We start from the raw sequence: 57,671 nt of genomic DNA on the forward strand, positions 1-57,671 counted from the left end.
CCGGTGAACCCGAACAGCACCACCCACAGGATGTTCATCAGCAGACTGATCATGACGCGCAGGCCCCGCTTGTTGCTTCCTGGTGCGATCATTCCTCAACGGGCCCGCGCCGTCCAGGACCACACCGGCCGGGGCGGGGGAGCCACCTTGAGGCGGGGCTGTGACGGCGGTGACTTGCGGGGCGCGGCATTCCGGCATATGCCAAGGTGCGTTCTTGCGAACGTGGTTAAAGTCACCGACAGTGACAACGTTATCATCCCCCGCACATCCGAGCGACCCATGCGCCGCAGCAGCCTTGCCGTCCTGTCCGCCGTCAGCCTCAGCCTGGGGGCGCTGGCCCCCGCCTGGTCTTCCGCCGGGGCCGCGACCCCCGCCGGCAATCCCGAGCAGAAGGTGGGCCAGCGCATCCAGGTCCGCGCCGCCGACCTGCCCGCCCCCTATGCCACCGAGGGCGTGGGCAATTCGTCGGAAGAGGTGCCGCGCCCGGACGGCGCCAGCCTGAACGTGCCCAAGGGCTTCACCGTTTCCGTCTTCGCCACGGGCCTCAGCCGAGCGCGCAACCTGGCGGTGGCGCCCAACGGCGATGTCTTCCTGGCCCGCCAGGCCACGCCGGGTGAGATCACCCTGCTGCGCGACAGCAAGGGCACCGGCACCGCCGACCAGGTCATCACCTTCGCCGGCGGTTTCGACCGCCCCTATGGCATCGAGTTCCACGACGGCTACCTCTGGGTGGGCGACATCAAGGCGGTGTGGAAGATCCCGTACAAGGACGGCGACACCAAGCCGGCCGGGGACCGCATCCAGGTGACGCCGGACGGCGCGCTGGGCCAGCCCAAGGGCCACCCCACCCGCACCCTGGAATTCGCGCCCGACGGCAAGAGCTTCTTCGTCGGCATCGGCTCCATGAGCAACATCGCGGAGGATCCGAAGCCCCACGCCGCAGTGACCGAGTTCAACATGGACGGCACGGTGAAGCGCCTCTACGCCACGGGCACGCGCAACCCCGTGGGCCTGCAGTTCTATCCCGGCACCGACGACCTCTACGCCGTGGTGAATGAGCGGGATGGCCTGGGCGACGGGCTGGTGCCCGATTACTTCACCCGCCTGCAGCCGGAAGGCTTCTACGGCTGGCCCTATTCCTACATCGGCAACCATCCCCAGCCGGACTTCGCCGACAAGCGCCCGGACCTGGTGGCCAAGGCCATCGTGCCCGACCTGCTGTTCGACGCCCATTCGGCCCCGCTGGGCCTGCTGTTCTACACCGGCCACCAGTTCCCCGCCGATTACCAGGGCGGCGCCTTCGTCACCCTGCACGGCTCGTGGAACAAGGCGAAGCCCACGGGCTACAAGATCGTCTACGTGCCCTTCACCCACGGCCGCCCGGCGGGCCACTATGTGAACTTCGCCACCGGCTTCTGGCTGCCCGGCACCAATCCGGCCCAGGTCTGGGGCCGCCCGGTTGGCCTGGCCATGGCGCACGACGGCAGCCTGCTGGTGGCGGACGACGTCGGCGGCACGGTGTGGCGCATCAGCTATCACGCGAAGGGCAAGTCGTAAGCCTTTCTATTTGCAAGATTTGAAGGCCGCCTGGAGTCTAGCGGCAATGAAAGGGCGGTGGCGGTGGGCAATTTCTGCCGCCGCCACCCTTGTCCAATTTGCAAAATGAGCGTATATGTCGGGATGGCTAAAGGAGGCCATTCCCATGTCCATCGGCGGCATCAACTTCTACAGCTCTGGTTACGGCGCGACGTTCCTGACCTCCGGTGTCGGTTCGACCAGCGACGTCTCCAACTCGCAGGTCCAGTCCATCTCCCCGGTCAAGACCCAGGGGACCTCGGATCAGGGCACCGACCAGGCCAACACGGACAACAACGCGTCCAACAACAGCAGCAGCTTCACGCAGAACTTCAGCCCGACGCAGGACCAGGTGAAGGCGGCGTCGGACACCGGCCGCACCCGCGGCGCGTTCGTGAACCTGACGGTCTGAGCAAGCGCTGATCACCGGGCACCTCGGGTGTCCGGCGCAAGGGTCGACAGCTGTCGCTGCCGGCCCTTTTTGTTGGGCGCACGGCGCCTGCGCCCGGTGGCGTCACGCCACCCAGCGCCGAACCTCATGCAGGTCGGCGGCCACGCGGCACAGCGCCTCGATCTCCTCTGTGGGGGCCAGCAGGTCCGGCACCATCACCGCCATCATGCCGGCGGCGTGCGCCGCGCGGATGCCGTTGTGGCTGTCCTCCAGCGCGATGCAGTGCCGGGGATCGATGCCCAGGGCGGCGGCGGCCTTCAGGTAGGGCTCCGGATGCGGCTTGCCCTGGCTGACGTCATCGCCGCCGATGAGGACGCGGAAGCGCTGGGCGATGCCGGCCTGGGTCAAATGGTGCAGCGCGCGCTCCCGCTGGGTGCTGGTCGCCACCGCCATGGGGATGCCGGCGGCGTCCAGATGGTCCAGCAGTTCCACCACCCCGGCCATCAGGGCGATGCCGGCGTCGAAATGCGCCTGGATGGCATTGCGGTACAGCTCGGTGAAGCGCTCGAACACGGTCTCGCCGCCGAAATGGTCCACCAGCATCTGGCGCACCGCCGGATAGGGCCGGCCGATCAGGGTGCCGTAGAACAACTCGGTCAGGGGGCGGCCCACCGTCACGGCGGCATCCATCATGGCGCCGCGCAGGGGGCGCTCACTATCGATCAGCAGGCCGTCCATGTCGAAGATCGCGGCCTGGATGGCGTGGGGAAACGGCATGTCCGTGTCTTCATGCTGCGGGTGGCTGTGACCTTGGGGATAACCCGGCCTCGGCCCCGCCGCCAGTGCCGGGGCGGCATGGCAGGTTCCCCACCGCCGGCCGTGCCGGGGACATGGCACCCCCTCACTCGGGCCCGCTTGCCGGTTCGATACCCCCGACCATATCGTTGCGATCCCTTTCCGCCGCCTGCCATTCCCGACGTGGGCGGCACAACCATTGGTGTCGCCATCCATGTCCGCCTCTGACGCCCCCTTTCGCCAGTCCGCTTTCGCCAAGCCGCCCGTGGCCCGGGTCTGGCCGGTGGAGAAGACGGCCCACGGCGAGGTCCGCGTCGACCCCTACGATTGGTTGCGCGACCCCGCCTTCCCCGAGGTCAAGGACCCGGACATCCTGTCCTACCTGGAGGCTGAGAACGGCTATATCGAGCAGGTGCTGGGTGGGGAGGGGGACCTGCGTCCCGCCCTGGTGGCCGAGCTGCGCGCCCGCATCAAGGAGGACGACACCGGCGTGCCCTACCGCCGTGACGGTTATTTCTACCAGTCGCGCTTCGCCGCCGGCCAGAACTACCCCGTCTTCGTGCGCTGGGCCGCCGGCACGTCCGAAGAGGAAGTGGTGCTGGATGTGAACGTCCTGGCGGCGCAGCACGACTTCATGCGCGTGGCGGATTTCGAGACGACGCGCGACGGCCGTTACCTGGCCTACACCGCCGACACCGACGGCTCAGAACGCTATGGCGTGCGGGTGAAGGACTTGGCCAGTGGCACCGTCGTGCTGGAGGGGGCGGCCGACGCCACCCCCGGCGTCGCCTGGGCGGCCGATGGCCGGCACCTGTTCTACATCCGCCAGGACGAGTTCCAGCGGCCCAAAACCGTGTGGCGCCACCGCCTGGGCACTGCCCTGACCGAGGACGTGCTGGTCTATGAGGAGGCCGATCCCGCCTGGATGGTCAGCCTGGACCTGACCCTGTCCGGCCGGTTCATCCGCATCGTCGCCCACAACAACGTGTCGACCGAGGTGCGGCTGCTGGACGCCGCCCAGCCGGAGGACGCGCCGCGCCTGGTCCTGCCCCGCCGCCAGGGGCATGAGTATAATGTCGAGGACCAGGGCGACATCGCCTGGATCATCACCAACGACACCCACCGCAACTTCCGCCTGGTGAAGGCGCCGCTGGCCGATACCAGCGAGGCAAATTGGGTGGAGGTCATCGCCCCGGCCGACCGCACCTACCTCACCGGGCACATGGCGTTCCGCGACTGGCTGGTGGTCTATGCCCGGGTGGACGGCGCCCAGGTGGTGCGGGTGCTGGACAAGCAGGGCGGCGCCCACGACATCGCCTTCCCCGATGCGGCGTTCGAGGTCGGGCCCGGTGCCAACTTCGACTATGACGGTGGTCTGCTGCGCCTGCGCTATCAGTCGCTGGTGACGCCGCCGACGGTCTACGACTATGACCTGAACGACCGCACGCTGGCCATCCGCAAGGTCCAGGAAATACCCAGCGGCTATGACGCCGACCAGTATGTCAGCGCCCGCCTGATGGCCCCGGCGCGCGACGGCACGCTGATCCCCGTGTCCATCGTTCACCGCCGCGACTTCCCCAAGGACGGCTCGGGCGCCCTGCATCTCTACGCCTATGGCGCCTACGGCAACGGCATCGATCCCTATTTCTCCGCCAACCGGCTGGGTCTGCTGGACCGGGGTTTCGCCTTCGCCATCGCTCACATCCGCGGCGGGGATGAGCTGGGGCGCGGCTGGTATGAGGACGGAAAGCTGGAGAAGAAGATCAACAGCTTCACCGACTTCATCGACGCCGCCCAGTTCCTGGGAACCCTAGGCTACGCCAAGGCCGGCAACATCTCGGCGGAAGGCGGCAGCGCCGGCGGCCTGCTGATGGGCGCCGTGGCCAACATGGCGCCCGAGGGCCTGTTCCGCGCCATCGTGGCCCAGGTCCCCTTCGTCGACGTGGTCAACACCATGCTGGACGACAGCCTGCCCCTGACGGTCATCGAGTATGACGAATGGGGCAACCCCAACGAGCCCGAGGTCTATCAGCGACTGAAGTCCTACAGCCCCTACGACAACGTGGCGGCCAAGGCCTATCCCCACCTGCTGATCACCGCCGGCCTCAGCGATCCGCGCGTCACCTACTGGGAACCGGCCAAGTGGACGGCCAAGCTGCGCACGCTCAAGACCGACGACCACGTCCTGCTGTCACGCACCGAGATGGGGGCCGGCCACGCGGGCGCCGCCGGCCGTTTCGATAAGCTGAAGGAGGTGGCGTTGACCCAGGCCTTCCTGCTGCGGGCCTTCGGCAAGGGTTTGTAAGGACAATTCGTCCGGCGGCCGGCATTTGTAAGGGGCGGCGGGGTCAGCCTATAATTAGGCCCAGTCCCTCTTCCTCTTCGCCTGGGAACCTGTCGCCGTGACCGTCACGCCCTTCCCCACCGCCCGCGCCCGGGTCGCCACCCGCGCGCCATACCGCGCCATCGGCATCTGGCTGCTGGTCTGCGCCGGCCTGGTCTTCGCCATGGCCGTCATCGGCGCCATCACCCGTCTGACGGAAAGCGGGCTGTCGATCACGGAATGGAAGCCGGTGACGGGCGCCCTGCCGCCCCTGTCGGACGCCGCCTGGGCGGAGGAATTCGCCAAATACCAGGCCACGCCGGAATTCGCGCTGAAGCACAGCGGCATGGACCTGGCGCAGTTCAAGGGCATCTTCTTCTGGGAATGGTTCCACCGGCTGGTGGGGCGCCTGATCGGCGTCGTCTTCCTTCTGCCCTTCCTGTTCTTCCTCGCCACCCGCCGCGTGCCGCGCAGCCTGGTGCCGCGCCTGGCCGGTCTGTTCGTGCTGGGCGGGCTGCAGGGCGCCTTGGGCTGGTACATGGTGAAAAGCGGCCTGGTGAACCGGCCCGACGTCAGCCACTACCGCCTGGCGGCCCACCTGTCGCTGGCGGTGCTGATCTATGTGGCCATGCTGGCCACGGCCCTGCCGCTGCTGTTCCCCGCCGCCAGCGGCACCCTGCATCGCGCGCGCGCGTCCCTGCGCCGCCACGCCGGCGTCGCCATGGCCCTGGTCGCCACCACCATGGTGTGGGGCGCCTTCACCGCCGGGCTGGACGCCGGCCAGGCTTACAACACCTGGCCGCTGATGAACGGCACCTTCGCGCCGGAGGAGATGTGGAACCTTAGCCCCGCCTGGCTGAACATCCTGGAAAACACGGCCGCCGTACAGTTCACCCACCGCTGGCTGGCCATACTGACCGGGCTGGTGGTATGGTCTTACGCCTTCCGCGCGCTGCGCGCCGGGGTGCAGGGCAGCGTGCGGGCCCTGGCCATCGCCGTGGCCGCCATGGTGCTGGTGCAGATCAGCCTGGGGATCAGCACCCTGCTGATGTTCGTGCCGGTGCACGTGGCCGCCACCCACCAGGCGGGCGCCCTGGTCCTGCTGGGCCTGTTCACCTGGACAGTGATGGAATACCGGCGGCCCTCGTAGCAGCCCTTGGTGAGGCGAGATGCAGGCAATGGGGCAAAGGGCTGCTATTTGGTTGACTGAGCGGCTATTGGAAACAGCGCTTGGGGCTGTCCTGTTACTCTTTGCGTTCCATGTGCCTGCTCAGGAGTGGCATCTGCGGGATTGGGTCTTTGGACTGTATCTCGCCAGTGCCTTTGAGGTTGTGAGTGGCTATTGGTTATCCACCATTATCTTCCGGATCCGATGGCCCCCGAGGGCGACCAGGAGCCAGCTTGCCTGCATGTGTTTGGCTTTCGCGACTCATGCTGCGGTATTTTGTCTGGTTGGATGGTTCCCGGAAATAGACTGGGAGCGGCTCCTATTATTATTGGGAGCTGGCATCGGCATAGTCGCATTCTCGACATCTGTTGGGGCCCGACTATCTCGCCGGTCAAAGGCGGGCCCGGAATGGGCCTATTTCTGAGTCAGTTGGCTTAAGCAAAAAGGGCGCGAAGCCGGATGCCTCGCGCCCTTTTTTCAGTCCGATGCCGGTGCCTGGTTAGGCGGCGGCGGCCTTCTCGGCCTGCAGTTGGCGGCGGTACTCGAGGGCGTCGGCGAAGACGCGCAGCATGGTCTCGATGAACTCGGGCACCACTTCTTCAGGACCGCGGGCGGTCAGCAGCTGGCGGTCGATGTTCATGTTCTGGCCTTCCTCGGCCACCCAGGTGGCGCCGGCGGCCTCGACGGTCTCGCGGATCGCCTCGTTGCCGGTCACGGTGCGGCCCTTCAGGCGCTGGGCCACGGCCAGCAACTGGACGCCGTGGTTGATGGCGGCGACGCCCTTGCCGGCGTCCATGAAGCTGCCGATGATGCGGCGGGTGTGCGGGTTGGCGGCCAGCTTGGCCACGCTGCGCTCACCACCCGGCAGGACCAGCAGGTCGAAGTCGGCGGCCAGCACTTCGCCGATCTGCTTGTCCGTGGGGAAATAGTGGCCCCAGGACGTACCGTGCCAGCCGTTCACCAGACCCTGCTCGGGCGAGATGATCTTGGGCGCGGCGCCGGCGCGCAGCAGGGCGCGCTGGGCTTCGGTCATTTCCACTTCTTCGAAGCCGTTGGCGATGAGGATGGCAACGGCTTTTCCAGCGAGCGGCTGATCGGTCAAATTACGTCTCCTATGTTGTTTCGGCGGCCCGACACCCGCCCGTCGCCGTTCCCCAGGGGACGGCGCCGTTGGCAAGGCGCGATGGATGCTGCCTCGTGAAAATGGCCGCCCAGGAACAGGCGGCCATGGCAAAGCGTCAGGCGTGGGCGGCTGTCGTGATGCATGCCGGGCCGATGGGATGACGCTCTATTCGCATGGCACCGTAGTTGGCCTCTCCGGCGCCCCAGGTCAATCGCATTAAGACCGAATCGGGGTTGCGGTGCGGCATGGCTGGGTTGCGGGTGCCCTGCCAAGCTCTGGCACGGCCGTGCCCGCCTTGACCTAAACCTTGGGATGGGGTTCGGGGCGCGCAAAGCGGCGGGATGGCCGCGCCCGGCGCTTGGGAACACTAACTAATCGCCGACAGCGCCTCTTCCAACTCGTTGAAGTCGGGCATGTATTCCGTCGGCACCTTTTTCGCGCCGCCTCGATGGACACCTGGGGCGCATAGCCCGCCAGGTGCGCCGTGATGGCCGCGCGGATGACGTGGTAGAACTGGTTTTCCTCCTCCGCCACGCCCTTCAGCCGCGAGGCGATGGGGGCGATGATGCAGTAGGACAGGAAAATACCCATGAAGGTGCCGACCAGGGCGCCACCGATCAGCTTGCCCAGCACCTCGGGCGGCTCGGTGATGGATGCCATGGTCTTGATGACGCCCAGCACGGCGGCGACGATGCCCAGGGCGGGCATGGCGTCGGCCATGGTCTGAAAGGCGTGGCTGGAATGCAGGTCCTCGTGCTTGGCCTTGTCGATCTCCTGCTCCATCAGCGCCTCAAGCTCATGTGGGTTGTCCACGCCGATGGAGAACATGCGCAGGTAATCCGCGATGAACTTGACCGTGAACGGGTCCTTCATGATCGAGGGGTAGGCGTTGAAGATGTTGCTTTCCAAGGGCTTTTCGATGTGCTGCTCAATGGCCAGCACGCCCTTGGTCTTCATCGTCTTCAGGATCTGATAGAGCAGCGACAGCAGCTCCATGTATTCCTTCTTGTGGAACTTGGCGCCGGGGAAGATGCGCTTCACGGCCCCCAGCGCCTGCTTGATGGTGTGGGTGCTGTTCGACACCATGAAGCCGCAGATGGCCGCGCCGCCGATGGTCATGAACTCACCGGGCAGGGCCTCAAGGATGATGCCGATCTTGCCGCCGAAGATCATGAACGACCCGAACACGCAGATGAACACGCCGAGCAGGCCGATGGCGGCAAACATGAGCAGACCTTGGTAGATGGACCCCTAAGGTTCGCAGAGTCCAGCCAATCGGCCTACTTGTCAAATCCCTGATGGGGTAGGGCGCTCGGGACATCGGCGCGCGCGAACGGGTGATGCCGAACGCCGCCCCGTCACCCAGGCATGACGCCAAGACCCTTGAATTCGGACGCCCCGTCCGCCATCGTTCCCGCCATCGACTGGGGTGCCGCCCGCCTGACCATCAGGCCCGCGGCTGAGATCAGACCCATGGAACCTGCTCCGGATCATGCCGGCGAAGGGAGATCGCGAGACCGTGACCTATTATCCGCCTTCGGGCCATTCATCCGCCCAACCGTCCGTCCATCCCCGGGCGATGCCCCGTGTGGCCATCATCGGCGCCGGCTGCATCGGCCTGTCCATCGCTTGGCGCCTGGCCGCCGCCGGCGGCACGGTCGACATCTATGACCGGGGGACCGCCGGCCGGGGCGCCACCCACGCCGCCGCCGGCATGCTGGCCGCCGCCGTGGAGACGGAACCGGGTGAGCAGGCGCTGCTTCCCCTGACCCTGGACAGCCAGCGGCGCTGGCCCGCCTTCGCCGCCGAGCTGGAGGCCTGCAGCGGCCTGTCCGTCGACCTGCGCACCGAAGGCACGGTGCAGGTGGCCCTGACCCGCGACGATGTCGAGGTGCTGCGCAGCGGCTTCGAGTTCCAGCGCGGCCTGGGCCTGAATGTCGCCTGGCTGACCGGCGCCCAGGTGAAGGAGCGGGAGCCGTGGTTGAACCCGCGCGCCGCCGCCGGTGTGCTGGGCGCCGATGACGGCCAGGTGGATAACCGCAAGCTGGCCTTGGCGCTGAAGGCCGCCGCCGTGATGGCTGGCGCCCGTCTGCACGAGGGCGCGGCGGTGGAGGCCCTGTCCCTGACGGCCGGCCGTGTCGACGGCGTGGTGGTGGGCGGCGCGCTGAGGCCCGCCGACGTGGTGGTGCTGGCCGCCGGCGCCTGGTCGCGCCAGCTGGCGGGGTTGCCGGAGGGCGCGGTGCCGCCGGTGCGGCCGGTGAAGGGCCAGATGCTGGCCCTGCGCATGGACCCGGCCCGGCCCCTGTTGCGCCATGTGGTGTGGCCGCCCAGATGCTATCTGGTGCCCCGGCTGGACGGTCGCCTGATCGTGGGCGCCACCACCGAGGACAAGGGCTGGGACGACCATCTGACGGCCGGTGGCGTGCTGGCCCTGCTGGAGGCCGCGTGGCGGGCCCTGCCGGGGGTGGAGGAGCTGCCCATCGAAGAGATGTGGGTGGGGCATCGCCCCGGCAGCCGCGACGACGCCCCCATCCTGGGGCCCGTGCCGGATGTCGCCGGCCTGGTCATGGCCACCGGCCACCACCGCAACGGCATCCTGCTGACCCCCGGCACGGCCGACCTGGTGGCCAACCACATCCTGACCGGCCGGGTTGACCCGCTGCTGGCGCCCTTCGGAATTGGGCGTTTCCAGCAGGGAACCGAGTTGAGGGCACGCGCATGATCACCGTGAACGGCAAGACCCGCGCCCATGCGGACGGGCTGGACCTGCCGGCTCTGCTGGGAGAGGCGGGGTTGGATTTGGGTTCCCGCGGCATCGCCGTGGCCATCAACGGCACCGTGGTGCCCCGTGCCCGCTGGGCGGAGCGCGCCGTCGCCGATGGCGACGCCATTGAAATCGTGAAGGTGTTGCAAGGTGGCTGAAGACTTGTTCCGCATCGCCGGCAAGGCGTTCACCTCCCGCCTGTTCCTCGGAACCGCGGGCTATCCCAACCAGCAGGTGTTCCTGGACAGCCTGGCGGCGTCCGGCGCCGAGGTGGTCACCGTCTCCATCCGCCGGGTGGATATGGAGGGCGGGGCCGAGGGCATCCTGGACTTGGTGCGCGACCGCGCGTGGCTGCTGCCCAACACCGCCGGCTGCGCCACGGTGAAGGATGCGGTGCTGACCGCCCAGCTGGCGCGCGAGGCCCTGGATACCAACTGGATCAAGCTGGAACTGATCGGCGACCGTGAGACGCTGTACCCGGATGTGGAACAGCTGGTGACGGCCGCCGCCGAGCTGGTGGACGACGGCTTCACCGTCCTGCCCTATTGCACCGACGATCCCATCGTCTGCCGGCGCCTGGCCGACGTCGGCTGCGCCGCCGTCATGCCCCTGGGTGCCCCCATCGGCACAGGCCTGGGTATCCTCAATCCTTACAACATCGAAATGATCTGCGCGCGCAGCACGGTGCCGGTCATCCTGGACGCGGGCATCGGCACGGCCTCGGACGCGGCGCTGGCCATGGAATTGGGCTGCGACGCCGTGCTGCTCAACACCGCCGTGTCCAAGAGCACCGACCCGGTGCGCATGGCCGCCGCCATGGGCCACGCCGTCGCCGGCGGCCGCCTGGCCCGTCTGGCCGGCCGCATTCCGAAGCGCACCCGGGCCGAGGCCTCCAGCCCCGAGCTGGGGCTGATCGGGGGGTAGGGTGGCGTTGCCATATCCAGCGCTGCTGGTCATCACCGACCGCCGCCAAGCGAGCATGCCCTTGCCGCGGTTGCTGGACCGGGTCTTCGCCGCCGGTTGCCGTTGGGCCAGCGTGCGGGAGAAGGATCTGGCCCCCTGCGAGCGGTTGGATTTGGTGCGCCAGTTGCGACCCATCGCCCGCCACCACGGCGCCCTGCTGACCGTGCATGGTGACCTGACGGCGGCGGTACTGTGCGACGGCGTGCATCTCGGGGCTGGCGGCGATGTGGCGGCGGCCCGGGCCCGCCTGGGACCACGGGCCCTGGTGGGCATCTCGCGCCATCATCCGGAGGAAGGCCTCGGCGGCGCCGACTACGCCACCCTCAGCCCCATTTTCGAGACCGCGTCCAAGCCCGGCTATGGTCCCGCCCTGGGCCCCCAGGCGCTGTCCCGCCTGCCCGGCGCCCTGGCCCTGGGCGGCATCACCCCCGCCAACGCGGCGCAAGTCCGCGCGGCCGGTGCCGCCGGCCTGGCCGTCATGGGCACGGTCATGCGCGCAAGCGACCCCGGCGCCGTGGTCCGGCAGTTGCTGGCGGCGTGGGGCGATTAGTTGGTCAATATCGTGATGGATTGCAGCTTGGTCCCCCAGCCGGCACAACCGGTTCCGTTGGCGGCCTCCAGCGTCACGCGCTTGCCTTGGGCCTGAGCTGACAGGGCAGCGCTCAGCAAGGACGGACCTGAATATGTATCGCCCAAGTTGATTGCAAAGGTGTCCGTGGAGCAGAAGGTCGTCGAGTCTACGGCGACGAAGGCTGCGGAGTTTGTACCGTTCGCGTAGACGCGAACGCTGGTGATGTGGACTACGCCGCTCGTCGGTTCTGCCCCGGCGGGCTGGGCCGCGCAGATCCCCATCGCCAGCAAGGAGCCGGCCCATTTCAGTCGCCCGTGAATGATTTCTAAGCCGTTGGCCGACCATGGTGTTTGGCTGGTAGTGCTGTAATCGAATTTGCAGGAAAGAGGGGGCTTGGCCTCCGCTTTCTTGCAATTTGGAGATCCCCTTTTGGGCCATTTCGTGATTCGATTCCCCCTGTGAACAGCGGTGGGAACAGGCCATGTCACGACCCCGGGACACCCGACAGAAAGACCTTCTGCGTCCAGCCCTGGACCAGATCATCGACCTGAAGCACCCACTGGTGGTGCTGTCGGGCAAGATCGACTGGGGCTTTCTGGAACAGCGCTTGGGTGGGGTCTATGGCGGCGGACCAGGCCAGCCGCCGTTGCCGGTCCGGCTGATGGCGGGCCTGCTGATCCTGAAGCACATGCACAACCTGTCGGATGAGGTGCTGACCGCCCGCTGGGCGGAGAACCCCTATTTCCAGTTCTTCTGCGGCGAGGAGGTCTTCCGCCACGACCTGCCCTTCGACCGGTCGTCGCTGTCCCGTTGGCGCCAGCGCCTGGGCGAGGAGCGGCTGGCCGCGCTGATCCAGGAGAGCCTGCGGGTGGCCCAGGCCACCGGCGCGCTCAGCACCCGCGACTTGGCGCGCGTGGCGGTGGACACCACCGTCCAGCCCAAGGCCGTCGCCCACCCCACCGACGCCCGCCTGACCCACAAGGCCATCGAGAAGCTGGTCGGCTTCGCCAAGGACAACGGCCTCACGCTGCGCCAGAGCTATCTGCGCGTGGCCAAGAAGGCCGCCATCATGGTCGGCCGCTACACCCACGCCCACCAACACAAGCGCGCCAACCGGGAACTAAAGTTCCTGCGCACCCGTCTGGGCCGCCTCATCCGTGACATCAACCGCAAGGTCGCCGCCAAGGGAGGCGCCGAGGCCCCAGACCTCCTGGCCCGCTACGGCCCCTTACGTGACCTGGCCATCAAGGTCAGCATGCAGACCCAGCGCCAGCGCGGGCAGAAAGTCTACTCCCTCCACGCCCCCGAGGTCGAATGCATCGGCAAGGGCAAGGCCCGCGCCCCCTACGAGTTCGGCTGCAAGGTCAGCGTCGCCGTCCCCATCACCAAGCCCAAGGGCGGCCTCTTCGTCCTCCACGCCCAGGCCCTGCACACCAACCCCTTCGACGGCCACACCCTGGCCAAGGCCGTCGCCGACATCAAAGCCAACACTGGACGCGAGCCGGACCGCGTCCACGTCGACAGGGGCTATCGCGGCCATGACCATCCCAACAAGTTCAAGGTCTGGATCACAGGCCAGGTCCGCAGGACTACCACCGCCATCAAACGGGAGATGAAGCGCCGCGCCGCCATCGAGCCCATCATCGGCCACCTCAAGGCCGAGCACCGCATGGGACGGAACTACCTCAAGGGACGCCACGGCGACCGTATCAATGCCGTCCTCGCAGCCGCTGGCTTCAACTTCCACCTCCTCGTCAGGTGGTTCAAGGACCTTTGGCGTGCCCTGCTCTGCGCTCTCCAAATCCAAAACGAAATGACCCTGATCAGCTCAAATTGAACCGGTCAGGGCCATTCTTCACGGGCGACATTTCAGTCTCTTCATGCTTTCCCCATTCCTGAAATCGCTTGCTGGCGTCCCCCGACGCCGCTAACCGTAATTATCCCATCAGTTGTAGAAATTGAAATCAAGGCCACTTTTATATTAATGCGCCTCGCCCCAGCTCCGTCCGGTGCCGGCCTCGGCCACCAGGGGCACGCTCAAGCTGGCCGCCCCCTCCATCACCTGGCGCACCACGGGGATGGTGGCGTCCACCTCCGCCACCGGCACCTCGAACAGCAGTTCGTCGTGCACCTGCAGCAGCATGCGGCCGGTCAGCCCGGCGTTCGCCATCGCGGCTGGGACGCGGGCCATGGCGCGGCGGATGATGTCGGCGGCCGTGCCCTGGATGGGGGCGTTGATGGCCTGGCGCTCGGCGAAGGCGCGGCGGGCGGCGTTGCTTTCCTTGATGCCCTGGATCCAGCACTGGCGGCCGAACAGGGTGGTGACGTAGCCCTTCTCCTTGGCCTCGGCCTTGGTCTTCTCGAAATAGCCGGCCAGTTCGGGGAAGCGTTCGAAGTACTGCTTGATGAAGGCCCCGGCCTCACCGGCGCCGATGCCCAGCTGCCGTCCCAGGCCGAAGCCGGAGATGCCGTAGATGATGCCGAAGTTGATGGCCTTGGCCTTGCGGCGGATCTCGCTGGTCATCTGGTCCAGCGGCACGCCGAACACTTGGCTCGCCGTCATGGCGTGAATGTCGATGCCCTCGGTGAAGGCCTGTTTCAGGGCCGGCACGCCGGCGATCTCCGCCACCAGGCGCAGCTCAATCTGGCTGTAGTCCACGGACAGAAGCACATGGCCCTCCGGCGCCACGAAGGCGCGGCGGATCTTGCGCCCCTCCTCCGTGCGGATGGGGATGTTCTGCAGGTTGGGGTCGGTGGAGCTGAGCCGGCCCGTGGCGGTGGCGGCCAGGGCGAAGCAGGTGTGGACACGGCCGGTGTGGGCGTTGATCTCCTCCTGCAGCGCGTCGGTGTAGGTTGACTTCAGCTTGGCCAGCTGGCGGTGGTCCAGCACCTTCTGCGCCACCTCCACCCCCTGTTCGGCCAAGGGCTCCAGCACGGAACTGTCGGTGGAATAGGCGCCGGTCTTGCCCTTCTTGCCGCCGGGCAGGCCCATCTCGTCGAACAGCACCTCGCCCAGCTGCTTGGGGCTGGCGACGTTGAAGGGGTGGCCCACCAGGGTGTGGATTTCCTGTTCCAGCGCCGCCAGACGGCCGGCGAAATCGCGTGACAGCTCGGCCAGCATGGCGCGGTCCACCAGGATGCCGGCCTCCTCCATGGTCGCGACCACGGGGGTCAGCGGGCGGTCCAGCGTCTCGTACACCGTCATCAGGTGGCGGCACAGCACGTCGGCCTTCAGCACCTGGTGCAGGCGCAGGGTGATGTCGGCGTCCTCCGCCGCGTAGGCGCAGGCGCGGTCCAGCGGCACGCGGTCGAAGGTGATGCGGTTCTTGCCGGTGCCCGTCACCTCGTCGAAGGTGATGCAGGTGTGGCCCAGGTGGCGCTGCGCCAGCTCGTCCATGCCGTGGCCGTGGGCGCCGGCGCCCAGGGCGTAGGACAGCAGCATGGTGTCGTCCACCGGCGCGATGGCGGCCGGGCCGGTGGCGAAGCCGTGGCGGGCCAGGACGCGGATGTCGAACTTCAGGTTATGGCCCACCTTCAGCACCGACGGGTCGGCCAGCAGCGGCGCCAGCAGGGTGCGGGCCTCGTCCAGCGGAATCTGCGGTGGCGGGGGCGGCGCCTCGCCGAAATCGAAGCCGCCGGATTGTTCCTTGGGGGCGTCCGGGTTGACGTGGGTGAGTGGCACGTAGCAGGCGCGGCCCGGCGTGTGGGAGAGGGAGAAGCCCACCAGCTTGGCCCGGTCAGGGTACAGGCCGTCGGTCTCGGTATCGATGGCCACCGTGCCGGCCAGCGTCGCCTCATCGATCCAGCGCTTCAGCACGGCGGCGTCCTGCACCAGCTCGTACGCGATCTCGGTGGGGGCGGGAATCTTGGGTTCCCCGATGGGGGCGACCTCGGTGCTGTAGAAACGGCTGTTGTAGGCGGCGCGCACGGCGTCGGTGCGCTGCTCCGCCCCGCCGCCACTGGCCGTGGCCTCCAGCGTCAGCGCCGGGGCGCCATTGCCGGCGCCCCCGTTGGCCCCATTCGCCTTCAGGATATCGTTCTCGACCTTCTGAATGGCGGAGCGGAAGCCCTGCTCGCGCAGCCAGCCGATCAGGCGCTCGGGGTCGGGCTTGCGCGCCGTCAGGTTCTCCAGCGGCTCCGGCACCGGCACGTGGGCCTCCAGCTTCACCAGCTGGCGGGAGATGCGGGCCATCTCCGCATGCACGGTCAGGGCCTCGCGCCGCTTGGGCTGCTTGATCTCGTGCGCACGCTCCAGCAGGGCGTCCAGCCCGCCGTATTCGGTGATCAGCTGGGCGGCGGTCTTGACGCCGATGCCCGGCACGCCCGGCACGTTGTCCACGCTGTCGCCGGCCAGGGACTGCACATCCACCACCAGTTCCGGCGCCACGCCGAACTTCTCCAGCACCTCGTCCCGGCCGATGCTCTTGTTCTTCATCGGGTCCAGCAGGCCGACGCCGTCGGTGATCAGCTGCATCAGGTCCTTGTCGGACGAGACGATGACGCAGTCTCGCCCCGCCTCCCGCGCCAGGCGGGCGTATGTCGCGATCAGATCGTCGGCCTCATACCCCTCCAGGTGCAGGCAGGGCAGGTTGAAGGCGTCCACCGCCTGGCGGATCAGGTCGAACTGCGGGATCAGGTCTTCGGGCGGCGGCGGGCGGTGGGCCTTGTAGTCCGGATAGATGGCGTTGCGGAAATTCTCGCGCTTGCTGTCGAAGATGACGGCGACGGAGTGCACCTTCACGTCGGCCAGCAGCTTCATCAGCATGTTGGTGAAGCCCAGCACCGCGTTCACCGGCGTGCCGTCCGGCCGGTTCAGCGGCGGCAGCGCGTGATAGGCGCGGAAGATGAAGCCCGAGCCGTCCACCAGGTACAGCGTCTCCTTCACCGCGCCCGGCACGGCCGGGACGCCGGTGACGGGCGTGGGCGCGTCCGGGGGCACGGGAATGGGGGCGGTCGCGGCAGAGGGCGCGTCGGGGGTGTCGGCCATGGCGGGCATCTTCAGCGTAACGGGCGGGGTGGGACGGGCGCGTGACCGCGGGCATCCCGGGAGCGCACCATGGCCGATTTGGGGCGGGGCTGTCGAGGGGCGGTGGCTCCCGCCTCGACAGCGGCGGGGATTGCCGCCAAGGTAGGCGGCGCCATCAGGAAGGACGGGCTGGCCGTGAGCGGGGAACAGCAGGGACAGGAGGGGGCGGCCGCCCTGGCCGAGATCTTCGACCTCGCCACCGGCCACCATGCCGCCGGCCGCCTGGCGGAGGCGGAGGCGCTGTACCGCCGGATATTGGCGGCCGCGCCGCGACAGCCCGACACCCTTTACCTGCTGGGGACGCTGGCTTATCAGACCGGCCACCTGGACGCCGCCGCCGACCTGGCGCGCCAGGCCATCGGCGCGAAGGCGGACGCCCCGGCCTTCTATGTCCTGCTGGGCAACGTTCTGCACGACCAGCGTCAGCTGGACGGCGCGGCGGCCTGCTTCCGCCGGGCCCTGGCCGTGGACGCCGCCAGCGTGGGCGGCCATCTGGGCCTGGCCAACGTGTTGCAGGACCAGGACCGCGTGGCGGAGGCGGTGACGGAATACCGCCGGGCCCTGGCCTTGAACGCGAAGGACCCCAACATCCACAACAACCTGGGCGGCGCGTTGCTGCGCCTGGACCAGCCGGAGGCGGCGCTACCCTGCTTCGACCAGGCCATGACGCTGGCGCCGGGTCGGGCAGACCCGGTCTACAACCGCGCCAACGCCCTGCGCGCCCTGGGCCGGGGCGCCGAGGCGGAGGACGCCTATCGTCAGGCCCTGGCCCTCGATCCCGGCCATCGTGACGCCGCCCTAAACCTGGCCAACCTGCTGTTGGCCGATGGCCGGTCGGCGGCGGCGGAACCCTTGTACCGCCAGGTGTTGGCCCAGGCGCCGGATCATGTCGACGCCCTGATGGGCCTGGGGATGGCCCTGCATGGCCAGGGCCGCGCGGCGGAGGCGGAGGGCGCGCTGGGGCGGGCGCGCGCCCTGGCGCCCGGCCGGGCCGACGTGCTGAACAACCTGGGCCTGGTGCTGGGGGCCCTGCACCGGCGGGATGAGGCGGTGGCCCTGTACCGCCAGGCCCTGGCCCTGCGGCCCGACCATGCCGACGCGGCGTGCAACCTGGCGGCGGCGCTGGCGGGCCAGGATGACGCGGTGGGGGCGCGGGCCCATGCCGAACAGGCCTTGCGCCTGCGCCCCGATGATGCCAAGGCGCACCTGGCCATGGGCAATGCCCTGGCGGCGGCCGGCGATTTCGCCGGGGCGCTGGCGCGGGCGCTGGAGGCGGCGCGGCGGGCACCCAGCTTGGCCACGGCCCACGGCAACGTGGCGCTGATGCTGTCCCATCTGGGCCGCCCGGCGGAGGCGCTGTCCCACTTCGACAAGGCGGCGGCCTTGCCCGACGCCGCCCCGGAAATCCTGTGGAACCGTTCCCACGCCCGCCTGCTGCTGGGGGATTTCGCCGGGGGGTGGGCGGACTATGAGCGGCGTTGGGATACGGACCTGATGAAGGCCGCCCGCCGCGCCTACACCCAGCCGCTGTGGCGGGGCCAGGGGGCGGAGGCGGGCCGCTCCACCCTGTTACTGCATGCCGAGCAGGGCATGGGCGACGTGCTGCAATTCTGCCGCTACGCCCCGCTGGCGGCGGAGCGGGGACACATCGTGGTGCTGGAGGTCTACCGGCCGTTGCTGCGCCTGCTGCGCAGCCTGCCCGGCGCGGCGGAGGGGCGCATCCGGCTGGTGGCGACCGGCGATCCGCTGCCGCCCTTCGATCTGCACTGCCCGCTGATGAGCCTGCCGCTGGCCTTCGGCACCACCTTGGACACGATACCGGCCGCCGTGCCTTACCTGGCGGCCGACCCGGCCGACGTGTCCCGCTGGCGTGATGCGATGGCGGCAGGCGGCCCGGGCCTCAAGGTCGGCCTGTGTTGGGCCGGCAACCCCACGACCAGCGTTCCCGACCGGCGCCGCTCCATCGATCCGGCGCTGCTGGTTCCCCTGGCGGATGTGCCGGGCGTGCGCTTTTTCAGCCTGCAGAAGGAGGGGGCGGCACCCACGGGCTTCCCCCTGACGGACCTGATGCGCGGGGTGGCGGACTTCGCCGACACCGCGGCCCTCATCACCCAGCTGGATCTGGTCATCAGCGTGGACACGGCGGTGGCGCATCTGGCGGGGGCCTTGGGCCGGCCCGTCTGGCTGCTGAACCGCTTCGACACCGACTGGCGCTGGCTGCTGAACCGTGACGACTCGCCCTGGTATCCCACCCTGCGCCAGTTCCGCCAGTCCATCCCTGGCGATTGGCAACACCCCATCGCCCGCGCGCGCGACGCGCTGTCACAATGGGTACAGGGCGCCTGAGACAGCACCACGCGGATTCTAAAGTCTGGGAAAGGTGGCGGACCCGATACAATTCGAACGTACGACCTCTGCCTTCGGAGGGCAGCGCTCTATCCAGCTGAGCTACGGGTCCATGCCGGGCGGCACGCCGGGTATCCGGCGGCGCGGCGCGCACCATACAGGCAAGTTCCGGGCAATGCAAACGCTATGGTGGGTGCCGGCTTGGGTGCCGCTCAGGGCGCCCGGTCCAGGCGGACGTAGCGGCGTTCCATGCGGGCGGCGTTGTAGTAGACGGCGACGGGGGCCCCGGTGCCGGGGTCGGTGAAGCGCTCGCCCGTGTCCTGCCAGCCGGGGCCGGGCAGGTCCGTCAGCGGTTTGTACGTCACCCGCTCGACACAAGCGGCCAGGCACAGGACGCCGGTGCCGACCAGCAGGCCGATGGGGAAGACGGTCACCATGTCCATGAACCAGGCGGCCAGGGTGGCGGCGAAGGCCAGGGTGCTGCCGATCATCAGCCAGGTGCAGGCGGGCTGGCGCAGGTGGGAATGGCGGTGCCGGGTGGGACCGAAATGGACATGCAGCACGGACATGATGGACGTCTCCTTCCCCTGTTCGGGGGCCCTGGCGGCGGGCGTGCCCGGATCGGCGGCGGGGCCGGCGGTCCGTGGCGGGCGTCCGGGGCGTCGGGCCCCTCTGCTTGATGGCGGTACTCAGGCTTTCCTTGAAGCGGGCGATCCTTTCTTGAAACTCAGGCGGGCTCCAGCACGACGGCGGTGCCGTAGGCGACGATCTCGCTCATGGTCTCGCCGATCTCGGAACTGTCGAAGCGCATCATGACCACGGCGTTGGCCCCCATGGCGCCGGCGTTGGCCACCATGCGGTCGATGGCCTGGCGGCGGCCTTCCTCCAGCATCTGGGTGTATTCGTGGATCTCGCCGCCCACCAGGGTGCGCAGGCCGGCCATGAAGTTGCCGGCCAAGCCCCGGCTGCGCACCACCACACCGAACACCTGGCCCTTCACGGCCACGACCCGATGTCCGGGCACGGCCTCCGTCGTCACCACCAGCATGCGGCACTCCCGTCGTCTGGGGAAAAGTTTACGCCCGGGCGCGGTCCCACGCCATGAGCGCGTTCGGTCAGGGTGGCCCCCGCCGTGGCGGGCGGGGGCCGTTTCCGGTCAGTGCGTGGCCGGCAGCGTGGCCAGCCAGCCGTCCACCTGGGGCAGCCGCTCCTGCGCCACCTTGGCCCGGTAGGCGATTTCACCCGCGGCTTTGGCGACACCCTGGCGGGCGGTGGCCGGCACATGCGCCTCGGCATAGGCGTTCAGTTCGCCGATGCGCGCCGGGTCGGACGAGCGGCGCGCCACGCCGGCGAAGAACTCATAGCGCTGCATCTGGTCCAGCGTGGCCTCCACCGCGTCGACGTGGCTGGTGACGAAGCGCCAGGCCAGGTCGGGGTTGGCGTCGGCCACGGCCAGGATCAACTGCGGCGCGATGGTGGTGCCCACCTCCGGCGTCAGGCTGAGGTCCAGCACCTTCTGCGCCAGGGCCGGGTCGCGCACCGCCCCCAGCGCCCCATACAGCTGGCGGCGGGCCAGCGCGTCGGTGGTGCCGGACGCCAGCGCGTGCAGCCGGTCGAAGGTGGCGGCATCGGCGTGCTGGGCCACGGCGGTGATGACGGCCAGGCGGATGCCCGGTGGCAGGGCCGTGGGGTCGGTGCCGTCGGCCGCCAGGCGCCGTTCCGCCTCCGTCAGCGTTTCGGGGGCGTCGAAACCGCTGAGCGCGCGGATCAGGGCGGCGCGGGTCAGGCCCACCTTGTCACCCTGGCCCGGCTGCGGGTCCCAGCCAATGGCGGAGAGCACCGGCGCCAGCACGCCCCGGGCGAAGGCGCGGAAGGCGGCCTGGCCGGGCTTGCCGGCGTAATAGCCGTCCACGTCGCGCAGGTAGTCGGCCGCCTGTTCCCACACCGACGGGTCGGCGTCCGGGCGCAGGGCGCGGATCAGGGACAGGCTGTCGCTCATGGCCATCTGCCCCGCTTCGCCCAGGGCGGCGCTGTCGTACATCAGGCCCAGCTGGTCGATGGGTGCCAGCCGGTCGACATGATCCACCAGGGCCTTGAACGCCGGCTCGGTATAGGCCGTGCGGAAATAGCCGGTTTGGCCGGCATTGGCCAGCAGGGGGCCACAGCCGGGCACGGCGGCCTTGCCCGTCAGGGTCGTCAGCAGGCTGTGCGTCTGGGAGCCGGTGCCCCCGCTGGCGCCGCCGCCCACCGTCGCCAGCGGCACGGGGATGGCCCACAGCCGGTCGCTCAGATGGTACTGGTCGGGGATGGTCACCGGCTCCGTCGCGAACCGCGCCTGGCGCAGGCTGACCTGTGTGCCGCCGCCCATGGCCAGCGCCTCCTTGGCGCCTTTCTTGCCCTTATGGGGTTTGGCGGGCGCCGCCGTCGCGGCGCCGCAGGTGGCGCTGACCGATACCAAGGGGATGCCGGGCTTGGTGATGAAGTCGGTGGCGATGCGCAGCGCGTCCTTGGCGCCCGCCTCCTCCACCGCCTTGAACAGGTCCCGGGTGGTGGCGTTGCCATAGGCGTGGCGCTTCATATAACGGCGCACGCCGTCACGGAACACGGTTTCGCCCACCGTCGCCTCCACCATGCGGATGACGGCCTGGCCCTTGTCATAGGTGATGTCGTCGAAGGCCTCGTCCGCCTCGGCCACGGAATTGATGGTCTGCACCACCGGGTGGGTGGCGGCGCGGGCGTCCAGGCGCTTGGCCCGCTCCATCGCCGGCATGGCCACCAGCCAGGGCGACCAGTCGGGGTGCAGGGCGTCCATGGCCTTGGCCTCCATCCATGAGGCGAAGCCCTCGTTCAGCCACAGATCGTCCCACCAGGCCATGGTGACCAGGTCGCCGAACCATTGGTGCGCCATCTCGTGCGCCACCACCTGGAACACGCGCTGGCGGGCCTCCTCGGTGGCCAAGGCCGGGTCCAGCAGCATGTCCTTCTCGAACGACATGATGGCGCCCCAGTTCTCCATGGCGCCGAAGCCGCCGGCGCCGGGCGTGGCGATGAAGTCCAGCTTGGGCAGGGGGTAGGGTGTGCCGAAATAGTCGTTGTAGCGGGCCAGGATGGCGGCGGCCGTCTCCAGCGCGAAGCGCGCCTTGTCCACCGACCCGCGCCGCACGACCACGCCGATCTCCACATCGCCGGCCTTGGCGGTGGCGCGCTCCAGGTCGCCCACGGCCACGAACAGCAGATAGCTGGACATGCGCGGCGTGGGCTGGAAATGCACCAGATGGCGGCCGTCGGCCATGGCCTCGTCCGCCTTCACCGGCATGTTGGACACGGCCATCTGGCCCTGGGGCGCCATGACGGACAGGGTGAAGGTGGCCTTGGCCGAGGGCTCGTCCCAGCAGGGCAGGAAGCGGCGGGCGTCGCCGGCCTCGAACTGGGTGGACAGCATGCGGGCCGGCACGCTGGCGCCCCCCTTGCCGTTTCCTGGGGCGTCCGTGGCGTACTCCAGCTGGAACAGGCCGCGCGCCGACTTCTCGATCTGGCCGCGGTAGGCGATGTCCACCGTGTGATGGCCGGGCGGCAGGGGGAAGCCGCCGTCAGGGTGGCCGTCTGGCCATCCTTGTCCAGCGCGATGCCGGTGGCGGGATTGCCGTCGATGGTCACGCGGTCCAGGCTCAGGCTTTCGGCGTTCAGCACCACCGTGGGGGTGGTCGTGGCCACGTCGATGTCGATGTGCACCTCACCGGCGAAGGTCGAGGCCTCGATGTTGGGGATGACCGTCAGGTCATAACGCAGGGGCGAAATGTTGCCCGGCAGTCGGCCGTTGGCCGCTAGACTAACCGTGGGGACGAGGCATAGTGCCGCAGTCGTCACCAGAACAGTTTTGATCACGCCTTTGAAATTAGTCGAGGCCAGGGGCATACAGCCGCTCCTACGCTTGTATTGCGCGGCGCCACTGCGGGGCGCTTTACGCTTTGGCGCGGAGTGTGCCTGCGTCGCCCTCGCAGTTCAATTGTGGACTTCCCGGCCAATAGGGGCGCCGCTTGCCGAGGGCCGCAGGGTCCGTGTGCGGGATACTATATCCGCCAGCCTTCAAGGTAAGCGCTGTCCCCATGGTGAAATCGCCACGTCGACCCGATAACTCACGCCGGGATGCGACAGAAGAACGCAGGCCCGGCCGCAAACCTGCCGCCCGCTGACACGGCTTCTTCGCGCCGGTCTGGGGCTCTTCGGACAGGATTTAGCGGAGGGTGTTGGATGAGATGTCAACCTCATCTTTCCCGAAGGTCGGCCCCAGCACCTAATTAGTTAGGCTGGGCAATCGATTTTCTGCCGAGTCAACAAGTATTACTTAACAGAGAATGCCGATCTGATCTGGTGCGCTGATAGCAAAACCGCAAGGAGATTGGCGATTGGTGATGAAGGCGCCCGAAAGTTTAAAAGAAATTTCAAAGGCCGAGGGATTGGTCGGTCGTTCCAACTGATGGTCTAGTCTTCAAAATTCGCATGGGCTTGTCCCTGGACTAAATCCACAGTGGTCTATATTGAACGTCGCCTTCCGAAAGTCAGCTCCGCGGTTCGCGGGCCGATCGGGGCCGCCTTAGCCGGCATTTCAAATTTCGCTGTCGTTCTCGCCCGTGCGCGCCCCCTGGCGCCCCTGTGGGCGCCGCATTTGGGAAGTGTTGCCATGTTCCAAGCCCAGTCCTCGACGGCCCGGTCGGCCGCCGGCACCCCGTCCGTTTACAGCCGGGCCCGCAAACGTTTCGAACTGTCGGTGGCGGCGCGCATCGCCCTGCTGATCGTGGGGGCCGTGACCTTGCTGACCGTGGTCAGCCTGGGCATCAGCCACGTGTTGCTGGCGGGCTTCACCATGGAATTGGCCAAGGACCGGCAGGATGCCAACATGCGGGTGGCCTGGCACGTGCTGGAAGGCTACGGCAAGGGCTACAGCCTCAAGGACGGGCACCTGTACGCCGGCGACACCGCGCTGGAGAACAACGTCGCCGCCGTCGACACGGTGAAGCGCCTGGTGGGCGGCACCGCCACCATCTTCGCCGCCAAGGATGGCGAGATGGTGCGCATCGCGACCAACGTCATGAAGCCGGACGGCAGCCGCGCCGTCGGCACCGCGCTGGCCCGCAACGCCGTCTACGACACCGTCGTCGGGCGGGGCGAGGCCTACCGTGGTGAGGCCGAGATCCTGGGTGTGCCCTTCTACACCGCGTACGACCCCATCAAGGACGCCGGCGGCCGTACCGTGGGCGTGCTGTACACCGGTATCCAGAAGCGCATCTTCGCCGAGGCGGTGGAGCGTCTGAAGACCAGCATCCTGGTGGCCAGCGTCACCCTGGCCGCCCTGCTGGGCCTGGCCGCCTGGTGGCTGGCCAGCCGCTGGGTAGGCCGTCCGGCCCTGCTGGTGGCCCGCCTGCTGGAACGCCTGGCGGCCAACGACACCACGGTGGAGATCCGCCCGACCGCGCGCCGGGATGAGATCGGGCGCATGCTGCGCGCCGCCGGCGCCCTGCGCGGCGTGGTGGCGGACGTCTTCCGCCTGAAGCAGATGGTGGACGACATGCCGCTGAACGTCCTGCTGGCCGACGCCGACCAGGACTTCCGCATCACCTATGCCAACGCCGCCAGCCTGGGCACGCTGAAGACGCTGGGCGCCCCCCTGCCACGGCCGCTGGCCAATGGCACGCCGGTGGGCGCCGGAATCGGTTTGTTCCATGCCGACACCGCCCCGCTGCTGGAGGTGGTGAGGAACCCCGCCCGGCTGCCCTGGCAGGGCCGCCTGACCCTCAAGAATGTTGGCGGGAATGCACCGGGGGGCGATGATGAGGAGCTGGAGCTGCGCGTGGCCGCCGTGCGCGACACCGACGGCCGCTATGTCGGCCCCATGATGACCTGGTCGGTGGTGACGCGTCAGGCCCGCCTGGCCGCGGCGTTCGAGACCGACGTGCATGGCGTCGCCACCGCCGTCACCAGCGCCGCCCATACCCTGGAAGGCGACGCCCGCGCCCTGACCGACAATACCGGCACCGCCTGCGTGCAGGCCCAGGACGTGCAGGCCGCCGCCAGCCAGACCTCCAGCAACGTGCAGACGGTGGCCGCCGCCGCCCAGGAACTGGCGGCCTCGGTGGATGAGGTCGGCCGGCAGGTCGAACGCTCGAAGGCCATCGCCGCCCGCGCGGTGGCGGAGGCGACCACCACGGGCCAGACCATCGGCGGCCTGGCCGAGGCGTCGGACCGCATCGGCGCCGTGGTGCAGATGATCAGCGACATCGCCGGGCAGACCAACCTGCTGGCCCTGAACGCCACCATCGAGGCGGCGCGGGCGGGGGAGGCGGGCAAGGGCTTCGCCGTCGTGGCCTCCGAGGTCAAGACCCTGGCCGGCCAGACGGCCAAGGCCACGGAGGAGATCACCCGCTACGTCCAGGACATCGGCCAGCGCACGGGCCTCAGCGTCGCCGCCATGGAGCGTATCGGCACCACCATCCATGAGGTGAACGAGGTTGCCGCCGCCATCGCCGCCGCGGTGGAGGAACAGGGCGCCGCCACCCGTGAGATCGCCCGCAACGTGGCCGAGGCCGCCGACGGCACCGACCACGTCAGCCGCACCCTGTCCTCCTTGGCCAACGCCACCGGCGTAGCCGGCAGCACGGCGGGGGAGGTGCTGGGCACCGCCGGCAGCCTGACCCGCGAGGCCGGGCGCCTGAACCAGGCGGTGGAAGGCTTCATGAAGGCGCTGCGGGAGATGTAGTCCTTAGGGTGGCCCGGGTGTCGTCGGGGCCTTGTAGCGGCACTCCGGGTGCGCTAGAGGGGCTCGGTGAGTTAGCGAAGCGATACGATGAACACCACGCCTGATCTTGACGACGATGACGAGGATGACCTGCCGCCCCTGGCCGCGGGCGCCAAGAACTACATGACGCCGGGAGGCTTCAACCGCATGCGGGACGAACGGCACCAGCTGCTGCGGGTGGAAAGGCCCAAGGTGGTGGAGGTGGTGTCCTGGGCCGCCGGCAACGGCGACCGGTCGGAGAATGGTGACTACCTGTACGGCAAGAAGCGGCTGCGCGAGATCGATCGGCGCATCCGCTTCCTGACCAAGCGCATCGAAAGCGCCGAGGTGGTGGACCCGCAGCTGCAGAAGAACCGCTCCCAGGTCTTCTTCGGCGCCACCGTCACCTATGCCGATGAGGATGACGGCCGCATGACCGTCACCATCGTCGGGCGGGACGAGGTGGATATGGACCGCCACCGCATCAGCTGGGTGTCGCCGGTGGCGCGCGCGCTGATGAAGGCGCGCGTGGGCGACGTCGTCACCGTGCGCACGCCCAAGGGGCCGGAAGAGGTGGAGATCCTGGAGATCCGCTACCCCGACTGAAGAACCGGGGTGGCGGCCGGGGAGAATGGTCCTCAGCGGTGCTTCCGCGCCGTCGGGCCGTACTCCGCCGCCAGCGTGTCCTTCAACGACCAGGGATGGTCGGCGGCCGCGGCCTCGTCCTTCAGGATGACCAGGTCGTCGATCAGCCAGCGCCCGCCGGTCCGCGTGAAATGGTAGGCCAGGACGCGGGGCCCCATGTTGCTGAAGCGCGCCGTCACCGTGGCCGTGTCACCCGCCGTCTCCGCCTCCAGGCCGAAACCGGACAGGTCCCAGTCCTGGCCGTCAATGATGATGTCGAAATCCAGGGCGCAAATCCCCTGGGTGCGCTTCTCGCACGCCCGGTCGGCGTCCAGCAACCGCGCCAGCGCCGGGGTGGCGTGGCGCCGGACCTGGGCGACGGAATCGATGGTCGAGTTTTTTCGGCGTGGGGGTCGGCCAGGTACGGCCGGTACAGCGTCTCCACGATGGCCCGGGGTGTCGATTGCGGCGCCTCGGCGCCGGCCGCCCGCGCCGCCTGCGGCGGGGCCACCAGGCTGATGGCCAGCAGGCCCATCGCGGGCAAGAGGGCCGCCCGCCTCATAATTCCGGCCGCATGCCGGCGAGCGACCGCCGGGCGATGTCCTTCAGGGCGGCGCGCAGGCGCTCGATCTCCTGCGCGGCGGCCTCGTAATCCTCGATCAGGCCGCCGACTAGGGTGCCGGGGTCCCCGGCATGGTCGGGGTAGCGGTCGCGGGCCCGTTCGGCGCGGCGGCGCAGCCGCTCCACGATGTCCTCGTTGACGGGCGGCGCCGGGCGGTGGCTGTCATCCTCCGGCGTCATGTCCTCGGCATCCGGCATGGCCTCAGCCTTTCTTCTTCAACGTAAAGGCGGGTTGTCAGGCCCCCCCTTACGGGGCGCGGCCATGGCAATGCTTGTACTTCAGCCCGCTGCCGCAGGGGCAGGGGGAATTCCGGGGGGTGTTCATCCAAGTGTCGGGATCCTGGCCGCCCACCTGGGTCGACTGCGGCATGTTTACGGCGCCATAGCCCAGGCCGGCGCTGGCGCGGGCCATGCCCGGGGGCAGGGGCTCGTCAGCCGGCGGCAGGCCAGCGGGCGGGAAGGCCGGGTCCACCCGGGTCTCCCGCATTTCCTGCGGCGGGAAGTCGTCCGGGTTCAGCTCGGGCTGGGCGACCTGCAGCTGCACGCGCATCAACACCTGGGTCACCTGTTCGCGCAGGCTGTCCAGCAGCTCCTCGAACAGGTTGAAGGCCTCGCGCTTGTATTCGTTCAGCGGGTCGCGCTGGCCATAGGCGCGCAGGTTGATGCCCTGGCGCAGATGGTCCAGCGACAGCAAGTGCTCCTTCCACGACTGGTCCAGCAGCTGCAGCAGCAGGCTGCGCTCGATGGAGCGCATGATCTCCGGCCCGTAGCTGGCCTCCTTGGCGGCGTAGGCCTCATCGGCGGCTTTCATCAGGCGCTGCTCGATCTCAAGCTCGGCGATGCCTTCCTCCTTGCCCCATTCCTGCACCGGCACGTCCAGCGCCAGGACGCGCACCACGTCCTCGTGCAGCTGGTCCATGTTCCACTGCTCGGCATAGGAATTGGCCGGAATGGCCTTGGCCACCAGGGTGTTGATGGTGTCCTGGCGCATGTCCTCGACGGTTTCCTTGATGTCGTCGACGGCCATGATCTCGCGACGCTGCTCATAGACGACCTTGCGCTGGTCGTTCATGACGTTGTCGTACTTCAGCAGGTTCTTGCGGATTTCGAAGTTGTGGGCCTCAACCCGGCTCTGGGCCTTTTCCAGCGCCTTGTTGATCCAGCTGTGGATGATGGCCTCGCCCTCCTGCAGGCCCAGGCGCTGCAGCATCGTGTCCATGCGCTGCGACCCGAAGATGCGCATCAGGTCGTCTTCCAGCGACAGGAAGAACTTCGAGGCGCCGGGGTCGCCCTGGCGGCCGGAGCGGCCGCGCAACTGGTTGTCGATGCGCCGGCTCTCATGACGCTCGGTTCCGACGACGTAGAGGCCGCCGGCGGCCAGCGCCACCTCCTTGGCGGCCGCCACCTCTTCCTCGATCTGCTGGATGCGCCGGGCGCGCTCGGCCGGGTCGGTCACGTCCCCCAGCTCATACTCGATGCGCATCTCGACGTTGCCGCCCAGTTTGATGTCGGTGCCGCGGCCGGCCATGTTGGTGGCGATGGTCACGCCGCCGGGCCGGCCGGCCTGGGAAACGATGTAGGCTTCCTGCTCGTGGTAGCGGGCGTTCAGCACGTTGTGCGGGATGCCCTGCTTCTTCAGCAGGTCGGACAGCAGTTCCGACTTTTCGATGGAGATGGTGCCGACCAGGATGGGCTGCTGACGCTCCTGGCACTCCTTCACCAGCTTGACGATGGCGTCGTACTTCTCGCGCGCCGTGCGGTAGACCTCGTCGTCATAGTCGATGCGCTGGACGGGCAGGTTGGTCGGCATGTCGACCACGTCCAGGTTATAGATCTCCGCGAATTCCGCCGCCTCGGTCATGGCCGTGCCGGTCATGCCGGCCAGCTTGGGGTACAGGCGGAAATAGTTCTGGAAGGTGATGGACGCCAGCGTCTGGTTCTCGCGCTGGATGGTCACATGCTCCTTCGCCTCCAGGGCCTGGTGCAGGCCCTCGGAATAGCGGCGCCCGTCCATCATGCGGCCCGTGAACTCGTCGATGACGATGACCTTGTCGTCCTTGACGATGTAATCCACGTCGCGGGTGAACAGCTTGTGGGCGCGCAGGGCCTGGTTCACGTGGTGGACCAGGGTGATGTTGTGGATGTCGTACAGGTCGCCCTGCTTCAGCAGGTCCATCTCGGTCAGGATCTGGGCGACCTTCTCCGTGCCCTCTTCCGTCAGGTTGACGGATTTGGCCTTCTCATCCTTTTCATAGTCGGTGTCGGCCAGGCGCAGGATGACCGTATCCACGGCGGCGTACAGTTCGGACCCGTCGGTGGACGGGCCGGAGATGATCAGAGGCGTGCGCGCCTCGTCGATCAGCACGCTGTCCACCTCGTCGACCACGGCGAAGTTGAAGGGCCGCTGGACCATGTCCTCCAGGCGGAACTTCATGTTGTCGCGCAGGTAGTCGAAGCCGAATTCGTTGTTGGTGCCGTAGGTGATGTCGGCGGCGTAGGCGCGGCGGCGCTCGTCATCGTCCAGGCCATGGACGATGCAGTCCGTGGTCAGGCCCAGGAAGCCGTAGATTCGGCTCATCCAGCCGCTGTCGCGCTTGGCCAGGTAGTCGTTCACGGTCACGACGTGCACGCCCTTGCCTTCCAGGGCGTTCAGGTACACCGCCAGGGTCGCCACCAGGGTCTTGCCTTCGCCGGTGCGCATCTCGGCGATGCGGCCGCGGTGCAGGACGATGCCGCCCATCAGCTGCACGTCGAAATGGCGCTGGCCGATGGCGCGCTTGGCCGCCTCGCGCACGGTGGCGAAGGCGTCGGGCAGGATGTCGTCCAGCGTCTCGCCCTTGGCCAGCCGGTCGTGCAACCAGTCGGTACGCATGCGCAGCTCGTCATCGGACAGCGATACCAGCTTCGGCTCCAGCGCGTTGATGGCGTCGACGTCCTTCCGCAAGCTTTTGACAACGCGCTCGTTGGCGTTGCCGAACAGTTTGCGGGCGATGGAACCGAACATGAAAACCTCGAAGGAAGCGAATAGGGAAAGACGGCCGTCCGGGTGATCCGGCCCGGCCCTCCGGGTACTCTGGCGACGGCCGGGGCGGCAACCCCGCGCGCGCTTTCTGAGATAAGGTGGCAGGGCCCGGCGGTCAATGAAGCCCCGCCGTTTCCGGTACCGCGATACCGGTCCCACCTGCCGCGACAAATCCCCCTCACGCGCGGGTGGGGACCATAGCATGATCCGCCTGCTTTCCAACCGCTTTGATGCCCGGGTGGATGCCCGGGTGGATGCGGTATCCCGGGACCGTTCGCGAAGCGGGGGCCGGGCTCGTGGTCCGGAGGGCGGGGTGCGGCATCAGGACACGTACAGGGTGGGTATCCGGCGCTGTCCCACCTTGCGAGAGGGGCGCCCCCCGTGTTTTATGGCGCGACAGCCGAAGAAGGGCCCGGCAGTGCTACGGCGTGGCCGTCCCGGTCCTTAGCGTCGCGCCGTTTTTTGATGCAGCCCCAGTCCTCGAGGAATTCAGCTCCATGTATGTGAAGATGTTGCGTGCCGCGCTGCTGACCGCGGCTTTCGGGTCCCTGGCCGGCACCGCCCTGGCCGCTGACACCCCGGCCAAGGCTGCCGCCCCCGCCGCGGCACCGGCCGCCGGCTCCCCGGCCGCCGGGGCTCCGGCCCAGGTCGCGGACGACCCGGTGGTGGCGCGTGTCAACGGCAAGGAAATCCATCGGTCGGAAGTGCTGGCCGAATACAGCCAGTTGCCGGCCCAGACCCAGCAGCAGATTCACCTGAACGAAGCCTATCCGCGTGTTCTGGAGAACCTGGTGACCGCCCGTCTGCTGACGGACGCCGGCTACAAGGACAAGCTGCAGGACAGCAAGGAAGTGAAGACCGAGCTGAAGCACGCTGAAGAGCGCTTCGTGCAGCAGGCTTACATCCGCAAGCAGGTCGACGCCCGCATGAACGAGGCGCTGCTGAAGAAGAAGTACGACGAGATGGTGAAGGCCATGCCGGCCGAGGACGAGGTCCGCGCCCGGCACATCCTGGTGAAGACCAAGGAAGAGGCCGACGCGCTGATCAAGCAGATCCAGGGCGGCGCCGATTTCGCCAAGCTGGCGTCCGAGCAGCAGATCGACAAGAACTCCGCCGCTTCGGCCGGTGACTTGGGCTATTTCACGAAGGGTGACATGGTCGCCCCCTTCGCCGACGCCGCCTTCGCCATGAAGCCGGGCGAGGTCAGCAAGACCCCGGTGAAGACCGACTTCGGTTGGCACGTGATCAAGGTTGAGGACCGCCGCAAGCGCCAGGCCCCGCCGTTCGAGCAGGTGAAGGGCCAGGTCGCCCAGGCCGAGGCTCAGGATCTGGCCGCCCAGGTGGTGGATGAGCTGCGCAAGGGGGCCAAGGTCGAGGCCTTCGACATCACCGGCAAGCAGGCCATCTCCCTGACCCCGCCGCCGGCCGCCGCCAAGCCGGCCGCCCCCGCCAAGCAGTAAGGCGGGCGGTCACGGCGTGGGATGGTGTCCCGTCCCGCGCCGACATGTTAGCGAAGGGCGCAAGCATCGCCGGTGGCGGTCTTGCGCCCTTTTGCTGTCCGCGTCCCGCTTAAGCGCTAGAGGTCCGTTTTCGATTTTATTCGTCACGGATTTCGGCCTATTTTCTGCGCCGTTTGCCCGGCCACTCTCCGGGCGGCCCCCATCCGAACCGTTCGCCTTCAACGGAGCGATTCCCCATGGCCCTCAAGGTCTCCCCCCTGGCGCCCGACGCTTTCCCCACCCTGTCCCCCGTGGCCGGCGTCCGCCTGGCGGCGTACAACTGCGGCATCCGCTACAAGGGCCGGGATGACCTGATGGTGGCCGAGCTGGCGCCCGGCACCACCGTGGCCGGCGTGCTGACCCGCTCGCTCACCGCCAGCGCGCCCGTGCATTGGTGCCGCCGGGGCCTGGCGGGCGGCAGCGCCCGCGCCCTGGTGGTGAACTCCGGCAACTCCAACGCCTTCACCGGGGCCGCCGGCGAGTCGCTGGTGTCCGAGACGGTGGCCACCGCCGCCCAGCTGGTGGGCTGCAAGCCGGAAGAGGTCTTCGTCGCCTCGACCGGCGTCATCGGCCAGCCCCTGCCGGCCGACAAGATCGCCCAGCACCTGGGCGCCGCCTGGGCCAAGCTGGATGCCAGCAACTGGGACCCGGCCGCCCGCGCCATCATGACCACCGACACCTTCCCCAAGGGGGCGGTGGCCACCTGCGTCATCGACGGCAAGACCGTGACGCTGAACGGCTTCGCCAAGGGCAGCGGCATGATCGCCCCCGATATGGCGACCATGCTGGGCTTCCTGTTCACCGACGCCGCCATCGCCGCGCCGGTGCTGCAGAAGCTGCTGTCGCGCTCCACGGACCGCAGCTTCAACTGCGTGACGGTGGACGGCGACACCTCCACCAGCGACACGGTGATCCTGGTCGCCACGGGGCAGGCCGGCAACGCCCCCATCACCGACGCGACCGACCCGCGCCTGCGGCCCTTCGCCAAGGCGCTGGACGCCGTCTGCCTGGACCTGGCCCAGCAGATCGTGCGCGATGGCGAGGGTGCCACCAAGTTCGTGACCCTGACCGTGACCGGTGCCACCAGCAACCAGGCGGCCAAGCGCATCGCCTTGACCGTCGCCAACTCCCCCTTGGTGAAGACCGCCGTGGCGGGTGAGGATGCCAACTGGGGCCGCATCGTCGCCGCCGTGGGCCGCGCCGGTGAGAAGGCCGACCGCGACAAGCTGGTCATCAGCATCGGCGGCGTGCAGATCTGCGCCAACGGGATGGAGGTCCCCGGCTATGACGAGGCGCCGGTGGCCGCCCACATGAAGGGGCAGGAGATCGACATCCAGGTCGACCTGGGCCTGGGGCGCGGCAGGGCCACCGTGTGGACCTGCGACCTGACCCACGGCTACATCGACATCAACGGCAGCTACCGCAGCTGAGCTGCGGTGGCTGCCTGTTCCCTCAAGCGCCGGGCGGGCGCATCCACGCCCTTGGCTTGTCCTCGCTTTCCAGTCCGCTGACGCTCCCCGGAAAGCTCCGGCGGCCCCGGTCGGGGCCTACAGTGGCATGAGATGCTCATGCCACTGCTTTGGGGCGTCGTAGAATACGAAGGAGCGTTTCATGGCGGACGACACCATGCCCTGCTGGAACGGGCAGCCTGAACCGACGGATCCGGTGCGCACCGTCCTGGTCGCCGCCGTGGCCCTGATCGACGCCGACGGGCGGGTGCTGCTGGCGCAGCGTCCGCCGGGCAAGTCCCTGGCGGGCCTCTGGGAGTTCCCCGGCGGCAAGGTCGACCCCGGCGAGACGCCGGAGGTGGCCCTGGTGCGGGAACTGCGGGAGGAGCTGGGGATCGACACGCGCACCAGCTGCCTGGCGCCCTTCACCTTCGCCAGCCACCGGTACGAGACCTTCCACCTGTTGATGCCGCTCTACGTCTGCCGCGTTTGGCAGGGCACGCCCCAGCCCCTGGAAGGCCAGTCCCTGGCCTGGGCGCGGGTGGATCAGCTGAACGACTATCCCATGCCTCCAGCCGATGTGCCGCTGGTGGCCATGCTGCGCGACCTGCTGTAGCCAACGCCAGGAGCGGACGATGGATGGAAGAGATGTCATCCGCGTCAGGGCGATGGTCCGGCTGCTGTCGGTGGCGGAAGGGGGCCGTGCGACGCCGGTGCGGGGGAGTTATCGTCCCAATCACAATTTCTTCGGGCCGGATAACCGGGAGATGGCCACCGGTTTCATCGATCTGCCGGTGGGCGCCGAGTTGAAGCCCGGCGATAGCATCGAGGTGCCAATGGCGTTCTGGCGATGGTCCGGCCTCGATGGCCAGCTTTATCCCGGTCGCGAGTGGCGCATCCAGGAGGGGGCCAAACTGGTGGGGTGGGGCACGGTTATCCAGGTCCTGTCTGAGCGGCTGTGAGCCCGCGTCCCAATCAGTTCTTCAGCGGATTGATCTCTTCCGTACCCAGCGCGTCGGCCAGGCGCAGTTTGGCGCTGCCGCGGCGCAGGGGTTTCTGCTGGCTGTCGTCGGGGGCCCAGCCGGCCAGGTACAGCACTTGGAAGCTGGCCTCGATGCCGCCCTCGCCATCGGGGTACAGGTCCTGGTAGCGCTCGGCGGCCCGGGTGAACAGGTCGCTGGGGCTGACGGCCTTGCGGCTGTCCAGCACGGCGTTGGTCTCGCCCATGCCCCGCAGGTCCTGGATCAGGCGGAAGGCGTGGGGGTAGCTGACGGTCAGCATGTCGCTGTCCACCACCGGCAGGGCGAAGCCGGCGCGCTGTAGCAGGCCGCCGGCGTCGCGCACCTCGGCCATGGGGCTGATGCGGGGCGACAGGCCGCCCATCAGGTCCATCTCGGCCTCCATCAGGCTGCGGCGCAGTTCGAACAGCGTCTCGCCGCCCAGGATGGCGCCCAGGAACAGGCCGTCGGGCTTCAGCGCGCGGCGGACCTGGATCAGGGCGCCGGGCAGGTCGTTGACCCAATGCAGGCTGAGGGCGCTGACCACCAGGTCGAAGCTGCCCTCGGCGAAGGGCAGGAACTCCTCATCCGCCGCCACCGTGGGCAGGCCCGGCATGCGCTTGGCCGCCTCGACCGCGAAGCGGGGGGACAGGTCCGTCGCCACCACCTGGGCGATGCTGGGCACGGCCGCCAGGGCCTGCGCCACCTCCCCGCCATGGCAGCCCAGGTCCAGGGCCACGCGGAAGTCGCGCTTGATGTCGGCCAGGCGTTCAACCAGGCGGCCCACCACCTCGGCCTTCAGGAAATCGAAGCCGGTCCACCCGGCGGCGGCCCGGTCGCGATGGGCCCGCACGCGGCGGCGGTTGAAGACGGTCATGCTGTCGGCGTCGCTCATGGGGCCGGTATAGGCCCTTCGCACGCCGGAGCAACAGGAATTTACGGGGTACGCGCGGCTTTGCGCTATCATGGCGTGTGCTTCTCGGGGGACATGCGCGCATGGGCGATTGGAGGCGGACGATAGGGGCCGCGATAGGGGGGGCCAGGGCACGCGGCGCCGGCGTGCGCCTGCTCGACCTGGTGCTGCCCCCGCGCTGCCTGGGGTGTGGCGAGGCGGTGGCCGCCGCCGGCACTTTGTGCGGCGTCTGTTGGCGGGGCGTCAGCTTCATCACAGCCCCGCAATGCGCCGCCTGCGGCCGGCCCTTTCCCCACGACATGGGTGCCGACGCGCTGTGCGCCATCTGTGTCGCCGCGCCCCTGGCCTTCGGCCGGCTGCGCGCCGCCGTGCTGTACGACGACGCCAGCCGCCCCCTGATCCTGGGCTTCAAGCACGGCGACCGGACGGAGGCCGTGCCCTTGTTCGCCGGCTGGATGGCGCGCGCTGGTGGGGAGTTGCTGACCGGGGCCGATCTGGTGGCGCCGGTGCCGCTGCACCGCTGGCGGCTGTTCGCCCGGCGCTACAACCAGGCGGCCCTGCTGGCCGCGCGGCTGGGCGCCCTCAGCGGGGTGAAGACGGCGCCCGACCTGCTGGTCCGCCGCCGCCGCACGCCCAGCCAGGGCAGCCTGTCGCGCGAGGGGCGGGCGCGCAACGTGGCGGGCGCCTTCGCCCTGCGCCCCGGCCGGTCGGTCCAGGGGCTGCGCGTGGTGCTGGTGGATGACGTCTACACCACCGGCGCCACGGTGGCGGAGTGCGCCCGCGTGCTGTTGCGGGCGGGTGCCGCGGGGGTGGAGGTGCTGGCCCTGGCCCGGGTGCTGAAGGCGGAAGATATTTAGAAACACTCTAAACTCAGGGCTGGGTTGCGCACCCACCCTTGGCGCTGCGCCGCCGATGCGCCAATATTTCAGGTAAATCATTTCCTCAGGAGTTTGGGCCCATGCCCCGCGTTGAAATCTACACCAGCCCCTACTGCCCATACTGCCACCGCGCCAAGCGCCTGCTGGACAGCAAGGGCGTGCAGTATGAGGAGATCGACGTCATCGCCAATCCATCGCGCAAGCCCGAGATGATCCAGCGCGCCGACGGCCGTACGACGGTGCCACAGATTTTCGTGGATGGTGAGGGCCTGGGCGGCAGCGACGACATCCACGCCCTGGATCGCGCCGGCAAACTGAACGCCAAGCTGGGCCTGGACCAGCTGGCATCCGGCACCGCCTGAGCATGACGGCCACCCCCTTCTCCGGCGTCCTGCGCGCGGCGGTCCTGCAAATGACCGCCGGGCCGGAGATCGCGGCCAACATGGACGCGGCGGCCCAGCTGCTGCGCCAGGCCAAGGACCAGGGGGCGGCGTTCGCCACCCTGCCGGAGAACGTGGCCCGCATGGTCCAGGGCCGCGAGCGGGTGCTGGCCGGCGCCTTCGCCGAAGAGGCGCACCCCGCGCTCAACCGGTTCCGTGAGCTGGCGGTTGAAACCGGACTGTGGCTCATGACCGGCACCCTGGCCTGCCTGACGGAGGATGGCCGCGCGGCCAACCGCTGCTTCGTCATCGATCCGGCCGGCCAGGTTCTGGCGCGTTACGACAAGCTGCACATGTTCGATGTGGAACTGGCGAACGGGGAGCGGTATCGCGAAAGCGCCACCTTCCGCCCCGGCGACAGCGCCCGCGTGGTCGACACCCCCTGGGGCGGCCTGGGCCTGACCGTCTGCTACGACGTGCGCTTCCCCCAGTTGTTCCGCGCCCTGGCCAAGGCCGGGTCCCGCCTCATCACCGTGCCCAGCGCCTTCACCGTGCCCACCGGCCGCGCCCATTGGCATGTGCTGCTGCGCGCCCGCGCCATCGAGACTGGCTGTTTCGTCCTGGCCCCGGCCCAGGTGGGCCTCCACGACGGCGGTCGCGCCACCTACGGCCACGCCCTGATCGTCAGCCCCTGGGGCGATGTGCTGGCCGACGCCGGCGGCGAGGCCCCGGGCGTCCTGGTCGCCGACCTGGACCTGTCCAAGGTGGATGAGGCACGCGGCATGGTGCCCAGCCTGCTGCATGACCGGGCGTTCGAGGGGCCGATTTAGGATTTACAAAAGCTCGCTATGGTTGTGTTGTTTGGTTTGCAGCCCGATGGAGCAGGCACCTATGACCATAGAGCTTCACTTCATTTGTAAGCATCAACAGCATTGGTCTTCTCTCGGGAAAAACGAATTCGAAACCGGGAATTGGAGTGTTTCCCAGGCCACCGCTGAAGAGGCGTTGGGTGGGCATATCTATCTTCATGAGAAGCAGCGTGGGAAGGCTTGGCATGGAGGGCGAATTACTGAAGTTCGCCCCTCATCTGAGGACGGTAGATTCGTGTTTAGGTACGTCCTAGATGGAGAATTTCGAGTTCTGTGTCGAGGGAATTGGGGGCAGGAGAAAGCCATCATTCGGCGCTAGCGCTAACAAAAAGGGCGGCACCCCTGTGGATGCCGCCCTTCGTTTCGCTACCGGAACCGACCTTACTCGGCGACCTTCAGCACGCCGCGGCGGATCTGGTCGCGCTCCATGCTGACGAACAGGGCGCGGAAGTTGCCTTCGCCGAAGCCCTCGTCGCCTTTGCGCTGGATGATCTCGAAGAAGATCGGGCCGATGGCCGTCTCGGTAAAGATCTGCAGCAGATAGCGGTTGTCCTTGCCGTCCAGCAGGATGCCGCGGCTCTTCAGCTCGTCCACCGGCTGGCCGTGGCCGGGCAGGCGCTCTTCCAGCATCTCGTAGTAGGTGTCGGGCGGCGGCGTCATGAACTTCACGCCGGCGGCCTTCAGCGTGTCCCAGGTGGCGATGATGTCATCGGTCAGCAGGGCGATGTGCTGGATGCCTTCGCCCTTGTAGGCCTCGATGAATTCCTGGATCTGGTCCAGCTTGTCGGCGCCCTGCTCGGACTTCGACTCGTTGATCGGGATGCGGATCTTGCCGCAGGGGGCGGTCAGCGCCCGGCTGGTCAGGCCCGTATACTCACCCGTGATGTCGAAGTAGCGGATCTGGCGGAAGCCGAAGATCTTGCCATAGAACTCCGAGATCGGGTCCATGCGGCCCTTGCGGACGTTATGGGTCAGGTGGTCGATCAGCTTCAGGCCGGCGCCCACGGGGTTCTGGTCGGCGCCCTCGATGGGCACGAAGTCGATGTCGTAGATGCTGGGGCTGTTGTAGCGGTCCACCAGGTACAGCAGGCTGCCGCCGATGCCCTCGATGGCCGGGATGTTCAGCTCCATCGGGCCGACGGTGCCCTTCACCTCCTTGGCGCCCTGGGCCACGGCGTGCTTCAGGGCCTCACCCGCGTCCTTCACGCGGAAGGCCATGGCGCAGGCGCTGGGGCCGTGCTCACGGGCGAAGCGCTGGGCCAGGCTGTCCGGCTCGGCGTTCACGATGAAGTTGATGTCGCCCTGGCGGTACAGCACCACGTTCTTGGAGCGGTGGCGGGCCACCTTGGTGAAGCCCATGGCCTCGAACAGGCGACCCAGGGCCTCGGTGTCCTCCGCCGTGTATTCCACGAACTCGAAGCCATCGGTGCCCAGCGGGTTTTCCCACAGGTCGCCGCCGGCGACGGCTTCGGCGACGGGCGAAGAGGAAGGGGTGGTCGGGGTGGGCGCAGTCGGGGTGGACATGGCGGGTCGCTCTCCCTGTTAGAAGCAACAATCCCCCTGATGATACGCCCAGGGGCTGGGCATTTCCTTGCGAAGTCTGCCGCATTTGGTCAAGATTGAGCAACGTTGTGCTCAATAAACCCTTAAGGCGGCATCACTATGGGTAAATCCAGTCTGGACGCGGCAGATCTGCGCATCCTGGATACGTTGCAGCGCAACGGGCGCCTGTCCAACGTCGACCTGGCGGAGGCCGTGGGCCTTTCGCCCTCGCCCTGCCTGCGCCGGGTGAAGGACCTGGAGGACCAGGGCTACATCCAGGGCTACGCCGCCCTGCTGGACCGCCGCCTGCTGGGCCTGGGGGTCGTCGCCTTCGTCGAGGTCAAGATCGACCAGAACGCGGAGGGCGACGCCGTGTTCCGCCGCCTGGTCAGCCAAATCCCCGAGGTGGTGTCCTGCTTCGTCATGACCGGCACCATGGATTATCTGGTGCAGGTGGTGGTCAGCAACCTGGAGGCCTTCGCCGAGGTCTCGATGAAAAAGCTGCTGCAGATTCCGGGCGTGAAGGACGTGCGCTCCAGCTTCGTGCTGGACGTGGTCAAGCACTCCACCGCCGTGCCCCTGCCGTCGGTCGCCGAACTGGCGCGGGACTGAAATTTCTTGCCGGCACAAGATTGCCAAACTGATCGCTCAAACGGCAGGAAGTGGTTTTAGGTCCCTAGTACTGGGGCATGATCGCAAGGAAATGGTGCTGATCCAGCGATAAAATGGTTTCAGAAACCCAGCCAGGGAGATGAGGCCATGAGCAGCACCGCGCCGGTCAACACCACGGGCAAGTCCGACACCCCCCTGCGCGGCGACTACAGCGCCATGGCGGCCGATTACACCGTGCCCCAGGGGTGGGAGAGGATCACGGCGGAGGAACACGCCCGCTGGCGCACGCTGTATGAGCGTCAGTCGGCCCTGCTGCCGCGCTACGCCGCCCCGGAATTCATGGAAAGCCTGGCGCGGTTGGACGCCCGCGACGGGGTGCCCCATTTCGACCGGGCCAGCGAACTGCTGCGCAAGGCCACGGGCTGGACCCTGGTGGCCGTGCCGGGCCTGCTGCCCAACGACGTCTTCTTCAACCATCTGGCTGAAAAGCGATTTCCGGTGACCAACTGGATCCGCCGGGCGGATGAGATGGATTACCTGGTGGAACCGGACGTGTTCCACGACTTCTTCGGCCATGTGCCCCTGCTGATGCATCCGGTTTTCGCCGACTACCTGCAGGCCTATGGCAAGAAGGGCGCGGAGGCCGAAGCCCATGGCGGGCTGGAGCGGCTGGCGCGCCTGTACTGGTACATGGTGGAATTCGGCCTGATCAACACGCCCCAGGGCTTGCGCGCCTATGGCGCCGGCATGCTGTCCTCGCGCGGTGAGACGCAGTACTGCATCGAAAGCCCCGAGCCCAACCGCGTCGGTTTCAATCTGGAACGGGTGATGCGCACCCACTACCGCATCGACGACTACCAGGAAACCTACTTCGTCCTGGACAGCTTCGAGCAGCTGTTCCAGGCGACAGCGCAGGATTTCGCGCCGATCTACGCCAAGCTGGCCGCCTTGCCAGACCTGCCGGCCGACCAGATCCAGCCGGGTGACAGGGTGTTCACGGCGGGCCGGAAGGCGGCGTGACACCGCCTTCCGGTTCGCCTCAGGCGCCGGCAGCCGCGTCCGCGGCTTTGGCTCGTCCTCGATTTCCAGTCCGCTGACGCTCCCCAAAAATCTCCGGCGGCTGCGGTCGCGGCCTACGGCGGCGTGAAGCACGCCGCCGCCTAAAACCTTGCGCGGGAGAGTGCCCTACGGGCTGGGTCGCAGGGTCTGACCGATCATGGCGTAGGCGTCGTCGCTGGCCAGGAAGACGTAGGCCGGGGTGATGCCGGCCCAATCCTCTTCCTCGCCATCCGCGTCGGGCGGCAGGTGGCCCGGGCACACGCAGTTGGCGGTGATGTCGTTGTCGCCGAACTCGTGCACCAGGCTGCGGGTGAAGCCCAGCAGGGCCGACGCGGCGGCGCCATAGGCGGTCATGCCGCGCGCCCCTTCCATGGCGGTGCTGTCCACCGTGGTCACGATGCGGCCGTAGCTGCGCGCCCGCATCAGGGGCAGAAGATGGCGCACCATCAGGAAGGTGCCGCCCATGTTGGCGGCCATGGTGGCCTCGAACAGCTCCAGCGTCATGCCGTCGAAGGGCTGTTTCAGGCGGAAGCCGGCGTTGTTGACCAGGATGTCGACATGGTCGAAGGCGGCGATGGCCGCCTCCGCCACCGTATAGGCGCCGGCCGGCTGGGTGATGTCGGCCTGCACGACGATGCCGGTGCGGCCCAGGGCCTGCACCTGGCGGGCCGTTTCCGTGGCCGCCGCCTGTTCGTCGGGCAACAGGTGGTGGAGGATGACGTTGGCGCCCTCTTGCGCCAGGGCGACCGCGACGGCGCGGCCCAGGCTGGACGCCGCCCCCGTCACCACCGCCGTCCGGTTCGCCAAACGCCCCGCCCGTTGCATCGCCGTTCCCCAAAACCCCGAGTTCAGGCCCGGCGGATCAGGTCCGCGGGCGTGGACAGGATGAGGTCGCGGGGGGCCAGCTTCTCCAGGAAGGCGGCGAAACCACCGTCCTTACCGCCCCCTGGGCCCGCCCCGTCGCCGGCCGCGTCCGCCTGTCCGGCCTCATGGTAGGCATCGAACAGGTCTTCGTACAGGCGCAAATCCTTCAATATTGCAATCTTCTGCTGCAGCGAGGCCTGGCTGACCAGCGCCAGGTGCAGCAGCACCAGGCCATCCGGTGTCCAGTTGGGCTCGCGCATCAGGGGCAACAGCGCGAGGGTCTGGGCGCCGCTGGCCCCGCCCGACAGCATGCCCCGGCCCAGGCGCAGGGCGCGGCGCTTGCCGCCCGTGGCCGGCGCCGGCTGGTCATGGCGCGACGCGACGCCCTTGGCCCGCCCGCTGCGCTCCACCGCCCGCAGCAGCGGCGTGCCGTCCGCGCCTTCACTTCCTGGGCCGCCCGCTGGATGATAGCGCACGCCGCCCTCCACCCCGATGACCAGGGTGGACAGGGCGATCAGCAGTTGGCGCTCCGGCTCCGCCAAATCGGCGGGGGCGGCGCCCAGGTCGGCCAGGGCCGCCAGCAGCAGGGGGCTGATCTCACGGCCGGGGCGGGAGATGCCCACGGTCACGGTCTTGGCCTGGTGGCGGATGGTGTCGATAGGGCGCGACGTCTCCTCGAACACCAGGCGCAGCAGGTCCTGGCCCCGGGTGATGACGGCCGTGCGCTCCGGTTTGCCGCCCGGCGTGTCCAGCATGGGCAGGGCGGAGGCCAGCTTGGCCAGGCGGGCGGCGTAACTGGCCGGCAGGGCCGCGTCCATCTGCCCGTCGGCGATGCGGTCGATGATGGCGGCCAGGCTGGTGGCCACCGGCGTCACCGGCCGCTCGGGATCGGCCAGCGCCTGGTCCAGCACCGCCGACACCTCGCGGAAGGGGCGGGATTCGGCGTCGATGGCCAGGGCGGCGTGGAAGCCCCACAGGTGGCCCGCCACCGTGGCCATGATGAAGTCCAGGCCGGCGCCGGCGGAGGGCAGGTGCACCACCGCCTCGGCATAGGGGGCGAAGCAGGTCTCGCCCTTGGCGGCGAAGACGATGGGCTTGCCGTTGTGCGCCTTGAAGATGGCCACTTCCTTGGCGGTGTCCTGGGCCAGCAGGGGCGCCAGATCGTTGGCCACCACCAGTGTCAGCGGCTCGGTCGACAGGTCGATGTGCTTCTTGTCCTCGGTGTAGTCGACCGGGATGGACTTGTAGCAAAGCTCCGACAGCTTGATGCGGATCTCTTCGGCCGCGACCTTGTTGGCGCCGTTCCCCACCACCGCCCAATAGCGGTTGCGCGGGGCGTAGGCCCGGGCGCAGGCGGCGATGGCGCCCTCGTCGTCCAGCACCTCCTGGATGCGCTGGGGTAGGGCTTCCAGCGCCACCATCTCGTCATGGATCTGCTGGGGCGGCAGGGTGCCCAGCGCGTCGGCCAGGCACAGGGCGGTCAGCTTGCCGGCCGCCACCTGGCTGTAGAAGGCCTTGGTGGAGGCCACGGCCATCTCGATGTCGCGGCCGTCGCTGGTGAACAGGTGGCTGTCCGACTTGCGCACCAGGGGGCTGTTGCGGCGGTTGACGATGGCGTGGATCCAGGCGCCGGCGGCGCGGGCCAGGTCCACCGTGCGGTTGGTGTCGGTGGTGGTGCCGCTCTGGCTGATGGCGATGACCAGGGCGTCGTCCAGGCTCCTGCCGTCCAGGTTGGTGGACAGTTCCGAGGCCTTGGCGCTGGTCACCGTCACGGGCGCCTTGTCCAGCGCCAGGCGGATCAGATGCTCGATGCCCATGGCGGCGATGGCGGCGGTACCTTGGCCGGTCACCAGGATGCGGCGGATGGGCGGCTTGGCCGGGTCGGCCAGGCGGGCGCGCAAGCCCGCCCATGGCCCGGTGTCGGTGCCGCCGGCCCCCAATTCGAAGCTGACACGGCGATCCTGGCGGCGGTAGCGGCCGGCCAGCGTCTTGCGCACGCTGGCCGGGGCCTCATGCACCTCTTTCTCGAAGAAGTGGTCGTGGCGGCCGCGGAAGATGTCGCGGGAGAAGATCTCGATGGCGTCGGCCTTCAGGCTGGCCGGGGCGCCGTCATCCACCGTGCGGGCCGACAGCGCCGGCTCGCCCGCCGCCGTCGACAGGACGACGGCCAGCCCGCCGCGCTCCACCTGCGCCAGGGGAATGGACCGGCGGGCGCGCGGCGCCAGGCCGTAGTTCTCCGACGCGACGATCAGGCCGTCGTTCACCTCGGCCACGAACAGGCTCTGCCCGCTGCCCTTCTGGCCCAGCTGCAGGCGCTCCGGATCGGCCGGGTGCTGCAGGATGATGGCCATGGACCCGTCCAGTCGGCGGATGGTGGCCAGGAAGCGGTCGGCGTTGCCGCCCCCGTTGCCCGTTTCGCCTTCCAGGCGGAACAGCACCGGGATGACCTTGGTGTCGGTGGTGGTGTCGGTGGGCAGGGCGTGGCCGGTACCCTCGATGGCGCTTTCCGTCAGGGCCCGGTAATTGTCGATGTCGCCGTTCAGGGCCACCATGGCGTCGGCATCGGCGTCCAGCGCCGTGGCGGCCTTGCCGGCGCCCGTCTCGTTCGCCAGGCGGGCGTTCAGCGGGTGGCAGTTGGGCAGGCTGATGGCGCCATGCGAGGCCCAGCGGGTATGGGCGATGGCGCTGAAGCCGTCGGCGTGGCGGGCCACCGCCCACAGCACGGCGTCGGCGCGCATGCGGCCGCGCAGGAAGGCGCCGTTGTCGCCCAGGCGGCCGATCAGGGTGGCCACCTTGTAGGTGAAGCGCACGGTGGTGCGGCCGTCGGGCAGGACGTGCAGGGCCAGGCCTTCATGCCGGTCGCCCACCGCGAGCCGCGCGGCGGCGCCGGCGCGCAGGGCCGCTGGCAGGTCGTCCAGCGTGTAGCGATGGTCGATGGTGATCTGCAGGGCGATGCCGGCGCTGTCGCGGCCGCGCACCTCCAGCCGGTCCAGGTTCTCCAGCACCTGTTCCGCGGCCCAGGCGACGGCGTGCTGCGGTCGGGTGGCGGCGGCACCGTCCGGCAGCAGGGCCAGGGTGCGGCCGATGTTGCCCAGCACCTCGGTCCGCAACTGCCAGGCGTAGTCGCGCAGCCGCTCGGCGGTGCGCTCCACCGCCACGTCGCGGGCGGCCTCGCCGGACCGGAGCATGGCCTCCAGCGCGTCGATGCGGTCGGCCACCGCGGTCAGAAGGGCGGCGGCGGCCGGGTCGGCCACGGCGGCCATGTGGGTGGGGAAGGCCATCAGGTCGGTGAAATGCGCCACCAGACCATCCAGGGCGGCGTCGATGGCGGCGGGTTCGCTTGCCTGGGCCAGCCCTTCAGCCACGCCCTTCAGCCATGAAAGGTCCGCCGTGCGGGTCCAGTTGCGATTACCCAGGAAACCGGCGATGCCGCACATCGTTCACCTCTCTCAAGCAAGACCGCAGTCATAGTCCAGGCCGGGGCCGGGGTGGAAGGCAGAAAACGTAACGTTACACCGCGTCGGTTTTGGCTTCCGCTTGCCAATCCGACGGTTGGCCTCTTGTCGGTCGTGCGGCTATGGTGCCCGCTTTCATCATTCCAGCCCTGGAGCCTGCGTCCATGACGGTGATCCTCTGGCACAACCCCAAATGCTCCACCTCGCGCCGGGTGCTGGCCGACCTGCAGGCCGGAGGGCATGAGGTCCGGGTGGTGGAATACCTGAAGACACCGCCCGACCGCGCCACCCTGGTGGACATGCTGGCCGCCCTGAAAGCCCGCCCGGCCGACATCCTGCGCCGTCGCGGCAACGACGACCTCCTGGCCGGTGAGCCCGCCGGCGGTTTCAGCGACGAGGCCCTGCTGGACCTCATGGTGGAACACCCCATCCTGATCGAGCGCCCCATCGCCCGGACGGCCAAGGGTGCCGTGCTGTGCCGCCCTGTGGAGCGCCTGGCCGAGGTTCTTTGACCCGCCAGCTTTGGCGATCAATTGCGGCGGAAGCGTGGTGCGTCCGGCGACTGGGGAAACAAGCTCACCGTGGCGCCGTGGCCAGCGGCACCGTGAAGCTGACGGTGGTGCCCACGCCCGGCTGGCTGTCGAGGGCCAGGACGCCGCCATGGCGGGCCACCAGGTCGCGCACCAGGGTCAGGCCCAGGCCGGTGCCGACCTCACCCAGCGTGCCCGGGCGGCTGTCCTGCGCCTCGCGGCGGTACAGCTGGTCCAGCTGCTCGGGAGCCATGCCGATGCCCCTGTCGGCCACCGCGATCTCCAGCCGGTCGCCCAGCGCGCGCGAGGTCACCTGGACGCCCTGGTTGGGGTGGCTGAACTTGATGGCGTTGGCCAGCAGGTTGCGCAGGATGGCCAGCACCATGGTGCGGTCGGCCAGGATGTGGCGGTCGCCCGAGGCGTCCAGGATGCGGATGCCCTTGGCGTCGGCCGTGGGGCCCAGGTCATGGATGGCGGCGGCCACCACCTCGCCCAGCGGCATGACCGAGGGGCTGAAGGGCGTGCCCGACATCTGCACCCGCGACCAGTTCAGCAGGTTGTCCAGCAGGGTATGGGCGGTCACGGCGCTCTGGTGCACCGACGCGGCGAAGTCGGCCACGTCGGCCGGCGCCATGCGGGTGCCGTAGTCCGCCAGCTCCTTGGTCATGCCCAGCAGCACGTTGAAGGGCCCGCGCAAATCGTGGGAAATCAGGGAGAAGAAGCGCGTCTTCTCCCGGTTCAGGAAGTCCAGCTCATCGTGGGCGGCGCGCAGCTCGGCCAAGGCCTGTTCCGTGGTCGCCCGCGCCTCCCGCTCCGCAGCGGCGGAGCGTTCCTGCGAGCGCACCATGCGCCGCACCACCATGTTGAACAGCAACACCACCGCCAGCAGCACGCTGGAGAAGCCGGCCATGGACCCGGCGGTGTGCATGACCAGCGACCAGGTGAGGGCGGCGCGCGGCGCCACATGCACCAGGCGCCAGGGGGCGTTGGCCAGGGGGCGGGTCGTGATGACGTAGCCCGCGTGCTCTGCCGTGGCGGCCGTCTTGCCCATCACCGCCGCCAGGCCCACGGGGGTGGGCCGGCCCTGCTGGAACAGGTCGGCGGGTGGGGTGCCGGCCGCCGACAGGAGGCGGTCGTCCGATCCCAGCAGCAGCACGGCGCCGCCGGCGGCGGCATTGGCCGTGGGCAGGGCCAGCAGGGCGGGATCGAGATCGAAGGCCACCACGCCCAGGAAACGGCCCTGGTCATCGATGGGGGCGGCGACGGTGGCCAGCGGCGGGGCCGGCGCATCATCCCGCGTGTCGCCCGATGATGCGGGCCCCTGCGGCGGCGGGTTGGGTGTCTCCGTCCACAGCACGCGGCCGGCCGGATTGGCGGCCAGGGTGGACAGGCGATAGGCGCCGCGCTCGAAGATGCCCGCCATCAGCCCGTGGGCGTTGTCGGCGGGCCGCCAGGGCGCCACCGCCACCAAGCCGGAGGTGGCGATGAAATAGCCGCGCCCCAGGCCCGGCTGGGTGCGCACATCCAGCGCCAGCTGCTGGGCCAGGGCCACGGCGGTGGCCACCTCCGCCCGCCAGTGGGCCCGGTCGGGGCGCGACAACCCCTCATGGCGCGCCAGGGCCCGGTCGGGCAGCGCCAGCACGGCGGCGGGCGCGGGGCCGTCCAGAGGATTGGCGTCGGCCAGGCCGGCGCGATCCAGCACCGGCACCTCATCCGCGTCCGCCTGGGCCACACCGTCCAGGAAGACGTTCAGTTGAGGGGCGTCGGCCGGCGGTGCCGGCAGCGTGCGCCGGATCCACTCCCGCAGGCGCTCCACCCGGCCGGAAATGGCGGCCAGGCTGCCGTCCAGGGCGATGGCCTGGGTGTCCATGGCCTGGCGTATTTCAGCGCGGCGGGAATTCAGGCCCCGGGTGAATTCGGCATGGACGAACACCAGCGACAGCGCGATGCCCGCGGCCAGCGAGATGTTGATCAGGCGGCCCGGCCCAATGGATTTCATCCAATCCGCCAGCCGCCTCATGACCCGCCGTCCCGCCATGTCTTGCCCAAGGGCGCCCCGCCGCCTTGTTCGTCCCGCCAGGCCGGCCCCGACCGTCCCGGCATCGCCCGGAAAAGGGCGGGCCCGTCCTTCCGCGACGCTTATCATGGGGGCGCGGGCCTGGCAATTGATGGCCGGGACCGGAACGGGGCGGTTCGCGCGTGACAGGGTGGGGCCGGTTGACGGTTCGCGCGTGCCTGGCAGCATCAGGACACGCAAGGCGTGCCTTTCCAGCTTGGATAGGGCATGGTTGCGCCAGCCACGGATTAGCGGACGGATGATGGGCGTGCGGGGACAAGGCGCGGGACGTGACGGGATGGGCTGCCGCCTGCGGGCGATGCTGGCCGTCCTGCTGTTCCTTGCGCTCGCGCTGCTGGCGCCCCCTGGGGCCCGCGCGAACCCGGTGGCGGCGACCACGGTGGCGGCGACCACGGTGATGGCGAACCCGGTGACGGTGAATGGCCCGGACCTGTCCTTGGGCGGCCATCTGGACTTGCTGGAGGACAAGGGGCGGGACCTGACCCTGGCCGACGTCATGTCCGGCCCGGCGGCGTCCCGGTTCACCCCGGCCACCCGCGATACGCCGGGCTTCGCCCGCACCCATTCGGCCTATTGGGCGCGCGTCACCCTGGACAACCCCACCGACGGCACGATCAACCGGCTGTTGGTCTTCGCCTATCCCTATTACCGCAGCTTGGATCTCTACATGTTCTCCGGCGACGGCCAGCTCCCGGTGGCGCAGCGGCACGTGGCCGAGGGGGCGGTGGCGCGGGGCACGGACATTCCCCACCGCTATCCCGTCTTCGCCCTGGCCCTGCCGCCGGGGCGCACGGTGCTGTACATGCGGGTGGAGCACTACTTCGCCTCCTTCGCGCTCTACCTCCGCAGCAGCGACGCCCAGGCCCAGGTGGACCGCCGCGACATCCTGCTGCACGGCCTGACCTTCGGCGTCCTCATCATCGCCGCCGCCTATCAGTTCGCCCTGGTGGTGATGGCGGGGGTGGAGGTGGGGGTGACCCTGCTGTTCTACGCCTTGATCACCCTGGCTTACATCTACGGCCAGCTGGGCTATCCCTGGGAACACCTGCCGGCCGACCTGGCCAGCCATTATTACCGCGAGGTGGTGGGCACCCTGCCCGTGGCCGTGGGTCAGATCTTCGCGGTGCAATTCCTGGATCTCAGAAGGCGACAGCCCTGGATCGCCCGGCTGCTGTTGCTGTCCACCGGCCTGCTGGTCCTGGATACGCCCCTGCATTACCTGGATCCGGCGCGGGGCTCGGGCATCGCGCAGGCGCTGGCGCTGCTGGGCTCGGTCCTGACGCTGACGGCGGCGGTGCGCGACCTGCGGCGCTCGGTCAACGCCCGCTTCTTCCTGTTGGGCTTCCTACCCATCGTGGGCGTGGCGGTCGTCTGGTCACTGCGCGCCAGCGGCGTCCTGCCGGCCGCCATCTGGACCGAGGCGGCGCTTTACGCCCCCAATGCCATCGGCCTGGTGTTGCTGACCTTCGGTGTCGCCTACCGCATCGGCAAGGAGCGGGAGGAACGCGAGCGGGCGCTGGAGGCCAGCGAAGCCGCCCTGCGCCGCGCCAATGATGAGCTGGAGGACCGCGTGCGCACCCGCACGGCGGAACTGAGCGACAGCCTGGAAAAGCTGAAACGGTCGCAGGACGCGCTGGTGCAGGCGGAAAAGCTGGCCTCGCTGGGCCAGCTGGTGGCCGGCGTGGCGCATGAGATCAACACCCCCATCGGCGTGACGTTGACCACGGCCTCCCACGTTTCCGAACGGGTCACGGCCATCGACCACCTGGTGCGCGACGGCCGCCTGCGCCGCAGCGACCTGACCGACTTCATGGGCGAGCTGGCGGAATCCTCCCGCCTCATGCTGTCCAACATCGGTCGCGCCGCCAGCCTGATCCAGAGCTTCAAGCAGGTGTCCGCCGACCAGAGCTCGGAGGAGCGGCGGCGGGTGGAGCTGTGCGCCTACATGGAGGAGGTGGTGTCCAGCCTGGGGCCCAACCTGCGCCGCAGCGGCCACGCGGCGGAGGTCATCTGCCATGGCCCGGTGGAGCTGGAGACCTATCCCGGCCTGCTGGCCCAGGTGCTGACCAACTTCGTCTCCAACTCCATCCTCCATGCCTATGAGCCGGGCGTGCGCGGCCGCATCACCATCACCGCCCGCCGCCTGCCGCCGGGGGAGGGCGCGGGGAACCAGGGGGACGCCCAAGCGGACGGATACGCCGGCGGGGCAGAGGTGGTGTACCAGGACGACGGCCGGGGCATCCCGGCGGCCATCCTGCCGCGCATCTTCGACCCCTTCTTCACCACGCGGCGCGGGGCGGGCGGCACGGGCCTGGGCCTCAACATCGTCTACAACCTGGTGACCCATCGCCTGAAGGGCACGGTCACCGCGGCCAGCGAGGCCGGGGCCGGTACCCGCTTCACCCTGGTCCTGCCCGACCTGCGGGGCCGGGATCTGGAGATCGACGACCTGGCCGCCCGCGGGGACGACAGGGCGGCGGACGCCGCGGGCCGACCCCATACACCGGATACCCTGGTGGCGACGGGGTTGGCGCGCTAAGCTGGGGCGTCTGATCCGTTACAGGGACGTCGCCCCCATGCGCATGAAGAAGGAGGTCAACCACGGCGCCCTGCTGCGTGAGCTGGCGGGATCGCTGTCGTCCACCGTGACCTCTTTCGAGCAAATGTCCGGCCGCCCCGCCCAGTCCTTCCCGGACTACAAGAAGGCGCGCGCCGTCTATCACGAAATCCAGGCCATGATCTTCACCATCGGCGACAAGGCCGAGAGCCGTCCCAAGGACGCGCCGCGTGAACTTAAGTCCTGGCTCATCCGCATGCGCCTGCGGTCCATCGCTGCCTTCACCCGCGTCAGCCTGGCCTTCTTCCGCAACCCGCCGCAACTGCTGGTCCACGCGCTGGGCGCCTATGAGATCCTGCAGCATGAGCGCGAGGCCTTCACCAAGGTGCTGGCCGACTACGACATGATGCTGTTCGAGGCCGGCATCGACGACAAGACGGCGGACGAGCTGGACCGCGTGCGCGTGAACATGGAAGAGGTGGTGGAGCGGCTGGAGAACCTGCTGAAGACGGCGCCGCCGCAACTGACCGTCTTTTGAAACGATAATGTGAAAACGGCCGCGAGGCCCAAGGGGAGGGGCGACCGCGACCGGCTGTTGTCCCGGGCGCACCGGTCGAAAAATTTCATGGGGAGCGGCGGCCGGAAGCCCGCCTTAAGCCTTGATCTCACCTGGCAATTGCTTTCTTGTCGCACCTAACGGCCATGGTGTGGCCGCGGGTCCCTGGGGCATCGGAAATGGGGACCCGGCAACACGCCTCGTCACAAGAGGCTAAGGGAGATGTGCCCATGGAACATGTGAAAAAGCCCTGGTACTCGGTCCTCTACTTCCAAGTCATCATCGCCATCATCCTGGGCATCATCGTCGGCAGCATCTGGCCGAACTTCGGCGCCTCGCTGAAGCCGCTGGGCGACGGGTTCATCAAGCTGGTGAAGATGATGATCGCGCCGGTCATCTTCTGCACCGTGGTCAGCGGCATCTCCGCCATGACCGACATGAAGAAGGTTGGCCGCGTGGGCGGCAAGGCCCTGATCTATTTCGAGGTCATCTCCACCTTCGCGCTGGTCATCGGCCTGCTGGTGGGGGAGATCATCCGGCCGGGCGACGGCATGAACGTCGACCCCCACACCCTGGACGCCAAGTCGGTGGCGACCTACGTCGACAAGGCCGCCAAGGACACCGTGGCCGACCACATCCTGGGCATCATCCCCGACACCTATCTGGGCGCGCTGGGGGGCGGCGACCTGCTGCAGGTCCTGCTCATCGCCATCCTGACCGGGTTCGCCATCGCCCACCTGGGTGATTATGGCAAGCCGGCCACGGTGGTCATCGAGCGCATGTCGAAGATCTTCTTCCGCATCATCCACATGGTGGTGCGCCTGGCCCCCATCGGCGCCTTCGGCGCCATGGCCTTCACCATCGGCAAGTACGGCATCGCCGCGCTCATCAACCTGGGCATGCTGATCGGCAGCTTCTATCTGACCAGCCTGCTGTTCGTGCTGGTGGTCCTGGGCATCGTCGGCTGGCTGTGTGGCTTCTCCATCCTGCGCTTCATCAACTACATCAAGGCCGAGCTGTTGATCGTCCTGGGCACCTCCTCGTCCGAGACGGTGCTGCCCCAGATGATGGAGAAGATGGAACGCCTGGGCTGCGCCCGCCCGGTGGTTGGCCTGGTCATCCCCTCGGGCTACAGCTTCAACCTGGACGGCACCAATATCTACATGACCTTGGCCACCCTGTTCCTGGCCCAGGCGACCAACACCCACCTGACCTTCGGGCACTTGGTCACCATCCTGCTGGTGGCCATGCTGACGTCCAAGGGCGCCAGCGGCGTCACCGGCGCCGGTTTCATCACCCTGGCGGCCACGCTGGCCGTGGTGCCGGACATTCCGATCGCCTCCCTGACCCTGCTGGTGGGCATCGACCGCTTCATGAGCGAATGCCGCGCCCTGACCAACCTGGTGGGCAACGGCGTGGCGACCATCGCCGTCAGCAAGTGGGAAAAGGAACTGGATACCGAGGTCCTGCACAGGGAACTGGCGAACGGACCCAGCGCTGCCTGAGCCTTGGGATCGGGCCGGCCCGATTTCAAATCCGGCCGATAGCAAGACAGCATGCGATGAAACGCGACAGGCCCCGGATCGACCGATCCGGGGCCTGTTCGTTCATCGGAGGCGCCTCAATTGCGCACGCAGCTTTCCGTGCCGGTGTTCCCGCCCTTGTAGGCTTCCTCGTAATAGAACTTGTCGAACCGCACCTTGCCGTCCTTGGTCAGGCCCACCGTGGCGATGCCGGTGCCGTAGTCCTGGGTGGCCGGGTCCTCGTGCGCGAAGGTGATGGCCAGGGCGTCGCCGTCGGCGGTGGCGACACCGCGATAGGTGCCGTAATTCGGCACCTCCATCTTGAAATGATAGCCGGCCCGTTTCCCGTGGGACCGCGCCCTGTCCATCTCCAGCGTCACGGTGGAGGTGTAGGCGCCCTCATGCCCGTCCACGCCCGTGCAGGCGTAGCTGCCGCTGAGGTCGCGGCCGGTGAAAGGCGCGGGCGCGGTCTGCGCGGCGGCTGTGGACGCGGTGGCGATGATCAGGGCGGCCAGTGCCGCCGGGCGCATGCGCATGTTTCTCGTTCCCCTCAACGTCTTGCGAGGGGTGTTTGTCTCATGCCGGCAAGCAGGGGAACAACCCCGTCCTTAGGCCCATGGCCTGGCCATCACGCCCCCGGGCCATCACGCCCCCGGGCCTTCACGCCCACTGGCGGACGCGGCCGGTGTCGACGTGGACGAAGTTGGATTTGGGATAGTAACCGACGCCGCCCTGCTTCAGCTCCACCGCCACTTGGCGGATGCGGGCCAGGGGCTTGCTGGCCAGGTCCAGGTCGATGGCCTTGCCTTCCATGTGCATGCTGTGGCTGGCCACCCCTTCGGAGTTGGCCGCCAGCATGGCGTTGGTCTTGGGGCAGCGGTAGCCGCAGATGACCTGGATGGTCTCGTTGGTGTGCAGGCGGTGCTGCATCTGGAACATCAGGTCCAGCAGCTTGGGATCCATGGCGATGGTCTGGTTGGTCCGCCAGTCGCGCAGGATGGAGTTCACGTCGTGCAGGGCGGTCGGCAGGTACTTGCCATCGGCCCAATAGGTGACCTTCAGCTTCTCGCCCGTGTGCAGGTGGTTGAAGGCCAGGACGCGGCGATTGTCCGACAGGGGCCGGGTGGCGGCGCGGGCGTTGGACCAGTCGCCATGCATCAGGTTGCCGTGGGCGGCGCTGTGGCCGTGGCTGGCACCGCCGTGGTGCTTGGCGGCGGCCTTGGCCAACGCCGGCAGGGGGGAGGCGACACCCCCCACGAGGGCGGCGCCGGTGGCCAGCTTGGCGAAGCCGGCGAGCAGGCCGCGCCGGGTCGGGGCGGGAGTGGAAGAGGCAACCAAGGACGCGTCAGAGGCACTGGGGGCGTCGCAGGCAATAGTAAGCAAACGCGCCGCGGCGTGCCGTTCGTCCATTCCGGATGTCCCCATCTGTCTTGCCACAGTCCCGCGTCACCAGCAGGGCAGGGCTGCAGTCTGTGACAACGGGGTGTGAATAAGCAAGCCCAAATGAGGCAAAAATTTGATGAACGTATGACCGCTACCGTGCGGCGGCCTTGGCGTCCGCCTTTGCAACCGCTTCCGAAACGGTCACAATTGGGCGGGCGCCTTCGTCCGTCAGCGGGCAGGGTTGGCATTCGCCGGCGCTGGGGCGGCCGCCGGCACCGGCGCCGTGGCCGGGGCGGCTGTCGCGCCCGTACGCACCCCCGGGACCGAAGGCTTTGGAGTCTCAAGCGCTTTCGGCGCGTCGCCGGACGCGGCCGGCACGGTGTTCGGCGCGGCGTTGGGCGCGCTGCCCGGCGTGGGCGCGGCCGCCGGCACGGCGGCGGGCACCACCGGCTTGCGCGGGCGGGGGCCGTTCAGGGCGGCCAGCACGCGGGCGTCGCGGCCATAGACGTCGGTGCGGAAGTCGATGCCGCCGTCGGGGTCGGTCACCGTGGTGATGTAGGTGATGTGCACCGGCAGGCGATTCTTCAGGCGAATCGTCTGGTGCTTCAGGCTGTCGCCGCCGATCTCGGCCCGCAGCTTCTCCTCCGGCCAGCCTGGCGTGTCGGTCAGCGCCAGGATGGCCAGGGCCAGGGCCGGCGGATCCTGCACCCGGATGCAGCCATGGCTGAAGGACCGCACCGCCCGCTCGAACAGCCGCTTGGACGGCGTGTCGTGCAGGTAGATGTCGAACTTGTTGGGGAACATGAACTTGATGCGGCCCAGCGAATTGTCGTTGCCCGCGTCCTGCCGCACCCGCCAATGGAAGTTGCGCTCCGTCACGGTCGCCCAGTTGATGCTGCTGGGGTCCACCGGCACCGCGTTGGACGTCCAGTCCGACAGCAGGGTGTAGTGGTTCTTGACGACGTAGCTGTGGTCCTTTTTCTGCTTGGGCAGAATCTCTTCCTTGGCGATCTTGGTCGGCACGTACCAGTAGGGGTTCAGCTCCATATAGCTCATGTTGCCGATGAACACGGGCGTGCGGGTGAAGGGGGCCCCCACCACCACGCGCATGGTCATCTGCACGTCCATGCCGCGCATCAGCGACAGGGTGTAGTCGGCCAGGTTGACCACCAGGTAGGGCTGGTCCGCCGGCTCCCGCTCCCACCGCCAGCGTTCCATGTTGACGATGATCTGGTTGATGCGCTGGTCCACCGTGGCGTTCAGTTCCACCAGGGTGCGCTTGCCGATGGCGCCGTCGGGTTCCTGCCCCTGGCGGCGCTGGAATTCCTTCACCGCCGTGGCCAGGGCGTCGTCGTACAGCTCCGCATTGGTGCCCTTGGGCAGCGGGCTGGGCAGGGGCTTGGCCTCGCCCGTGGCCACCAGGCGGGCCCGCAGGGCCGGCACGCGCGGGTCGACCATGCCGGGCTTCAGCGCATCGCTGGTCTTTTCCGGCTTGGGCGCGGGTGCGGCGGGGTTGGTGGGATCGGCCGGCGGTGGCGGCGGGGCCGGGGGCGCCTTGGGCGCCGGCGGGATGGTGGGCCAGCCGCCGGCGGCCTTCATCTGGCGATAATGGGCCAGGGCCGCCTTCAGCGCGGCGTATTCCGGCCGGTGCGGCGCCAGGCTGCTCAGCAGGGCGCCCAGGTCCGTGGCGGAGGCGACGCCGCCCAGGAATTGCGCCCGGTCGAATGGCGGCCGGTCGATGACCAGTTCCGGGTCGGCCAGGGTGGGGATGATGCGGCCCACCGAGACGTCGCTGGCATAGTGCACCAGGCCCAGGGTCAGGTTGGTTTCGAACGCGGCCTGCGCCTCGGGGCTGTCCAGATGGCCCTGCTGCGCCGTCAGGCTGGCGGGGGCGTAGTCGTTGGGGTTCAGCCCATCCTCGTCGGCATGGCCCAGGACGGTGAGAACGGCGCGGGCGGCGGCGTTGGCCTCGCCATGTTCCACCCACAGGGGCTTCAGCCCCCGGCCGCGGTAGAACCGCGCCAGCACGGTCTGGTCGCTGTCGTCCGGCGTCGCCTCGCCCTGCGTCACGGGGAAGCGATCCTTCATCAGGTCCGCCAGGTCGCGCGCCTGGGCGCCGCCCTGGATGCCCCCTGGACGCCCAGTGGCAGCATGAACAGCACGGTGGCCAGCAGCATGGCGGTGGAGGCCCTGCCGCCCCGCTTCACGGCCGGCGGCCCATTCCGATCATTCGGGGCGAACGCCCCCCTCGACAACCCCATGCAAACCCCGCCTGGCTCACGCCCTTGGTCCCCGGGGACGCCCCGGGGAAAACCCGTGTCAACGACGGCAAGGGTGCCCCCCTGTGCAGCCGCATGTCGACCTGACAACGATAACAGCCGTGTCGTCCGATCGGTTGCGGACTATGCCAGCAGTTAGCGGCAAGAAAAGGGCGAAACCGTTCGATGCGGCGCGTGGCGTCCTTGACACCCACCGGCCGTTGCAAAAACGCCATGCCCCGCGCCGGTTTCCCGGGCGGGGCATGAACAGGGGGTAAATAAATGAGGCGATTGGCCTTTTAGGCCAGGCCCTTCTCCACGAACATGGCCAGGCGGCGGCCGAAGGCCACCGGATCCGGCAGGGGCTCACCCTCCAGGATTCGCGCCTGGTCCAGCAGCAGCCAGGCGGCGTCGGCCAGCGCCTCACCCTGGGCGCCGCCGGCGCCGTTGGCCTTGGCCAGATCCGCCAGGCGGCGGATCAGCGGATGGCCGGGGTTGACCTCCAGGATGCGCTTGGACGCCTCGTCCAGGCGGCGGTGGGCCTTCAGCATGCGCTCCAGGTGGATGTCCATGTCGCCCTCGTCCGCCACCAGGCAGACGGCGCTTTCGCGCAGGCGTTCGGAGGTGCGCACGTCCTTGACCGCGTCGCCCAGGGTCAGCTTGGCCAGCGCCACCAGGTCGGCCACGCTGTCCTCCGGCGCCTTGGGCGTTTCCTCGGCCTTGTCCTCGGCCGTGACGTTGGCCAGGTCGGCGCCGCCGCGGGTGACGGACTTGAAGGCGTGGTCCTTGTACTGCGTGACGGACTGCAGCCAGAACTCGTCCACCGCGTCGGTCAGGAACAGCACCTCGACACCCTTGGCGCGGAAGCCTTCCAGGTGCGGGCTGCGGGCCAACGCCGCCTTGTCCTCGCCGGTGATGTAGTAGATGGCGTCCTGGCCGGGCTTCATGCGGCCGACATAGTCTTCCAGGCTGACCAGCTCATCGCCGTGCGTGCTGTGGGCGCGCAGCAGCTTCAGCAGGGTGTCGCGCTGCTCCCGCTCCTCATACAGGCCTTCCTTCAGCACGGCGCCGAAGTTCTCCCAGAAGCGGGCGTAATCGGCCTTGGAGTCGGCGTCATCGGCCTTGCGGGCCAGGTCGCCCAGCACGCGCTTGGCGATGCCGGTGCGCATCTTGGCCAGCATGGGGTTGTGCTGCAGCATCTCGCGGCTGACGTTCAGCGGCAGGTCCTCGCTGTCCACCACGCCGCGCAGGAAGCGCAGATAGGCCGGGATCAGGCCTTCCGGGCCCTCGGTGATGAAGACGCGGCGGACGTACAGCTTCACCCGGTGCTTGCGCTCCGGCTCGAACAGATCGAAGGGCTTGGCCTCGGGGATGAACAGCAGGTTGGTGTATTCCAGCACACCTTCCGCCCGCCAATGCAGGGTCAGCCAGGGGTCGTCGAAGGCGTGGCCGACGTGGTGGTAGAATTCCTTGTACTGCTCGGCCGTGATCTCGCTCTTGGGCCGGGTCCACAGGGCGGAGGCGGCGTTGGCCGGCTTCTCGTCGTCGCCCACCAGCACGGGGATGCTGATGTGGTCGCTGTACTTCTTGACGATGCTCTGCAGGCGGTAGGTCTGCAGGTAGTCGTCCTCGCCGTCGCGCAGGTGCAGCACGATGCGGCTGCCGCGCGCCGGGGCGTCGTCGCTCTCACCCACGGTGAACGAGCCCTTGCCGTCCGAGGTCCAGCGCCAGCCCTGGGTTTCACCGGCCTTGCGCGAATAGACCTCGACCTCGCCCGCCACCATGAAGGCGGAATAGAAGCCCACGCCGAACTGGCCGATCAGCGACACGTCCTTCTCGCCCTCCTTCTTGGCCTCGGCCTTCTGGGAAAGGGCGGCCATGAAGTTGGCGGTGCCGGAGCGGGCGATGGTGCCCAGGTTCTCCACCAGGTCGTCCCGGTTCATGCCGATGCCGTTGTCGGCGATGGTCAGGGTGCGGGCGGCCGTGTCCGGCGTCAGGGTGATGCGGAAGTTGGCGTCCCCGGCCGTCAGGTCCGGCTGGGTCAGGGAGGCGTAGCGCAGCTTGTCGCAGGCGTCCGAGGCGTTGGAGATCAGTTCCCGCAGGAAGACCTCCTTTTCCGAGTACAGCGAATGCGCGACGATATCCAGCAGCCGGGAAACTTCGGCCTGGAAGCTGAGTTTTTCCTC

Annotated in this window: 46 protein-coding genes, 1 tRNA gene, 1 pseudogene and 1 riboswitch (2 of these 49 cut by a window edge); of the genes and pseudogenes, 25 read left to right on the forward strand and 23 right to left on the reverse strand. The window is 68.6% G+C overall.

Annotation, left to right across the window (positions count from 1 at the left end):
- Window positions 1–92: the 5' portion of a YccF domain-containing protein gene (locus UAJ10_RS12850; RefSeq protein WP_322915707.1), read on the reverse strand. The gene continues 370 nt to the left of window position 1, outside the view; the window shows 92 of its 462 coding nt (coding positions 1–92); the start codon lies at window positions 90–92; its stop codon lies beyond the left edge, outside the window.
- A 187-nt stretch (window positions 93–279) separates the two neighbouring features.
- Here UAJ10_RS12850 and UAJ10_RS12855 point away from each other — a divergent pair, with 187 nt between their 5' ends.
- Window positions 280–1,557 (forward strand): PQQ-dependent sugar dehydrogenase, encoded by a 1,278-nt coding sequence (locus UAJ10_RS12855; protein ID WP_322915708.1) that lies wholly within the window; start codon window positions 280–282, stop codon window positions 1,555–1,557.
- Window positions 1,558–1,702: 145 nt separating this feature from the next.
- Entirely contained in the window at window positions 1,703–1,987 is a 285-nt protein-coding gene (locus UAJ10_RS12860) for a hypothetical protein (RefSeq protein WP_322915709.1), read from the forward strand.
- A 102-nt stretch (window positions 1,988–2,089) separates the two neighbouring features.
- On the opposite strand, the gene UAJ10_RS12865 is transcribed toward UAJ10_RS12860, so the two are convergent.
- Window positions 2,090–2,743: an HAD family hydrolase gene (locus UAJ10_RS12865; RefSeq protein ID WP_322915710.1), complete on the reverse strand. Its 654-nt coding sequence runs from the start codon at window positions 2,741–2,743 to the stop codon at window positions 2,090–2,092.
- A 232-nt stretch (window positions 2,744–2,975) separates the two neighbouring features.
- Here UAJ10_RS12865 and UAJ10_RS12870 point away from each other — a divergent pair, with 232 nt between their 5' ends.
- Both UAJ10_RS12870 and UAJ10_RS12875 read left to right on the forward strand, forming a co-directional pair.
- Complete coding sequence (locus UAJ10_RS12870) at window positions 2,976–5,066, forward strand: S9 family peptidase (protein WP_322915711.1); 2,091 nt, start codon at window positions 2,976–2,978, stop codon at window positions 5,064–5,066.
- Window positions 5,067–5,163: 97 nt separating this feature from the next.
- Window positions 5,164–6,234: a COX15/CtaA family protein gene (locus tag UAJ10_RS12875; protein ID WP_322915712.1), complete on the forward strand. Its 1,071-nt coding sequence runs from the start codon at window positions 5,164–5,166 to the stop codon at window positions 6,232–6,234.
- A gap of 517 nt (window positions 6,235–6,751) precedes the next feature.
- Here UAJ10_RS12875 and UAJ10_RS12880 read toward each other — a convergent pair.
- Window positions 6,752–7,354, reverse strand: a complete 603-nt coding sequence (locus UAJ10_RS12880) for a DJ-1/PfpI family protein (protein ID WP_322915713.1) — start codon at window positions 7,352–7,354, stop codon at window positions 6,752–6,754.
- A gap of 321 nt (window positions 7,355–7,675) precedes the next feature.
- A complete protein-coding gene (gene motA / locus UAJ10_RS12885; protein ID WP_322915714.1) occupies window positions 7,676–8,602 on the reverse strand; it encodes a flagellar motor stator protein MotA in 927 nt (308 codons plus the stop codon).
- A gap of 188 nt (window positions 8,603–8,790) precedes the next feature.
- Window positions 8,791–8,900, forward strand: a riboswitch (TPP riboswitch).
- Here motA and thiO point away from each other — a divergent pair.
- From thiO to UAJ10_RS12905, 4 genes are all read left to right on the forward strand, one after another.
- On the forward strand, window positions 8,868–10,097 hold the full coding sequence (thiO, locus tag UAJ10_RS12890; protein WP_322915715.1) for a glycine oxidase ThiO: 1,230 nt from the start codon (window positions 8,868–8,870) through the stop codon (window positions 10,095–10,097). It overlaps the preceding riboswitch by 33 nt.
- Complete coding sequence (gene thiS, locus UAJ10_RS12895; RefSeq protein WP_322915716.1) at window positions 10,094–10,297, forward strand: sulfur carrier protein ThiS; 204 nt, start codon at window positions 10,094–10,096, stop codon at window positions 10,295–10,297. Before thiO ends, thiS begins: the two co-directional genes overlap by 4 nt.
- Window positions 10,290–11,063: a thiazole synthase gene (gene thiG / locus UAJ10_RS12900; protein ID WP_322915717.1), complete on the forward strand. Its 774-nt coding sequence runs from the start codon at window positions 10,290–10,292 to the stop codon at window positions 11,061–11,063. The genes thiS and thiG overlap by 8 nt, the downstream gene beginning before the upstream one ends.
- 1 nt (window position 11,064) lies before the next feature.
- Window positions 11,065–11,652, forward strand: a complete 588-nt coding sequence (locus tag UAJ10_RS12905) for a thiamine phosphate synthase (protein ID WP_322915718.1) — start codon at window positions 11,065–11,067, stop codon at window positions 11,650–11,652.
- Here UAJ10_RS12905 and UAJ10_RS12910 read toward each other — a convergent pair.
- Window positions 11,649–11,963, reverse strand: coding sequence for a hypothetical protein (locus UAJ10_RS12910; RefSeq protein ID WP_322915719.1), 315 nt, complete (start codon window positions 11,961–11,963; stop codon window positions 11,649–11,651). The two genes, UAJ10_RS12905 and UAJ10_RS12910, sit on opposite strands and share 4 nt — an antisense overlap.
- A 191-nt stretch (window positions 11,964–12,154) precedes the next feature.
- Here UAJ10_RS12910 and UAJ10_RS12915 point away from each other — a divergent pair, with 191 nt between their 5' ends.
- Window positions 12,155–13,510, forward strand: a complete 1,356-nt coding sequence (locus UAJ10_RS12915) for an IS5 family transposase (protein ID WP_322915720.1) — start codon at window positions 12,155–12,157, stop codon at window positions 13,508–13,510.
- A gap of 144 nt (window positions 13,511–13,654) precedes the next feature.
- Here UAJ10_RS12915 and polA read toward each other — a convergent pair whose 3' ends face one another.
- Window positions 13,655–16,660, reverse strand: a complete 3,006-nt coding sequence (gene polA / locus UAJ10_RS12920) for a DNA polymerase I (RefSeq protein WP_322915721.1) — start codon at window positions 16,658–16,660, stop codon at window positions 13,655–13,657.
- Window positions 16,661–16,834: 174 nt separating this feature from the next.
- Here polA and UAJ10_RS12925 point away from each other — a divergent pair, with 174 nt between their 5' ends.
- Window positions 16,835–19,045, forward strand: coding sequence for a tetratricopeptide repeat protein (locus UAJ10_RS12925; RefSeq protein WP_322915722.1), 2,211 nt, complete (start codon window positions 16,835–16,837; stop codon window positions 19,043–19,045).
- Between the two features lie 35 nt (window positions 19,046–19,080).
- On the opposite strand, the gene UAJ10_RS12930 is transcribed toward UAJ10_RS12925, so the two are convergent.
- From UAJ10_RS12930 to UAJ10_RS29885, 5 genes and pseudogenes are all read right to left on the reverse strand, one after another.
- A tRNA-Arg gene (locus UAJ10_RS12930) sits at window positions 19,081–19,157 on the reverse strand.
- Window positions 19,158–19,257: 100 nt separating this feature from the next.
- The gene (locus UAJ10_RS12935; protein ID WP_322915723.1) at window positions 19,258–19,614 is read right to left on the reverse strand and encodes a hypothetical protein; all 357 of its coding nucleotides are present in this window, start codon (window positions 19,612–19,614) and stop codon (window positions 19,258–19,260) included.
- Between the two features lie 158 nt (window positions 19,615–19,772).
- Entirely contained in the window at window positions 19,773–20,093 is a 321-nt protein-coding gene (locus UAJ10_RS12940) for a heavy metal-binding domain-containing protein (RefSeq protein ID WP_322915724.1), read from the reverse strand.
- A 108-nt stretch (window positions 20,094–20,201) separates the two neighbouring features.
- Window positions 20,202–22,622, reverse strand: coding sequence for a M1 family metallopeptidase (locus UAJ10_RS12945; protein ID WP_322917319.1), 2,421 nt, complete (start codon window positions 22,620–22,622; stop codon window positions 20,202–20,204).
- Window positions 22,623–22,633: 11 nt separating this feature from the next.
- Window positions 22,634–22,960 (reverse strand): annotated as a pseudogene (locus UAJ10_RS29885) (hypothetical protein); the annotation flags it as partial.
- Window positions 22,961–23,726: 766 nt separating this feature from the next.
- Here UAJ10_RS29885 and UAJ10_RS12950 point away from each other — a divergent pair.
- Both UAJ10_RS12950 and greB read left to right on the forward strand, forming a co-directional pair.
- Window positions 23,727–25,799, forward strand: a complete 2,073-nt coding sequence (locus tag UAJ10_RS12950) for a methyl-accepting chemotaxis protein (RefSeq protein ID WP_322915725.1) — start codon at window positions 23,727–23,729, stop codon at window positions 25,797–25,799.
- Between the two features lie 87 nt (window positions 25,800–25,886).
- On the forward strand, window positions 25,887–26,423 hold the full coding sequence (gene greB / locus UAJ10_RS12955) for a transcription elongation factor GreB (RefSeq protein WP_322915726.1): 537 nt from the start codon (window positions 25,887–25,889) through the stop codon (window positions 26,421–26,423).
- A gap of 32 nt (window positions 26,424–26,455) precedes the next feature.
- Here the strand turns inward: greB and UAJ10_RS12960 are convergent, their stop codons facing one another.
- From UAJ10_RS12960 to secA, 3 genes are all read right to left on the reverse strand, one after another.
- The gene (locus tag UAJ10_RS12960) at window positions 26,456–26,779 is read right to left on the reverse strand and encodes a hypothetical protein (RefSeq protein WP_322915727.1); all 324 of its coding nucleotides are present in this window, start codon (window positions 26,777–26,779) and stop codon (window positions 26,456–26,458) included.
- Window positions 26,780–26,999: 220 nt separating this feature from the next.
- Complete coding sequence (locus tag UAJ10_RS12965; protein ID WP_145750853.1) at window positions 27,000–27,260, reverse strand: hypothetical protein; 261 nt, start codon at window positions 27,258–27,260, stop codon at window positions 27,000–27,002.
- Between the two features lie 49 nt (window positions 27,261–27,309).
- Window positions 27,310–30,066, reverse strand: a complete 2,757-nt coding sequence (secA, locus tag UAJ10_RS12970; protein ID WP_322915728.1) for a preprotein translocase subunit SecA — start codon at window positions 30,064–30,066, stop codon at window positions 27,310–27,312.
- Window positions 30,067–30,581: 515 nt separating this feature from the next.
- On the opposite strand from secA, the gene UAJ10_RS12975 reads away from it, so the two are divergent.
- The 4 genes from UAJ10_RS12975 (at window position 30,582) to UAJ10_RS12990 (ending at window position 33,993) form a co-directional block, all read left to right on the forward strand.
- On the forward strand, window positions 30,582–31,544 hold the full coding sequence (locus tag UAJ10_RS12975) for a peptidylprolyl isomerase (protein ID WP_322915729.1): 963 nt from the start codon (window positions 30,582–30,584) through the stop codon (window positions 31,542–31,544).
- A 236-nt stretch (window positions 31,545–31,780) separates the two neighbouring features.
- Window positions 31,781–33,013 (forward strand): bifunctional glutamate N-acetyltransferase/amino-acid acetyltransferase ArgJ, encoded by a 1,233-nt coding sequence (gene argJ / locus UAJ10_RS12980; protein WP_322915730.1) that lies wholly within the window; start codon window positions 31,781–31,783, stop codon window positions 33,011–33,013.
- 196 nt (window positions 33,014–33,209) lie between these two features.
- Complete coding sequence (gene mutT / locus UAJ10_RS12985; RefSeq protein WP_322917320.1) at window positions 33,210–33,647, forward strand: 8-oxo-dGTP diphosphatase MutT; 438 nt, start codon at window positions 33,210–33,212, stop codon at window positions 33,645–33,647.
- Between the two features lie 19 nt (window positions 33,648–33,666).
- Window positions 33,667–33,993 carry a hypothetical protein gene (locus UAJ10_RS12990; protein WP_322915731.1) on the forward strand — a complete coding sequence of 109 codons (327 nt, stop codon included), beginning with the start codon at window positions 33,667–33,669 and terminating at the stop codon, window positions 33,991–33,993.
- 13 nt (window positions 33,994–34,006) lie between these two features.
- On the opposite strand, the gene UAJ10_RS12995 is transcribed toward UAJ10_RS12990, so the two are convergent.
- Window positions 34,007–34,924, reverse strand: a complete 918-nt coding sequence (locus tag UAJ10_RS12995; protein WP_322915732.1) for a methyltransferase domain-containing protein — start codon at window positions 34,922–34,924, stop codon at window positions 34,007–34,009.
- A 164-nt stretch (window positions 34,925–35,088) separates the two neighbouring features.
- Between UAJ10_RS12995 and UAJ10_RS13000 the strand changes: the two genes are divergently transcribed.
- The 3 genes from UAJ10_RS13000 to UAJ10_RS13010 all read left to right on the forward strand — a co-directional run bounded on the left by UAJ10_RS13000 (window position 35,089) and on the right by UAJ10_RS13010 (window position 37,030).
- A complete protein-coding gene (locus tag UAJ10_RS13000) occupies window positions 35,089–35,799 on the forward strand; it encodes a ComF family protein (RefSeq protein WP_322915733.1) in 711 nt (236 codons plus the stop codon).
- 101 nt (window positions 35,800–35,900) lie between these two features.
- Window positions 35,901–36,182 (forward strand): glutaredoxin 3, encoded by a 282-nt coding sequence (grxC, locus tag UAJ10_RS13005; protein WP_088872197.1) that lies wholly within the window; start codon window positions 35,901–35,903, stop codon window positions 36,180–36,182.
- Between the two features lie 2 nt (window positions 36,183–36,184).
- The gene (locus tag UAJ10_RS13010; protein WP_322915734.1) at window positions 36,185–37,030 is read left to right on the forward strand and encodes a carbon-nitrogen hydrolase family protein; all 846 of its coding nucleotides are present in this window, start codon (window positions 36,185–36,187) and stop codon (window positions 37,028–37,030) included.
- A gap of 420 nt (window positions 37,031–37,450) precedes the next feature.
- Here the strand turns inward: UAJ10_RS13010 and hppD are convergent, their stop codons facing one another.
- A complete protein-coding gene (gene hppD, locus UAJ10_RS13015; protein WP_322915735.1) occupies window positions 37,451–38,593 on the reverse strand; it encodes a 4-hydroxyphenylpyruvate dioxygenase in 1,143 nt (380 codons plus the stop codon).
- A 138-nt stretch (window positions 38,594–38,731) separates the two neighbouring features.
- On the opposite strand from hppD, the gene UAJ10_RS13020 reads away from it, so the two are divergent.
- Entirely contained in the window at window positions 38,732–39,223 is a 492-nt protein-coding gene (locus UAJ10_RS13020; RefSeq protein WP_040848442.1) for an Lrp/AsnC family transcriptional regulator, read from the forward strand.
- Window positions 39,224–39,370: 147 nt separating this feature from the next.
- Complete coding sequence (gene phhA / locus UAJ10_RS13025; protein ID WP_322915736.1) at window positions 39,371–40,243, forward strand: phenylalanine 4-monooxygenase; 873 nt, start codon at window positions 39,371–39,373, stop codon at window positions 40,241–40,243.
- 165 nt (window positions 40,244–40,408) lie between these two features.
- On the opposite strand, the gene UAJ10_RS13030 is transcribed toward phhA, so the two are convergent.
- Window positions 40,409–41,089, reverse strand: a complete 681-nt coding sequence (locus UAJ10_RS13030) for an SDR family NAD(P)-dependent oxidoreductase (RefSeq protein WP_322915737.1) — start codon at window positions 41,087–41,089, stop codon at window positions 40,409–40,411.
- Between the two features lie 41 nt (window positions 41,090–41,130).
- Window positions 41,131–44,583, reverse strand: a complete 3,453-nt coding sequence (locus UAJ10_RS13035; RefSeq protein ID WP_322915738.1) for an SIS domain-containing protein — start codon at window positions 44,581–44,583, stop codon at window positions 41,131–41,133.
- Window positions 44,584–44,765: 182 nt separating this feature from the next.
- Here UAJ10_RS13035 and UAJ10_RS13040 point away from each other — a divergent pair, with 182 nt between their 5' ends.
- On the forward strand, window positions 44,766–45,113 hold the full coding sequence (locus UAJ10_RS13040) for an arsenate reductase family protein (protein WP_322915739.1): 348 nt from the start codon (window positions 44,766–44,768) through the stop codon (window positions 45,111–45,113).
- Between the two features lie 64 nt (window positions 45,114–45,177).
- On the opposite strand, the gene UAJ10_RS13045 is transcribed toward UAJ10_RS13040, so the two are convergent.
- Complete coding sequence (locus tag UAJ10_RS13045; protein ID WP_322915740.1) at window positions 45,178–47,130, reverse strand: sensor histidine kinase; 1,953 nt, start codon at window positions 47,128–47,130, stop codon at window positions 45,178–45,180.
- A 325-nt stretch (window positions 47,131–47,455) separates the two neighbouring features.
- Here UAJ10_RS13045 and UAJ10_RS13050 point away from each other — a divergent pair, with 325 nt between their 5' ends.
- The 3 genes from UAJ10_RS13050 to UAJ10_RS13060 all read left to right on the forward strand — a co-directional run bounded on the left by UAJ10_RS13050 (window position 47,456) and on the right by UAJ10_RS13060 (window position 51,826).
- On the forward strand, window positions 47,456–49,747 hold the full coding sequence (locus tag UAJ10_RS13050) for a sensor histidine kinase (RefSeq protein ID WP_322915741.1): 2,292 nt from the start codon (window positions 47,456–47,458) through the stop codon (window positions 49,745–49,747).
- A 37-nt stretch (window positions 49,748–49,784) separates the two neighbouring features.
- Window positions 49,785–50,303 carry a hypothetical protein gene (locus tag UAJ10_RS13055; protein ID WP_322915742.1) on the forward strand — a complete coding sequence of 173 codons (519 nt, stop codon included), beginning with the start codon at window positions 49,785–49,787 and terminating at the stop codon, window positions 50,301–50,303.
- Window positions 50,304–50,551: 248 nt separating this feature from the next.
- Window positions 50,552–51,826 (forward strand): dicarboxylate/amino acid:cation symporter, encoded by a 1,275-nt coding sequence (locus UAJ10_RS13060; protein ID WP_322915743.1) that lies wholly within the window; start codon window positions 50,552–50,554, stop codon window positions 51,824–51,826.
- 116 nt (window positions 51,827–51,942) lie between these two features.
- Here the strand turns inward: UAJ10_RS13060 and UAJ10_RS13065 are convergent, their stop codons facing one another.
- The 4 genes from UAJ10_RS13065 to htpG all read right to left on the reverse strand — a co-directional run.
- Window positions 51,943–52,380 carry a hypothetical protein gene (locus UAJ10_RS13065; RefSeq protein WP_322915744.1) on the reverse strand — a complete coding sequence of 146 codons (438 nt, stop codon included), beginning with the start codon at window positions 52,378–52,380 and terminating at the stop codon, window positions 51,943–51,945.
- 124 nt (window positions 52,381–52,504) lie between these two features.
- A complete protein-coding gene (locus UAJ10_RS13070; protein WP_322915745.1) occupies window positions 52,505–53,182 on the reverse strand; it encodes a peptidoglycan L,D-endopeptidase MepK in 678 nt (225 codons plus the stop codon).
- A gap of 273 nt (window positions 53,183–53,455) precedes the next feature.
- Window positions 53,456–55,315: a L,D-transpeptidase family protein gene (locus tag UAJ10_RS13075; RefSeq protein WP_322915746.1), complete on the reverse strand. Its 1,860-nt coding sequence runs from the start codon at window positions 55,313–55,315 to the stop codon at window positions 53,456–53,458.
- Between the two features lie 469 nt (window positions 55,316–55,784).
- On the reverse strand, window positions 55,785–57,671 hold the 3' portion of the coding sequence (gene htpG, locus UAJ10_RS13080; RefSeq protein ID WP_145750837.1) for a molecular chaperone HtpG. Its footprint extends 6 nt past the window's final position; the window shows 1,887 of its 1,893 coding nt (coding positions 7–1,893); its start codon lies beyond the right edge, outside the window; it ends in the stop codon at window positions 55,785–55,787.

It is taken from the genome of Nitrospirillum guaranorum, from assembly GCF_034653275.1.
GTDB lineage: Bacteria > Pseudomonadota > Alphaproteobacteria > Azospirillales > Azospirillaceae > Nitrospirillum.

Excerpts from the sequence above, each read along its gene's own strand:
- UAJ10_RS12855 (WP_322915708.1), top strand. The coding sequence starts at position 280 with ATGCGCCGCAGCAGCCTTGCCGTCCTGTCCGCCGTCAGCCTCAGCCTG.
- UAJ10_RS12865 (WP_322915710.1), bottom strand. The coding sequence starts at position 2,743 with ATGCCGTTTCCCCACGCCATCCAGGCCGCGATCTTCGACATGGACGGC.
- UAJ10_RS12940 (WP_322915724.1), bottom strand. The coding sequence starts at position 20,093 with ATGCTGGTGGTGACGACGGAGGCCGTGCCCGGACATCGGGTCGTGGCC.
- UAJ10_RS12870 (WP_322915711.1), top strand. The coding sequence starts at position 2,976 with ATGTCCGCCTCTGACGCCCCCTTTCGCCAGTCCGCTTTCGCCAAGCCG.
- UAJ10_RS12915 (WP_322915720.1), top strand. The coding sequence starts at position 12,155 with ATGTCACGACCCCGGGACACCCGACAGAAAGACCTTCTGCGTCCAGCC.
- UAJ10_RS13040 (WP_322915739.1), top strand. The coding sequence starts at position 44,766 with ATGACGGTGATCCTCTGGCACAACCCCAAATGCTCCACCTCGCGCCGG.
- thiO (WP_322915715.1), top strand. The coding sequence starts at position 8,868 with ATGCCGGCGAAGGGAGATCGCGAGACCGTGACCTATTATCCGCCTTCG.
- UAJ10_RS13055 (WP_322915742.1), top strand. The coding sequence starts at position 49,785 with ATGCGCATGAAGAAGGAGGTCAACCACGGCGCCCTGCTGCGTGAGCTG.
- UAJ10_RS12965 (WP_145750853.1), bottom strand. The coding sequence starts at position 27,260 with ATGCCGGATGCCGAGGACATGACGCCGGAGGATGACAGCCACCGCCCG.
- UAJ10_RS12975 (WP_322915729.1), top strand. The coding sequence starts at position 30,582 with ATGTATGTGAAGATGTTGCGTGCCGCGCTGCTGACCGCGGCTTTCGGG.
- phhA (WP_322915736.1), top strand. The coding sequence starts at position 39,371 with ATGAGCAGCACCGCGCCGGTCAACACCACGGGCAAGTCCGACACCCCC.
- motA (WP_322915714.1), bottom strand. The coding sequence starts at position 8,602 with ATGTTTGCCGCCATCGGCCTGCTCGGCGTGTTCATCTGCGTGTTCGGG.
- UAJ10_RS13060 (WP_322915743.1), top strand. The coding sequence starts at position 50,552 with ATGGAACATGTGAAAAAGCCCTGGTACTCGGTCCTCTACTTCCAAGTC.
- UAJ10_RS12995 (WP_322915732.1), bottom strand. The coding sequence starts at position 34,924 with ATGAGCGACGCCGACAGCATGACCGTCTTCAACCGCCGCCGCGTGCGG.
- UAJ10_RS13075 (WP_322915746.1), bottom strand. The coding sequence starts at position 55,315 with ATGAAGGATCGCTTCCCCGTGACGCAGGGCGAGGCGACGCCGGACGAC.
- hppD (WP_322915735.1), bottom strand. The coding sequence starts at position 38,593 with ATGTCCACCCCGACTGCGCCCACCCCGACCACCCCTTCCTCTTCGCCC.
- UAJ10_RS13020 (WP_040848442.1), top strand. The coding sequence starts at position 38,732 with ATGGGTAAATCCAGTCTGGACGCGGCAGATCTGCGCATCCTGGATACG.
- UAJ10_RS13035 (WP_322915738.1), bottom strand. The coding sequence starts at position 44,583 with ATGTGCGGCATCGCCGGTTTCCTGGGTAATCGCAACTGGACCCGCACG.
- mutT (WP_322917320.1), top strand. The coding sequence starts at position 33,210 with ATGCCCTGCTGGAACGGGCAGCCTGAACCGACGGATCCGGTGCGCACC.
- UAJ10_RS13010 (WP_322915734.1), top strand. The coding sequence starts at position 36,185 with ATGACGGCCACCCCCTTCTCCGGCGTCCTGCGCGCGGCGGTCCTGCAA.
- UAJ10_RS12860 (WP_322915709.1), top strand. The coding sequence starts at position 1,703 with ATGTCCATCGGCGGCATCAACTTCTACAGCTCTGGTTACGGCGCGACG.
- UAJ10_RS13045 (WP_322915740.1), bottom strand. The coding sequence starts at position 47,130 with ATGAAATCCATTGGGCCGGGCCGCCTGATCAACATCTCGCTGGCCGCG.
- UAJ10_RS13065 (WP_322915744.1), bottom strand. The coding sequence starts at position 52,380 with ATGCGCATGCGCCCGGCGGCACTGGCCGCCCTGATCATCGCCACCGCG.
- secA (WP_322915728.1), bottom strand. The coding sequence starts at position 30,066 with ATGTTCGGTTCCATCGCCCGCAAACTGTTCGGCAACGCCAACGAGCGC.
- greB (WP_322915726.1), top strand. The coding sequence starts at position 25,887 with ATGAACACCACGCCTGATCTTGACGACGATGACGAGGATGACCTGCCG.
- UAJ10_RS12935 (WP_322915723.1), bottom strand. The coding sequence starts at position 19,614 with ATGTCCGTGCTGCATGTCCATTTCGGTCCCACCCGGCACCGCCATTCC.
- UAJ10_RS12950 (WP_322915725.1), top strand. The coding sequence starts at position 23,727 with ATGTTCCAAGCCCAGTCCTCGACGGCCCGGTCGGCCGCCGGCACCCCG.
- thiS (WP_322915716.1), top strand. The coding sequence starts at position 10,094 with ATGATCACCGTGAACGGCAAGACCCGCGCCCATGCGGACGGGCTGGAC.
- argJ (WP_322915730.1), top strand. The coding sequence starts at position 31,781 with ATGGCCCTCAAGGTCTCCCCCCTGGCGCCCGACGCTTTCCCCACCCTG.
- polA (WP_322915721.1), bottom strand. The coding sequence starts at position 16,660 with ATGGCCGACACCCCCGACGCGCCCTCTGCCGCGACCGCCCCCATTCCC.
- UAJ10_RS12990 (WP_322915731.1), top strand. The coding sequence starts at position 33,667 with ATGGATGGAAGAGATGTCATCCGCGTCAGGGCGATGGTCCGGCTGCTG.
- grxC (WP_088872197.1), top strand. The coding sequence starts at position 35,901 with ATGCCCCGCGTTGAAATCTACACCAGCCCCTACTGCCCATACTGCCAC.